Genomic DNA, 57,671 nt, shown 5'->3' on the forward strand with positions numbered 1-57,671 from the left:
CCTGGACCAAAACCAGGTGCCTTACCACTTGGCGACGCCCCATTGACTTAGCCTTAGTAATAATAACATCGATCTATGGGAATTTGTCAACCCTTTTGGCAAAAATTTTTTTAAATCCATCCCCTGCCTAGGATTCAGGGTAAATCTGCTCCTCTGGATCCAGGGTTTAGATGTACCAGATCCGGGGGCGGCAACGGCAAAACCCTGTACCAGGAAAACCAGCCACACTGGTCGCCCACGGAACTTAAGCAAAATTAAGCAATTTTTTATAATTGGCAGATTCTATTACCGTCAATCAAAAGGATAGACTAATTTTCTAATATTCATCCCCCTGGCAAAAATCGGTGAATTGGTTAATTTTATTAAGCAATTCACCGATTTTTGCCAGGGGGATAACCACCGCACAGTTAATTTTTTATAATATAATAAAGTTAAAGACCGTTTACAGTTTAAAAACTCGGCCATGCCCTCAATTGCCCGGAAAAACCTGTTTGAAGACCTGCCGCGCTTCCTCGTTGCTCAAGCGGGCATCATGTTTGCTGTTAGCTTAATTACCATTCAAACCGGAATCTTGCAAGGAGTGATTCGCTCGATCTCCCTCTTGATTGACTATTCAAAAGCCGATATCTGGGTCGGTTCCCAAAACACTGCCTCTTTAGAATTGACCTTGCAAATTCCATACAAACGCTTTATCCAAGCCCAAGAAGTTGAAGGAGTCGAGTTAGCAGAACCCGTAATTTTCAACGGGGGAAGTTGGCGATCTTTTTCCGGGCAAATCAATCATGTCCGAGTGATTGGCTTTAATCCTGATAGCCAACTCTTTGTACCTGGTGAAATTAGCAGAGGAAATCTGAGTTCCCTCAAAGAACCTTATACCTTCTTTATTGATGAAAAAAACAAGGATTCCCTGAATGTTGAATGGATTGGCGATCGGGTAGAAATGGGAATTTTTCAAGCCAAACTGGTGGGCTTGACCAGAAACACCCAATCAACCATCTCCAGTCCCTTTGTGTTCACCTCCTTAGAGAATGCCTCAGCGATCGTCACTTCGCCAATGACCGAAGAACCATCCAAATTATTGGCACCGAATCCAGAATCCTTAGAAACCGACGATCTGATTACTTATGTCTTAATTCGAGCCAAACCCGGTCAAGACTTGGAAGCACTCAAGCAAAGACTAGAAAAAGCTTTACCATACAGTCGAGCATTTACCAAAGCAGAATTTTCCGAAATGACTCGCACCTACTGGCAAAAGCGCACCGGCATCGGCTTTGTCTTGGGACTGGGGGCCTGCGTTGGTGTAGTGGTGGGCATCGTGGTGGTGGGACAAATCCTTTATTCTTCCGTATCTGACCACCTCAAAGAATTTGGCACTCTCAAAGCAATGGGTGCGTCTAACTACTTGATCTATAGCGTCATTATTGAACAATCCCTGTGGATGGCGGTGCTGGGTTATATTCCCGGTATGGCCCTTTGTTTTGGGGTCAAAGCTTGGGCATTCGCCGCCCAAGGACTGGTGATTTTAATTACCCCGACCACCGCTGCAAGTGTTTTTGGCATCACCGTGTTGATGTGCGTTGGTTCCGCTTTGTTTGCCATTCAAAAAGTCAATCGTGTGGATCCGGCAATTGTGTTTAAAGCTTAACCAGCAATGATTTTGGTGACAAATCTCACGGATCAAGTATTTTCTCTGATGAAAAATGTTCATAGTGATAAACACCTTTCTTGATCGAAAGCTACAAGAAAGCGAACCGCCCAAAGCATTATCATATTGGTAATTGGCATTGGCACAAGATTATCCGTTCACTTTGGTGCTTCCTCACACCACTGGCCGTACTACCTTTACAACTAAAAATAAATTCGGCATGATTGCTTCTTCTATTACCATTGATCAGTCTTATCGCAATATACTCATTCCAGTGGCTGAAGCTACCAAGGAAATGGCAACTGCGAAAACAGTTGCCCTGAAAGCCCGGGGTGTCAAAATGGTGTACGAATCTGGTTTAGGCTACTATGAAGCCCTTAAGGGAGTAGACCTGGATGTGCATCATGGTGATATTGAGCTATTAATGGGTCCTTCTGGTTCAGGGAAAACCACCCTACTCTCAATTTTGGCAGGCTTGTTGACTCCCTCAGTGGGACAAGTCACTATCCTCGGACAAGATATTACCCGAATGTCTCGGGCGAAACTTTCTAAGTTTCGCCGGGACAACATTGGTTTTATTTTTCAGGGGTTTAACTTATTTCCCGCCCTTACTGCGGCTGAGAATGTGGAAATGGCATTAAAGGTGAAAGGAATTCGTGGGCGCCCAGCCCGATCGCAAGCGGAAAACTTACTGGAACAAGTCGGGTTAGCGGATAAAGCCAAACTCCGCCCCAGGGATCTCTCTGGGGGACAAAAACAACGGGTGGCGATCGCCCGTGCTCTAGCGGGACATCCTCAAATAATTATGGCCGATGAACCCACCGCTGCCCTCGACTCCCACAGTGGTCATGCCGTCATTGAACTTTTGCGTAAACTCGCCAAAGAAGAAGGTTGCACAGTGCTGATGGTGACTCACGACCCTCGGATCCTTGATGTGGCCGATCGCATTCTCTATCTGGAAGATGGCATCTTAACCCCCCAAAGTCCTCGATAGTCTGACAAAAAAACCCGGTTTCTCAAATCTCTAACCCTGACAAGAAACCGGGTTTCTTGTTCTGGTTAGGTGAACATAATTAATTGCACTTTTCTTTCCCCGCCGTAAATCCTTGGATTCCCGCATATAGGAAGGATGCATAGGAGAGAGATTCGTAGGAGAGAGAAGAGAGAATATCTTTACTATGCATCTCTTTACTCTTTCCTCTTTTCTTATAATGGGGTCTGTGGTGAATTTATTTCTGCCCGTAAACTTATATTGGACTTAAACAAATTTAAAGCCCAAACAAAGCCCAAACTCCCTTTATAAGCTGCGAATACGTCTCAATTTTGGTGCTGCCAATTGACAAATCGACATGATATCGGTCTTCAAATAAAAAAAGCTTCTTGAAAGTCACGAACGCCGAAATATTTATGAAATTAAAATACATCTTATGTCAAGATATAATTTAGCATTTAAATCACCACAAAGTTACTATAATATTTTGAAAAATAGTCAATTAACTTAGCAAAAAGCTAATCTACAAAATTCCCTAGTTTTCACTTCTTGGGCAAATAGCTGCTGGGCTTTGGCTAGAACCCCAGGGAAAGCGGCTTTTACCTGGAGATGCTTCACCACCCATTGGGGGTGGTTTGGTCGTTGGGTATCCGCAGCGAGATAGGTTTGACCAAAGCCGCCTTTGCCCAATGGTTGTAAGATTTGATAGCGTCCTTTAAGGAGTTGGCCCTGGATTTGATTGCTTCTGTGGTGGAATATATTTCAATTTTAGATAAGAGAACCGGGAATTAGACTCAGAAACCGAGCTTCTTTTCCCCATTTTGGCTTTGAAGCAAAAATTGGAGGCAGAAACCCGGTTTCTTAAAGACGGGCTAAAAATGGCTAAAAATGCTAAAAAAACAGATCCAAGGGCGCCGAGTGCGGTAGTCTAGATCGAGTGACTTTATTTAAAATTTGGCGATATTTTAATGACTTCTACCGTGGTAAACCCCTCTCATACCGTGCGTCTTGGTTCCCGAAAAAGCCAACTGGCTTTGGTGCAAACTGAGTGGGTGCAAGCAGAACTACAAAAACATTACCCCAACAGCACATTTGAAATCCACAAGATGAGTACCCAAGGGGACAAGATTTTAGATGTGCCTTTGGCCAAAATTGGGGATAAGGGTCTGTTCACCAAAGAATTGGAAGTGGGGATGCTGAACAAGGAGACGGACTTAGCGGTTCATTCCTTGAAAGACCTGCCCACCAATTTGCCCGAAGGATTGGTGCTCGGCTGTATTACGGAAAGAGAAAATCCAGCGGATGCCTTGGTTCTGCACCAAAACTATAAAGATAAGCAACTGGATACTTTGCCCCCTGGGGCGGTGGTGGGTACTTCATCTCTGCGTCGTTTGGCCCAGTTACGTCACCATTTTCCCCATCTAGAGTTTAAGGATATTCGGGGAAATCTGAATACTCGCTTGGCTAAGCTAGATGCGGGTGAGTATGATGCCTTGATTTTGGCGGTGGCGGGTTTACACCGTTTGGGAATGGGCGATCGCATCGATCAAGTGATTCCCCCAGAAATCAGTCTGCACGCAGTAGGTCAAGGAGCTTTGGGAATTGAATGTCGCGATGGGGATACGGAAATTCTCGAAATTATTAAAGTGTTGGAACATGAACCTACCAAGTATCGCTGTTTGGCGGAACGCGCTTTTCTGCGGACTCTGGAAGGGGGATGTCAAGTTCCCATTGGCGTGAATACGGTCATTGAAGGCGATCAACTAACTTTAACTGGGATGGTTGCCAGTTTAGATGGCAAACGTTTAGTTAAAGATACAGTGGTTGGGGCGGCGACTGAAGCGGAACAACTGGGAATTGAATTGGCTGAAGAGTTAAAAAATCAAGGCGCCCAAGATATTTTAAACGAGATTTTTGCTCAAATTCAGCGTAGTTAAAGCAGGCACAAGAGCCTATCAATTGATAGTTGATAATTGATAATTATCAACTATCAATTATCAATAAAAACATAACTGCTACCCCGGATCGGGGTGATTTGACAGAGGTTAATTAACGGCAAAAGTGTAATTTCGCAGTAAGATAGTTATATAGGAGTTACGCAGTAGAAGCCTATAACCTTTGTGTGATTCGCCAACTCCATCAAACCGCCGATCCAGAAAACATTCAGAAAATAGGCAGAATCTCTACAAACTCAATATAGAGTCCAATAGACTCCAATCTGGCAACTGGGTAATTTCTAGTAATTTCTATAGTTGTTACAAAAAGTTTATAGGAGCCCATTATGCCTGTATCCGTGCAATTTATAGATGGGATCAACGAAGAAGTGAGTGGAATTAGCCTACGCCGTCGGCGAGACAGTGGCACCAACTTGGTTGTTTTATTGTTTGAGGACTTAGAGGCATTAAAAGGAGGACGGAGTTTTACTAATAAAATTGATACCTTGTCTTTACGGGATCAAGAAGGGGAAATTAAAGTTATCCCCAGTGGCATGAAGTTCTTTTTTGCCGATGACGAGCATGATTTAGCCAAAGCCGAATGTTCTTTTGAACTGAGGACACAAGCGGAATTGGAGCGAGTGATGCGATTTTTACATCGCTATGCTGATGCATATGGCTTTGAATTTCAGTCAAATTAAACAACTGCCTCGATAAACAACTGCCTCGATAAACAACTGCCTCGATAAACAACTGCCTCGATTTCTCCTCTCTGGTATGAGAGAGAACCGAGGCAGTGTCGGTAAAGCGATCGCCAAGGATCGCCCTGACAAATCATGCCTTCAAAATCAGTCATTGCCTACAATTTATCCAGCAATCACTGAAGCATGGGGACGAGCAAAAATCATCCGACCGGCAGAAGTTTGTAAAGCTGATGTCACCACCACTCGCATCATCGCACCGATATGAGTTTCCGCTTCTTCCACCACCACCATCGTGCCATCTTCTAAATAGCCGACCCCTTGGGCAGCTTCTTTCCCTTCCTTGAGAATTTTTAACTCTAAAGTATCTCCAGGCAGATACACTGGACGCACCGCTTGAGTCAAGTCATTAATATTCAAGACCGGCACCTTTTGTAAAGCGGCTACTTTGCTCAAGTTGTAGTCATTGGTTAACAAAATGGCATTAATTTCTTGAGCTAAACGCACCAACTTAGCATCCACCGTATGAATATCTTCGTAGTCAGCAGGGTGAATCACAATGCGATCGGGGTAATTTTCCTGCATTTGATTCAGAATATCCAATCCTCTGCGGCCACGAACTCGTTTTTGATCGTTGGAGGCATCCGCGACTAACTGCAATTCTTGTAAAACAAATTGGGGAACGAGAATTTGCCCTTCCAGAAACCCAGTTTCCAGCAAAGATTCTACCCGACCATCAATAATACAGCTTGTATCCAAAATTTTGGTTTGGGCGGGTTTCAAGGTGCCTTCGGCGACTAACATCATTTCGACGGAATTGGGATTAATCAGTCTTAAGAAAGCCCGACCGTGGCTGTCAGCGAGGGAAACCCCGGTAAAAGCAAAGAGGATACTGCCTAAAACGGCGGTCAGGGGTTTAATAAAGCCAAATTCTCCGGGAATGGGCAGTAAAAACAGGGGGGCTAACATTAAGTTGGCCACCAGAAGTCCGATCACTAAACCGATCGCCCGCGTGATCAGCATATCAATGGGCATATGGCGGACTTTGACTTCCAGCCGTCGGTAGTTAATTTGCATAAATAAACCGACGCCAAATCCAATTAAAGCGCCAAATCCAGCGGTTACAGATCGCAACCCTTCCAGACTTGTCACTTGATTAGTAGCACTACTGGGCAGCATATCGATTCCGTAAAAACCGATGCCCACCCCTGTTAAGATGAATGAGATCACGATAATTGCATCAAGCATTGTTCCTAAATCCTTTTAGAGATCAATTTAACGGTTGACTGATTAACGGTTGACGGGCAATTCCTCCGCAAGTATTGCCCAGGAATTGAATCCGATTTTTGGGATAATTCTACAATTCCTCTATTATACTCTTAAGTTTTTCCAGATTCCTCAGCAGTGGATACTCATTAAAGTTACAAAACTTACCAGAGATCGTGAATCAGGCCAATGGGTGATTCGTTAGCAGCGATCGCCTCTTAAAAAAACATCACCAAATTAGAAAAACCATGAATTTCAATGAGAATGAGCAACCGAAATCCGTTTATATTCACATACCCTTTTGTCGTCGTCGCTGCTTTTATTGTGATTTTCCGATCTTTGTCATCGGCGATCGCCAACAAGGGGAGAATTCTAGCACGATCCAGAAATATATAGAAACGTTGATTCAAGAGATCGAGATGACTCCCGGTGGCGGTCAACCCTTGGAAACAGTTTTTTTTGGCGGGGGTACTCCTTCTCTGCTTTCAGTTCATCAGTTAAACCAAATTATGGAAATTCTCGATCGCCGGTTTGGTATCAGCGCCAGTCCAGAAATCTCCATCGAAATGGATCCAGGAACCTTTGACTTAGAAAAGTTGTATGGTTACGTCCAAGGGGGAATTAATCGCGTTAGTTTAGGCATCCAAGCATTTCAAGACGAATTACTAAGTATGTGTGGGCGATCGCACAGTTCTAAAGACATTTTTACAGCCATCGACCTGCTGTACCAAGTAGGGGTTTCCGACTTCAGCATCGATCTGATCTCTGGACTGCCCCATCAAACCCTAGATCAATGGCAAAACTCCCTAGAAACCGCCGTCATGCTGACACCTAGCCACATTTCTAGTTACGACTTAATCATCGAACCAGGGACGGCTTTTCATCGCTACTACAAGCCTGGAGTTCCTCCCTTTCCCGACGATCAAAGCACTGCGGATATGTACCGTCTAGCGGTGCAAATTTTAACCGATGCGGGTTATCAACACTATGAAGTCTCCAACTATGCCTTCCCCGGACATCAATGTCGGCATAATCGAGTTTATTGGGAAAACCTGCCTTACTACGGTTTTGGCATGGGTGCCACCAGCTATGTCCAAGGACAAAGGTTTACCAGACCCCGGAAAATCGCTGAATATTACCAATGGGTCGAACAATCGATCGCCGCAGGGGGAAAAATTGATTGCCCAAAAACTCTGGAAAGCGAACGCTTGCTAGAAACTATCATGCTGGGATTGCGTTTAACTGATGGCATAAATTGTGCCACCCTGGTCGAACGGTTTGGTGACAATGTACTTCAGCGAATTTGGCCAAGTTTACACCAATACCACCGTCAAGGATGGGTAGAAATCCTCACCTCTGAAGGAATACCGATCCCCTTATCCCCGGAATCCCCATTACCCCCAAGCAGTCGCATCCGACTCACGGATCCCGAAGGATTTTTATTCTCCAATACGATTTTGGCGACCCTGTTTCAACAACTAGAATAATCAGGGGCGATCGGCGTGACTCAACTTACAGAAAATAAATGATTTCGATCGCCATAAAACGGTGATTTCACCATTGGCGATCGAGGTGAAATTGACCCGCTGGCCTGCTTGTGTAAACTTTTCTTAAAGTTGACCCAAATTTAAGGGTTTTTTGTAAAGATTTGCGAATTACTGCATCCACCCGACCGGACTCACCCGATCCATTGAATACAATAAAAGAAGTCACTAAAAGAAGTCACTTTTTGATTGTTAAGGAGGGGGGAAGATGGTGGACTTTACCGTAGCAATTCCGACTTATAACGGCGAAACTCGATTACCTGATGTACTGGAACGACTGCGATCGCAAGTTGAGACTGAATCATTTACCTGGGAAATTTTAGTCATTGATAACAACAGCTGCGATCGCACCGCTCAGGTAATTCGCGAATATCAAACCCAGTGGCCTTCATGGTGCCCATTAATCTATTACTTTTGTCCCGAACAAGGGGCAGCATTTGCACGCCAAAAAGCCGTAGAAAAAGCCAAAGGAAAACTCATCGGATTTCTCGATGATGATAATCTACCGGAAAAAAACTGGGTAGCTGCTGCTTATGAATTCGGCCAAAACCATCCCCAACTTGGCGCTTATGGCAGCCAAATTCATGGGTATTTTTTTGAAGCCAATACCCCAGAAGAAATGCCGAAAAATTTTAAAGAAATTGCTAGTTTTTTAGCCATTGTCGAAAGAGGAAATACACCCCATTTATATAATCTATACCATAAAATACTACCCCCAGGGGCAGGGTTAGTGGTAAGAAAAGATGTTTGGTTAAAAAGCGTACCCAATCGGTTATTTTTAAATCATCAAGGCAAAGAAGCTGGTATGGCCAGTGAAGATTTAGAAGCGTTATTGCATATTCAAAAAGCCGGGTGGGAAATTTGGTATAACCCAGAAATGATTGTATATCATAAAATTCCTAATAATCGCTTAAAAGCCGATTATTTACGGCTACTTACTCGCTGTGTCGGCTTAAGCAGACATAGACTACGTATGATGACCCTAGAAACTTGGCAAATACCTTTAGCCTTTCCTGCATATTTGGCTAACGATCTGCGTCGATTAGTTCTTCATTTAATTAAACATGGTCTGAACGTAAAAAAAGATCCCGTTGCGGCCTCCCAAAGAGAATTTCTCGTCAGTACCCTGGTGAGTCCTTTATTTTTATGGAAGAAAAAACAGAGCAAAAAGATTCCCAGGGAAATCTTCAGTCAATCTTTACAAAAAACCGAACAAATTCTCAATCAAATTGCTCAAGGATTTGAACAAGATCGCTTTTGTCTTTATGCTCAAGAAATTCAGCCGATTAGCCCCTTTAATTCCTCAAACCAACATACAGAAATTCTCTTAAGACTAAAAGACGAACTCGATCGCATTCTCCTGCCGAGTGAATTTATGCCGATCGCCCAACATTATAAATTGATGCCCACCATTGACCGCTGGGTCGTTCGCCAAATTTTTAGGGAAATTGCCGGGGAAAGTCTCGACCCCAGTTTATCTTTATATGAAATCAATGTTTCCATAGAAACGGTGAAAGATCCTAATTTTATCAATTTTCTTCACCGTGAATTTAGAGAGTATGAAATTACGCCAGAAATGATATCCTTTGCGATTTCAGAAACTTGTGCGATTGCTAATTTAGAAACAATAATTAAATTTATTAACTACATCAAAAAAATCGGCAGTCAACTCACCTTAGATCATGTGGGCAGGGGAAATATTTCTCCTAAATATATCAAAAAAATGCCAGTAGATTACTTGAAAATTGATGGTAAATTCTTCAGCCAGCGGGCGTCAAATCGGCCAAGCATTGATAAAATTTATCAGATCAATGATTTAGGTCATCAACTTGGCATGAAAACAATTGCCGAAGCCGTAGAAAACCAAGAAATTTTTGAACAAATGAAATCCATAGGAGTCGATTACGTCCAAGGGTATGGCATTGCCCCAACCCACCCCTTAATCACTTACAGTCATCGGCAATCTCTCCTCAGTTAGAACCTTAACAGGACGCAGCAGCACAAACCCCTGTAACTCCTAACTTGCTTTGGGTTGCTTTGGGTTGCTTTGGGTTGGTTTGGGTTGGTTTGGGTTGGTTTGGGTTGGTTTGGTTTGGTTTGGTTTGGTTTGGGTTGGTTTGGGTTGCTTTGGGTTTCCTCCAGTCGATCATGTTAAGTTTTGTAAGATTTTGTGGCAGCCTCAGCCCCAGATCAAAAATCTATGTTATAGTAGAGTCTCAGAGTAAAATTCGGTTGCAGCGTTTGTTTGTAGTATTAATAGGTATGTCCTTTTTAGTATTGGCAGGCTTCTCTCCGAAAACTCAAACACTACACTTTTTTTGATGTCGGAGAGGATCCTATGTCTATTTACGTTGGTAATCTTTCATACCAAGTTACCCAAGACGACTTGAATGAGGTTTTTGCTGAATATGGAACCGTTAAGCGAGTTCAACTCCCCACGGATCGTGAGACTGGAAAGATGCGGGGTTTTGGATTTGTCGAATTGGACACCGAAGCGCAAGAACAAGCCGCCATTGATGCCCTCGATGGTGCCGAGTGGATGGGTCGTGATATTAAAGTCAACAAAGCCAAGCCTCGGGAAAGTGGGGGAAATCGGGGTGGCAGCTTCAAAGGCGGCGGCAACGGCGGCGGCGGCGGTCGTCGTGGTGGCGGCGGCGGCGGCTACAATCGTAACCGCTTCTAAGCTTTTCATGGTAGTCTTTCAAATCAATTGATTTGACTGAATTTGATATAACAAAGACCCAAGTCTTGATGCTTGGGTTTTTTTGGCTTGGCGATCGCCAAACCCAAAAAACAAAACCCGACTTCCGGCACGAAATCGGGTTGGCGATCGCCAAGGGATTGCCCATGGGAAATTATTGTTCGCCGGTAATACTCCAGGCGCCATCCCAATCATCAGCGGGAGGATTTTTGATCAACTTTTGGCACCGTTGCAACAGCAACCCAGCCGCTTGATCGTGGGCATTTATTTTTCTAACTCTGGCAAACTCACCCATCGCATTGGCAAACTGACGGTTCAAATAAAACTCACGACCTTTATGATACAGTTCGAGAATCTGCTCCTGATCCGAAGACAAGGGGTCAGAACGTAGTCCCAAAATTTCATAAATAGGTACTGGGGTCTTATTATTCCGCATCCGAATCACATCCAGTTCTCTCACCCAGACGCGATCGGCACATTTTTCATAAGTATTTTTACTCAGTACGATATCGCAACCATACTGCTTACTCAGACCTTCTAAATAATAAGCAATACTGACCCCTTCACCAATGGCGGTGAATTCCATTCGTTTAGTGGAACCCTTTTGACCACTTAAAATCAGATCGGAATTAATCCCAATGCCAATTTTAATCGCTGGTTTATTTTCCGTTTGCCGCCGCTGATTAAAATCCGCCAAACGCTTGCACATTTGCATTGCGGTTTGAACTGCCAGCCATGCATGATTCTCCACGGCAATTGACGAACTAAACACAGCGACAATTGAATTTCTAATTCCCGCTAATTCTATTTGTTGGTCTAGATTTTGTTTATATTCATACACCGCATTAATCATTAACTGAAAATATTCATCAAGCAGATTGGCTACCTCTGATGACTCAAAATTTTGAATCAAATATTTGTAACCATAAATATCAGAAAACAAAATCGAGCATTCCTTGATTTCGCACCCCAATTTATCAGCATCAAGAGCGGTTTCTTGGGGAATGCCGGACGGGAAAACATTAACTGACTGGCTATCTACTACCATTGTTCTGTGAAAAAAATCGACTTTTTACCTTGGTTGTAGGGATGGCCTGGAAGTAATTTTTTCAGATCGGGAAAGGTGGATCTGCTAGATGCCAATAGACAGCCGGCAGCGCCAATCCACATACTCCTAACTCAAACCCTAAGATAAGGTCATCCCAACTACCATACTATTTTTCTGTGAGCTTCCAAACACCATCCCAGTTGTCTGCGGGCGGATTTTCGATGAAATGTAAACACCGATCGATATGCAAATTGGCGGCTTTGTTATCTTTATCAATTTCAATCACTTTACCAAACCTAGACATTGCCAGTTCAAACTCGCGATTTAGGTAATATTCGCGACCTTGGTGGTAAGCGTCGATCAACTCCTTCTGTTTTGGATCGATTTCTTGCGCCAGAGGGCCATCTTTAAGGCCGACTAACTCATAAATTCTCACTGGCTCAGTTTTACCTTTAACCGTAATAAAGTCGAGTTCCCGAACCCAAACACGATCTTTACAGGCTTCGTAAGTTTTTTCACTGATCACGATCACGCAGCCGTACATTTTGCTGGTGCCTTCCAAACGAGAGGCTAAGTTTACCCCGTCCCCAATGGAGGTTAATTCCATCCGTTTGCTGGAGCCAATATTACCACTGACCACGGCATCGGAATGAAGCCCAATGCCAATAGAGAGAGTTTTCTTCCCTTCCGCTTGGCGCTTTTTGTTAAACACTTTTAAGCGTTGTCCCATTTCCACAGCGGTTTGCACCGCACACCATTCGTGGTCAGCCAAGGGTAACGGGGAACCAAACACGGCCATAATTGCGTCCCCAATGTATTTGTCCAGGGTGCCTTTGTATTTAAAGACCGCATCCACCATTGACTCAAAATACTCGTTGAGCATGGCCACCACTTCTTCCGGTTCCATCCCTTCTGTGAGAGTGGTGTAGCTGCGAATATCCGAGAACAGCACCGAGACTTCTTTCTTCTTGCCACCCAGACCCGTATCGCCACTTTGGAGTAATGCTTCGGCCACTTCCTGGGTCATGTAACGATACATGGTACTCTTGAGCCGTTTTTCATCACTGATGTCATCCATGACCACCAGAGCCCCATAGACATTTGTGGGATCTTTGGCGTCGGAGATCGAATTAATGGACAAATTAATACTATGCTCTTCCTCTGAATTATGGGAGAGCAGGGTTTGTTCGGGATAGTATTGATTGCGGGCTTTTTCGTCTGTCCCCGCCAAAGCTTGTTCAAACCATTTGGCAAACTGATCTTCTTGTTGCAGCTTGACGACGTTGCAGATGTGCTGCTCTTCTAAGCGATCGTCTTTGCCAAAACCAAGCAATTGTTTAGCGGTTTGATTGGCAGCAATAATAATTCCATTTTTATTGGTAGAAATCACCCCATTGCTGAGACTGCGGAGAATATCCCGTTGCAGTTGTTCTTGTTGTCTAACGGTGGCAAATAGTTTGGCATTTTGCAACGCCACCCCTGCTTGGGTGTTAAACGCTTCCATGAATTCCTGGTCAGAACGACTAAAAGACGCTTTCCAGAATTCTGGCGCTTCCGGCCAAGTGGTCGGATCGTACGGAGGATGTTCGTTATATTTCTTTTTGTTCACCAATTGAGTTACGCCAATCAACTCGCCATCGGAGTTAAATACTGGCATACAGAGTAAGCTGCACGTCCGATATTTAGTTTTTTGGTCGGTTTGTTTGGAGGTTTCTGACCCAGGATGGGCATATAAGTCAAAGGAAATGTTCAAAGGCTTGCCGGACGTGGCCACTTGACCAGCAAAACCAGCATTTCGGGGAATCCTAACTTCTTGTATTACTCCATCGATAGGGATTTTTGTCCAGAGCTCATTTTTTTCTTCGTCGATCAACCAGAGGGTTGAGCGATCGGCGTTCATCAGCTTTTTGGCTTCATCCATGACCCGTTTCAGGGTATCTTCCAGGTCTAAGCTACTCTTACTCAGAGATTGAGTTGCCGACATCAGGGCAGCGGCAGCCCGTTGCCGCTGCGAGGCTTTGCGGAAAGACCGAGAAGATTCCAGGATCATCAATACCGATGGGGCGAATTCTTGGAAAACTTTCTCATCTTCTTCGGTAAAGCCTCTGGTATCGATGCGATCGCTTAGTGGCTGTTCGGGATCGTGAACTTTTTTTAACTTGTTCATCAACTGCACCACAGCCACCAACTCCTCCGGTTTGTTGTCCTCTTGTTTTTTTAACAAGGGCATACAGAGCATGGTGTAGGTGCGGTATTTAGTCTGTTTGTAGGTTTTTTTGGATTGCGCCGATCGCGCATCATCAAAAAAGTCAAAGGGTATATTCACCACTTTCTTAAAGGTGGCCACTTCCCCGGCAATCCCTTGATCTGCCGGAATGCGAATCTCTAAGGAGTCTCCCGTGTCTCCTTTGGCGACAATTGACCAGAGTTCGTTTTTATCTTCATCTAATAAAAAAATCGTGGTGCGATCTGCTCCGAGTAATTCCCCTGTTTTTAAGGTGATGGAACGCAACATTTCATTCAGTATGGAGTCAAACCCCTGGGCGTCTAAGAGACTGTCCAACATGGACAGGGTTTGATTCACCACCTCTAGTTTTGTCTCAACGTCGCTGACAACTTGTTTAAAGTTTTCTTTGTTCAGAGGGGCGAGAAACGACTTAAAGGTTCCCTGGGTAGTTACTAGGGCATTACTACTCGTAGGTGCAGCTTGTTCCTCGGCAGGCTGTGCAAATGCGGGTGCTTTTTCTGATGCTGGTTTTTGCTCAATGTTTTTGCCGTCATTTTCGAGGTTGACAACAGTGGCATCAATGGTGACGGTATGTGTACTGTTTTCCATATTACTGTTGTGAATACGGCGATTCGGAGATGCATCTGTCATAGGGCTTTAGACCTAGAATCGTCAAAGGGTTTTTCAAGGTAGTTTTTAATTAGCAAGCCTTGATTGACTGACTTTAAAGGATCCAACCTAGTTAGATCAAGTGCTAGATAATCTATTGGTACAATTCTTAAAGTTGTCAATGTTTCCAGAGCCTACCAGATGCATTGTATTGGTTTTTAGCATGCATATATGTCAGACGACCAGCTTGCCAGTTCCAGTTGTTTGGTTTCTCTGAGTCAAAGGTACGGGCGCGCCCAACCGGGCGACAGGAGTCGCCTTTTTTTCGGGGGTGGCAATTTGCTATTTTTCTCTGACCTCTTCGTACCTCTTCGTACCTCTTCGTACCTCTTCGTACCTCTTCGTACCTCTTCGTACCTCAAGTCTTGGTACTGTTGGTTTTTTCGTAGGGTGTGAAAGCGCGAAGCGTAACGCACCGCAGTTTTTTCCTTAGTTTTTTCCTGATCTGTTGCCGATATGTCAGCCAGATATCTGCTGCTACGTCTCTCTAGCTGCGTAAGGAAAGACGGATTTGTGCCGCTTGCCCCAGGAGGGATTCCGCAAACGCGATCGCCTCTCCCGCCGACTTGCCTCCGGCGAGTTGGGCTAGTTCTTCCCGTCGTTGATGATTGGCTAAGGGCTGAACCCGTACCACTGTCCGCTGTCCAGGATCGTTTTCTGGATTATCTGCTGAGTAATCTACGGAATCAGCGGTGATGATTTTTTTGTGGACATGGAAATGATGGTCAGCCATTGCCGCGACAATGGGTTGGTGGGTGACAAATAAGATTTGCTGCCGATAACTGAGTTGGTGCAGTTTTTCGGCGATCGCCTGGGCTACTCTGCCGGAAACTCCCACGTCGATTTCGTCAAAGACTAAGGTTGAGGATACCTCTACATCGATAAAACAAGCTTTTAGGGCCAAGAGAAAACGACTCATTTCACCCCCTGAGGCGGTTTCACTCAAGGGTTGCAAAGGTTCCCCCGGATTGGGACTAAATAAAAAGGTGATCCGATCGGCGCCGGTACTGGTAGGGGCGATCGGTGTAATCTCTACTTCAAAGCGGACTTTATCCATTGCCAAGGGTCGGAGTTCTTCTAGTAGGCGATCGCTCAGGTTTCTCGCCCCTACTCGACGCAAATCCGTTAACTGGTTACAACGATTTTTCAGTTCCATCTCAGCTTGTGCCGCTGCTTGCTCTAATTTTTCTAAAGAGTCTTCCCCACTGGTGATTTCCGCGAGTTCCCCTTGTATGCGATGGTAATAGGCGATCGCTTCTGGCAAGCTAGGGCCATACTTGCGGCAAATCTTTTTCAGTTCATTAATTCGCTGTTCCACTTCTTCGAGACGGTCGGGATCCGCTTCCAAACTAGCACTATAGCGACTCATTTGCCGCCCCGCTTCCACCACATCGGTTAAGGCTTCTTTAACTAAATCCAAAACCGATTGTAACTCTGGATCGTATTGCACCATGTCGGCGATCGTGGACTCCACTTGACCCAGGAGATCCGCTGCGGCTTCCGACCCGAGATCGTTTTGGTAAAGGGCTTGATAAACTTGATAACTTTGTTGTTGCAGTTCTACTACATGACTAAGCCGTTGCCGTTCTTGCTCAAGCTGCGACAACTCTTCGGGATCGGTCAAAGCCGCTTCACCGAGTTCTTTGACTTGATATTGCAGGACATCTAAGCGTTGTAAGCGTTGTTGTTCTGATTTTCGCCGGTTTTCTAAGGTTTCTTGACATTTGCTGTAGTGGGTAAATGCTTGAGCGACCGCTTGCCGTTGCTGGATTAAATCGGCGCCCCCAAAAGCATCCAGCCAGTCTCGTTGTTTGGCTGGTTGTCCCAGTTGTGTGGTTTGACCTTGGGCGGTAATTTCCACGAGGCGATCGCGCAATGAATCCATCATTTTTCGATTCACCAAAATGCCATTGAGTCGAGAACGACTCCGCATGGCCCCAGTTCGATTCATACTCAGATCCCGACTGGCTACCAGCCACTTGCCATCTAGGGGATCGATTTCTTGTTCTCGTAACCATTCCGCCACCAATGGTGTGACCGCAAAAGTCGCCTCCACAAGCGATCGCTCCGTACCTGTGCGAATCATGCGCCCGTTAACTTTCCCGGCTAACGCCACATCCACCGCATCTAAAATAATTGATTTACCAGCACCAGTTTCCCCAGTTAGGACATTAAGACCTTGACCAAATTCTAATTCCAGATGGTCAACTAAAGCAAAATTTTCAATTCGCAGGGAGAGCAACATTAGATTTTTATCTAAGAGTAAAGTTGTAATGTTTAAAAGTTATTATCGTTTTTTTTGTGTGATTATCCATTGATTTTTTGTGTTGTCTTGAAAATTTTTAATCTTGTTATAAAATATCGATATTATATAAACGCTGAATTCCAATTGATTTATCATATTTATTTTAGATTGATTATTGGCTTTTATATTTAATTGAGCAGCCGGGATTTTATTTATGTGATTTTTTAGCCCATTTTCATCAATAGCAAAACCCCGGATGCTCTAGGTACGACCATGATGCTTCTTAATTTTTAGATGAAAAAGCGATCCATCGCACCTATTATTTTCATATCCTTTCGTTAGACCTTAATTTTTCGCGATATTTTACGCTTCTTCCTCATCGGGACAAAACTCTAAACGGAGTTGAATTTTTCCTTTCCGCCATTGCTTACCCGGGCTAAGGACTTCGCAATCTATTCCTTCGGAAAATAGACTTTCTTCTTCTAATTTACTATGAATAATTGTCATAAATTCACTAACTTTGAACGTGCATTGAAACATTAAACTACTACCACTGGTAGAAATGACATCTCCTGCATGGAGAGCTTCAAATTTTTCCGCCATCACTATCTCCTTTATGGACTTATATGGACTTATTTTTACATCAGGGCTTTTGATGGTTATTGGTTATTCGTTATTCGTGATTTCCTTTTCCGGGCAAATAATCAATAACCAATAACCAATAACCAATAACAAGTATATAAAGTTTAGAAAAACCAACCGTAAGAGTGCAACCCTTTGCCCAAAAGATTGACCCCAAGATAGCAGATCCAAACGACCACAAAACCAGTGGCGGCTAAAATTGCCGGACGGCGACCTTGCCAACCCCGGGTAATCCGGGCATGAAGATAGGCGGCGAATACCAACCAGGTAATCAGCGCCCAAGTTTCTTTGGGATCCCAACTCCAGTAGGTGCCCCAAGCTTCATTGGCCCAAACTGCCCCGGCAATAATCCCAATGGTCAGCAGGGGAAATCCCAGACCAATGATCCGATAACTAATGTTATCCAGGGTTTCCGCAAGGCTGAGACGTTGCGGAGAGAGGGTGGTGGCTTCTTGGAATTGTCCGGCGGTTTTCACCTGCTTGGGTTCCAGGAGTGCCACGTTGGAGGAACTCCCAGGGCTGCCATTATTTTGGCTAAATCCGGCAACTTCGGCGGTGGTCATAGGGCTAAATTGATTGATGACTAAGGCGTCAGCCCCTAGTTGTAAGCGATTTTCTGAGTTGCGGTAGGCGCCGTTACCAATGGAACTGCCTCGGAGTTCCACCGCTTGTCCGCGAGTGACAATGAGGAAGGCGATCGCCAAGACCGCACCCACCATCAGGGTGGAATAACTCAGCATCATCACACTGACGTGCATCATCAGCCAGTTGGATTTGAGGGCGGGAACCAAGGGTTCTGCGGATTGCATTTGTGGCGGCAAGGTTAAAGCGGCAAAAGCGGTAATCCCCATTGCCACGGGTGCGGTAGCCACTCCCACCAACCGGCTGCGGCTCATATTTTCCGCAATCAAATGCATGGTGGTAATGCCCCAAGCCAGGAAAAAGAGCGATTCATACAAGTTACTCAAGGGAAAGTAACCGGCTTCGATCCAACGGGCACCGAGTAAGGTGGCCATGCAGAGGTTGGCGATCGCCATGCCACTGGTTCCCAAACCCCAGAGCAAAGGAATCCCCGGAAAGGCAGCACCCACCCAATAAAGCATCATAGTCACCAGCAATACGGCAAATGCTGCATTGTCCAGGTAATTCTGGAGTAATACCAGATTCATAAAAATTTCACCCCTTCAGTTATTTACCATTAATTTTCCAGTTCTTTCTATCAAAGCATAGTGGAAGCGTGAGAAACCCATTATCTTTATTTGTTATTTGTTATTTGTTATTTAATTAAAAATAGCAACAAGCAACAAGCAACAACAAATAAAGACTAATCTTTTGCCGGAGGCAATGGCCCCGGTGTGCCTGCGGTTTTCAGCCGGACAAAAATCTCATACTGGGCGGTTCGCGGACTGAGATTTGCTGCCGTGACCCCAATAGAACGAATACCGTTGACCATAGTTTTTTGGTCAGGAGGCAGTCTTAGCCAACTCGGAGGGTTTTGGTTAATGATACGTTCCACATCAATGAAGAATTGACCATTGTTCGGAGATAGCTGACTGGGAACCGCTTGTTGAAATTCCTGATTCATCCCCAGGGGATTGCTAGGTTTGGGGACAAATGTGGGACTCAGGGGCGCACCAAAGGTTAAAAACGCTAAATCACCATCAAGCCAGCCGTGAGTAACCTGTAAAGCACCATATTCTGAGGTCCAATTGACTATGGGTTCTTCGCCAATTTTTCCCGGTTCGACTTTAAAGTTATATTGCTCTGCCATCACCTGATCAAGCTGACGGAAAATATTTTCTCCTGCACGGCGATCGCTCGCTTTTACCATAAACACCAAGGCCGACTGAAACTTAGAGTCGTTGTTATTCTCACCAGCGGCGACTAACCCTAGAGCGAATTGTCCCGCCATCCAACTCAATAAATCTTTCTCTAAATCTAATTTAGTGGTGTTTTTAATCGCCGTGGGTAGCCAGTCAGGTTTCAGGGCTGCCAGGGGATTGGTTTGTGTTCCTTGGATATAGTCCTGCCATAACTGCTGTAAATTTTCCCCGGAAACCACCATTGAGGTTTCTGATGGTAGGCGGTTGAGGATGCTATCCCCGGGTTTGGGAATGGGATATTTGCGATCGCTATCAGCTTTTAGCCACGCGATACTCTGAAACCGGATTCCTTCTGGCTCGAGCATAACATTCGTCGCCATCCCCTGCTGTTGCTGCACAGAAGCTAAACTCTGGGGACTTACCGCCTGATCTAATTGCAAAGCAGTCACAGCGGCAGCGACAGGTATATTCACATAAAATTGAGCAAATGCTCTGGACTCGTCTAAATTAGCCCAAGCTTGTTTAACACCGGATCCCTCCCTCAGAGAACTTCCTTTTTTATAAGTGTCAATGGCGCGGTTAATCGCCTCCGAACTATTAGCGATCGCCAAATATTTGCCACCGATCACCGAGATCGAGTAATTTTCCGGAATTCGGTCAACGGTTTCTTTAATCTCAATTCCTTGATAAGTCCGGTCAACCCACTTCACTTGACCGACAGATTTCGGAGAGGCTAAAAATTGTTTAGCTTTGGCCGCATTAGCGATCGGCAACACCATCACCACCGACTGCGAGGCTAAAGTCCCTGGGGCGGTTGGTGGCGTCGATTCCTTTTCCTTTTCTGTCAAATTAAGACCCGGTGGCGGCAAAAAACCAATGGTGATTTCTCTGCCGACCCAAGGCTGCATATCTTCAACATAGTTATAGCCGTTGGCCGTTAAAAAGCGATCGCGCAGTTCGGTCAACTTCCCATCAAATATTTTTTGACTTTCTGGCGTACCAAACTGACGCAGCTTTGTCCATTGTCGCTCATCAGTCGTCACAGAAATCGCCATCAAAGTATTCTCAGGTAATAACTCACTTCCAAGCAAACCTTGGCTTTGGGATTGTTTGGAAGTAATCCCCCAAAATGTGGCAATTCCTCCAATCAGCACCAGGGTAGCGGCCCCGGTGGCAATCATTATATTTCGTTTATCTTGTGAAATCATCACTTTCATTCTCGGTTCAGGCTCACTTGCACTGATCAAATAGCTTTGCTTTATGTTCTCAGGGATCGCATCCTTAAATCATGGCCGTCAGCTTGTTGACATGGAAATCATCCGCCGATCTACCGGCTTATATAAGGTATCTCGTTGTTGAGGCTGACGACCAATCGAGGCGATCGCAGCTTGTAAAGTTTCTGGTTCCAGACAAGTCCCGCCAACTGCCCCGGCCATCGTTGTAATATGTTCTTCCATCAAAGTGCCGCCAATATCATTACACCCCCAATTCAGCGCTTCGGTTGCCCCCGCTAAACCCAGTTTCACCCAACTGGGCTGATGATTGGGAATCCAATCACCCAGAAACATTCGGGCAACCGCCGTCAAATGCAAGGTATCGGCCAAAACAGGCTGGTCACGGCCAACCCGACGACGCAACGGCGCCGGGGCTTCCCTACCGACCCCGTCCCCACCGACAAAAGGCAGCAAGATAAATTCCGTAATCCGCGCCGGGTAATTTCTTTCTATTGCCGTTTTTTGGAGCGATCGCAACTGGGCCAAATGGTTAACTTGCTGTTCTGGGGTTTCAATATGTCCACAAAGCATCGTACTGGTAGTGGGCATTCCCAAGCGATGGGCTGTACACACAATCTCTAACCAAGTCTGGCTATTCAACTTTTCAGGACAAATCACCTGTCTGATGCGATCGTCCAGCACCTCTGCCGCAGTTCCTGGCATCGAACCCGCCCCCGCATCCGCCAAAGCGCCAATCACCTGCTCATAAGTCAAACCATCCTCCCTAGCAATAAACTGCACTTCCTGGGGGGAAAAAGCGTGAAGATGTAAATCAGGAAAGCGATTTTTAATCGTTTGGACTAACTTGATGTAATAAGGTAAACAGGCGCCGCCAACCTTCGCTGCCGGATTCAACCCTCCTTGCATACAGATTTCCGTTGCCCCTCGCCTGACCCCTTCTGCCGCCTTTTGCTCGATTTGTTCCCAATCTAGCCAAAAAGCCCCCGCTGCACCGGCATCCCGCCGAAACGCACAAAAGCTACAATGTTGTTCACAAATATTGGTAAAATTAATATTCCGATTAATCACATAAGTCACCACATCTCCAACTTGCTGGCGTCTTAGTTGATTAGCCGTTTCTTGAATCATCAAGCGCACATCTGGATTCGTTACCTTGAGCAGTTGCACTGCTGCGGCCTCAGATAACTCATTACCAGCCAGTATCTTCTCAAGAAGTTGCTCAACAGTTATAGTAGTCACAGATCGCAATTAGGTGTAAGTCACTGGTTCTATTTTGACATTTTTTGGGTAAATTAATCTAACAGTTATTTATCTTTTTTTATTCCTTAGCCCATCAGTAAATCAACGACTTTTCAACGTTTCCTGATTTGTGAAAATCGGTGATCGGCCAAGTCGGAAGGGGCTGAGAAAAGATAAAAGATAAAAGAGAGGCTCTTTCCTCTCTCCTCTTGCCTCTCTCCTTCCGTTAGGGTTTACTAAATTCATCTATCTTATGATTCAGCGGAAACATCCAATCCGAGAGGTTGAATTGACTTCGGGGGCGATCGCTTATATAAAATAAAAATTTCACATTTATAGAACTTGCAATCGCCAATCATCGTCAATTATCAGAAATCATCAGAAATCATCCTCAAGATTTGTTTGCACAAAAAATGGAACCAGCAAAAATGGCCGCTCAAGCATCTAACAATCAAGAATCTAACACTCAAGAATCTAACACGAGAGCCGCTCATCAGCCTCCCAAAATCTCCGTGGTTGTTCCCATTTACAATGAAGTAGACAGCATCCCCCGACTAATTGATGCCATATCCTCCACCCTCAAACCGACGAACATCACTTATGAAATTATTTGTGTGGATGATGGCTCAAAAGATGGCTCTAGAAAGCTTCTCAAAGAAATTGCCGAACAAAGAACCGATCTCCGAGCGGTTCTTTTACGTCGCAACTATGGGCAAACTCCAGCAATGGCGGCTGGGTTTGAATATGCTAGAGGGGAAATTATTGTCACAATGGATGGGGATTTGCAAAATGATCCCACAGATATTCCCAGAGCGATCGCCAAACTAGAAGAAGGATATGATTTAGTCAGTGGTTGGCGGCAAAAAAGACAAGATGATGCGTTAACGAGACTCTTGCCTTCCAAAATTGCCAACTGGCTAATTGGGCAAGTCACTGGCGTTCAATTACATGACTATGGCTGCTCGCTAAAAGCTTATCGCAGTGAAATTGTTAGCGATCTTAACCTTTACGGGGAATTGCATCGGTTTTTGCCCGTATTAGCATTTATTGAAGGTGCCAGAATTACGGAAATTCCTGTATTACATCATGCGCGACAGTATGGAACCAGCAAGTATGGACTCAGCCGAACTTTCCGGGTCATCATGGATTTAATGACCATCTTTTTTATGAAGAAGTTTTTAACCCGACCCATGCACGTTTTTGGCTTGTTTGGCATTATATCCATGTTTTTGGGTACGGCATTAGGTATGTATTTAACTTTCCTAAAACTGGGTTTAGGACAAGCAATTGGCCAACGACCTTTGCTGATGTTGGCCGTGCTTTTATTGCTGACCGGAGTGCAGTTATTTTGTTTTGGAATATTATCAGAATTGATGATGCGAACTTACCATGAATCGCAAAACCGTCCGATTTACCGAGTTCGAGAAGTAGTTGATTCAAAGGTTCACCCCGATTTGACAAAAACTGAGTAAAATTTTAAGCTAGTAGCTATTAGCGATCAGCTATCACTAAGAACCTACTCGTGATTTAAATTCGCATAATCCCTATGAATTGGCTATTAGTAAATTATAGTTAAAAGAAGTCCCTGATAAGTTTAGATGTGGGACTTCTTTTTATCTGGGTGAAAATATAGACACTGAGAATTGTTTCAAGCAATTTAATCCAGTAATCATCTATTGTACGGTCAAGGTATAGCGTCCCCGTCCCCGATTATTTACCGTATTGGCTAAAATTCGATATTTGCCAGTGGTGGGTAAAGTAATCAGAATCGTAGAATTGGTGGTTTGAGAATTTCTATCGTCATTTTCTTCTAGGGCTCGACCGTCGGGACCGATTAAGACCAAATAAGTATCAAAATCATCACTATCCATGTTAATCGTGATTGTTTGACCGGCACGACCTTCAAATTGATAATCATCATATAAACTGCCATCAGAAGGGATAACCGCATCACCCACTGTGAGTTCTTCTTCTACTCGCAAAATCCACTGGTTGCCAATGGTGTTCGCTGATAAACGGTATGTGCCAAATTCTTGCCCTTGAGCCGAATTTGCCAGTAAAGTATAAGTTCCATTTTCCGGTAATGTCACCCGTATTTTGGCATTGCGGTTCTGCCCTCCATCATCGTCTTGAGCCAGTTCTTGTCCGGTGGTATCGAGTAAGATTAAATAGCTATCAATCTCATTACTACTCATTTCCAGAATTACTTCTTGACCCGCTTTGCCTTCAAATGTATAAATATCAAAAAAGCTACTATCGACTGGTAAAACATTCGCATCTTGGCTCAGGCTTCTTTCAATCGGTGACTGATTGAGGACTAAGGTTTCCGCCGGTCTCAAATTCCGTCGCTGTGGCCGACGCTGGGTAATTGCCGGGGCAGTTCCCTCTCGCACGGCGGTTAAAAAAGGTTGAATCCGGTCAGTAGAAATGGCAAAGCCAATGCCAATATTCCCTGTATTTTCTCTGGTGGTAAAAATAGCCGTATTTACGCCAATTAATTCACCGCGAGAATTAAGTAATGGCCCGCCAGAGTTGCCCGGATTAATTGCGGCGTCGGTTTGAATTAAACCTCTTTGTGGATCAATTCGGCTAATAATTCCGATGGTAAAGGTTCCCTGAAGACCGAAGGGATTGCCGATCGCAAATGCTCGTTGTCCCACTCTCACTGAATTGGGACTGGCAATAGGAATTGTAGGCAGATTATTTTGATCGCGAATTTTCAGCACCGCTAGGTCTAAGCCATGGTCAGCGACGGCAATAATGTCCGCTCTAAACCGTTGGCGATCGGCCATCACCACAGTGACAACATTAGTTCTAGCACTGGCAATAACGTGAGCATTGGTTAATACCAAGCCATCTGGGGTAATAATAGTACCACTGCCTCGCGATCCACTGACGGAAATAGAAACCACCGCCGGACTGGCTTTTTCATAAACCTGTATGTTTGTGTCTTCATCACCATTTTGAGCATGAGCAGGCAGGAGGCGAAACGGATCCGTCAAGGGGATCGCACCTGTTGTAATTGCTGCCGCTAACATTACAGATGTTGTGAAACGTAAAATCTGAGAATGGGAAGTCATAACTAAATGATGAAAAGTGTTTAATTTTGCCGACGATCAGCACGAATCTGTCGTTCCATACTTGTTTGTTGTTCGTTATTTGTTATTTGTTATTGGCTATTTGTTGTTTGTTGGGTAGGGATTCTTTGTTTGTTGGGTAGGGATTCTTTGGTTGTTGGTTGTTGGGTAGGGATTCTTTAGTTGTTGGTTGTTGGTTGTTTGTTGTTTGTTGGTTATTAATTCGCCCCTCTGCTCCTCCGCCTCTCCGCCGATGGCGGCCTCCTCCCCCCGCCGATGGCGGCCTCCTCCCCCCGCCGATGGCGGCCTCCTCCGCCGATGGCGGCCACCTCCGCCCCTCCGCCGATGGCGGCCACCTCTGCACCTCTGCACCTCTGCACCTCTGCCGATGGCGGCCACCCGATCGCGGCCTCACCACCACCAGCCGCTCACCGAGGATCCATTGGCACATTTAAAGGTTTGCCGGATTGGTCGTAGACTAAAATATCCCATTGGCCATTGGCACTGGATTCAAAGGCAATGGTACTGCCATCGGCACTAATGGTAGGATGACGAACTTGGGCAGGGAGGTTAGCAGTAAGATTTCTCAATTGACGAGTTTCTCGATCGTACAAATAAATGTCGGTGTTGTCTTGTTGAATGCGAGTAAACACAATATAACGTCCGTCTTGAGAAATCCCTGGGTCTGAGGCGATCGCATCCAAACTATTTAACCCGGGCAAATCAATCAAACGCCGACTTAACCCATCAAACAGATAAATATCTTGGCGTCCTAATCGGTCAGAGGCAAATACAATATAACGTCCAGCAACTTGAGGGCTAAGTTCATCAAACTGCGAATTTAACCCCCGTCCTCCAGTATCAAAGGGAAAACTAAGCATCCGGGGATAAATAGTGCAACTACTTAAAATCGTCGCGATCGCGGGGGGAAGAAGGAATTTAAGGACTTTGGCGATTTTCATGGCGTCCAAGGGGCTTCAGGTGCTTCAGGGGCAGGGGCGAACCAACAACAAATAACAAATAACAAATAACAAGGTTATGGGGTCAAAGATGGGGCAAGGGGTACACCATCGAGTAAATCTAATTCTATGTTTGGGCCTCGGTCAATTACCCCAATATCCCACTGACCGCGTAACCCATTTTCAAACACAATATAGCGACCATCGGGACTAATCCGAGGGTTGCGGATACTGCCTTGGTAGGCTTCGTAAATAATTCTAGATTGCCGAATTAAGCGATCGTAAACCACGATCGCCGGTCTCCCTTGGTCATTGGTGAGATAACTAATATAACGGGCGGTATTACTAACACTAGGCCGAGAAGCGATCGCCTCTGGTTGATTTAAACCGGGCAACTCTACAAATTGTCGCTGTTGTAAATCATACAACCAAACATTATGACTCCCACTGCGATTAGAAACAAACGCTAAAAAACGACCATCCGCACTCAAAGCCGGATGTTGTTCTGTCGCCCGACTATTTAAAGAAGTTGGGTCAATCGGCACAGTAGTAGAAGTACAGCCACCCATCAACGCCGCGAGACTTACCGTGAAGCTGACAGTCAGCCAATACCGGATTTTCTGGATCACACGAAATTTTTTCACGTTCAGGTTAGACTATCAATAATAGAACCGAACGACATCGGCTTATTGGTTTGTAACTTCAATTGATATAAACTTTAAGCCCTTGATTAATTAACCTGTGGTCAATTTTGGCTCAATTTTGCTTGATAATTTCAAGATGATTTGAAGATGATTTCAATATGATGGTAAAAATAGAAACTGGGGAAATTTTTCGTTAATTTCGAGCGCACTTATCACCATAATTTTTGCAGCCCATACCAACCAAATGCTCAAAAGATAAACATAGTTGGCAAAATTATCGTTGGCAAAATTATCATTGGCTGATGACTTTTTCCGGTTTTTTCCCCAAGTTTCTTAACCCAAACCTATTTAGGCGATCGCCTAGTTACGTATCAAACTGTCCAGCATTATCATCCTCATCATCCCGTTGTGGATCGATGGGCTGATAATCCACATAATCCGTGGGGGTCGGATCGAGATCATCTTCAAAATCCCGCCGATTCGTTGGGGGTTCTTCCGCAGGACTAGGCTTTCGGCGTCTCGACGGATCTTCTGGTCTGGGACTGGCAGTAGTAGAAGCGCGACGGGAATAATAGGAAGCGTCATCGGTTTCCACAGAAGCTTGCCATTGCTCAGTTCTCGGATTCATAGAAGGATCTGATGGAGGCCGACGGCGGGGCTGACGATCCGAGTTAGTCGGGCGATCGTAGTCACCACTAGGGCGTCTACTGCTGCTAGGGCGGCTTGAAGATCGTCTAGGTAGATCATCTTCATAATATGAACTTCGAGACGGACGAGACTCTTGGGTCCCTCGGATGCGACGCCGAGTAATCGCCAACTCAGCATCGTAGGGTTCAATTTGATCCAATTCCGCATCGACTCGGTAAACATCGCTCACCGGACGGCGTTCATCAACGATTGGCGCTTGTCGTCTAGCTTGGGCAGTCGTCACCCCCCGTAAACGAATATTTTCAAAAGCAAAGAAAATCGCCGATCCACCGAGCAGAATTTGCCCGAACTGCATAATCGGATCGAAGCGCCATCCGTAAAAGAACAAAATCCCGCCACAGAGTAAAGCCACCGCCGCAAAAAACAGATCGTAATCTCGCGAGAGTTCTGGGCGCCAAGACCTGACGGCGTACAGCCCTACCCCGCCGATCGCCAGGGCAATGCCCACAATACTCGCTAAGTTAAGACTAAAATTTACCATTGTTTTTCTCCTTTACTTGTCCTATGTTAGCGAGTGCCAGTTCAAATCAGAAATCCTTTCATAAATCCCTAGCCTGATGCTGACAATTGCATCAGGTTTACGGAAAAATCGAGAAAACCTCAGACTAGGAGGCTTTGGGCAATAGAGCATAATGGCGCTTCCCAAAGAATCTAGCTGAGGCTTCTAAAGGTTTTGCCCGATTTAAAACCGGCGCTCAATTTTATCTTTTTGGCTGAGGAAGATTAAGGCAATGGTTGCGGGGATTACCACAATCACAGTACCCCAAAGCAGACTCCAGAAAAAATTGGCCAATGAAGGTGTCATAGTTATTGATTCCTTAAGAGAACGATTGATTTTTTTCAATTTTAGTTGAATGTTGCTCTGTTGAGAAGTTTATCGTACAGGACTTACGCCTGGATTAAAATCATATATTTTATGTTATTTTTTATCTGTTATCTGTTATTTTTAAATTCGGCGGGGGAGCGGAGGAGCTTCTGGTGCTGAGGAGACAAAGCCCCCGTGCTCGATGGGCGACTCGATTGGCGGCTCCCCATCCCTCCGGATCGCTTGCTCCCAAATAACCAATAACAAGTAATTAATAAGTAATAAAAAATAAATCATATTAATCAAAGCCTGATTTTGGTAATATTATTTTTAACAAAACTTAAAAGCTGCGGAAAAAAACGATGACACCTGTAACAATAACTGGCTTAATCCTGGGAATTTTATTCGCCCTGATGACTCTATTATTTATTTTTCGGATTGTGTTAACTTGGTATCCTCAAATTGATTTAAATCAGTTTCCTTTTAGTTTGGTGGCTTGGCCAACGGAACCTTTTTTAGCGCCAACTAGAAAAATTATTCCCCCTTTAGGCGGTGTGGATATTAGTCCAGTGATTTGGGTGGGAATTTTTAGCTTGTTACGAGAAATGCTGGTTGGTCAACAAGGGCTGATTACGATGATGCATTAAATGCATTAATAAGAATTACCCATTAACTATACCTAGGAGTTGGTGGGCAATGCCCACCAACTCCTAGGTATAGTTTGATTAGCCAATATTGGCGGTGGCGTAATTTATGATAAAAATTTAACCAGATATATTTCTGATAATCTTGATAGATATAACCTAAAATAAATATATGCTAAAAAATTACATTACAGCGGTTTTGTGAATTAATCAAGGCTCGAAAAAACTGTAGAGGCAATTCGCGAATTGCCTCTACATAACATAATAAATAATAAATAAATAAATAAATCAATAAATAATAAATTAATTTATTATTTATTGGTTATTAAAATGACAATATTTGGGAAAAATATTGAAATATTTTAATCTATTGGCGTTATAAACCTTACATTGTGGCCTGCAAAAACATGGATGGCAATGAAAATAAAATTATTTATTGTAAAAAAAATCAATAAAAAGGGTTTTAGATTTATTATAAGATCCTTTTTATTGATTGTGATGCTTTTTCTGCCAAGATGTTAACTCTTATTCATCATGTTTTCCACAAAGTTGGTGTAAACTTCCCCAGCTAAGAAATCTGGCTCTTCGAGGATTTTTTGATGAAATGTAATGGTTGTGGGTAATCCCGTGATGGCGCATTCTCTTAAGGCGCGTTTCATCCGTTTAATTGCCGCAGGGCGATCGGGACCCCAGACAATTAGTTTAGCAATTAAAGAGTCATAATAAGGGGGGATTTCATAGTCGGTGTAAACGTGAGAATCCCAACGGACTCCTGGCCCTCCCGGTGGTAAAAAGCCGGTGATTCTTCCGGGATGAGGGCGGAAGTTGCGATCGGGATCTTCGGCGTTAATCCGACATTCGATCGCATGACCTGTCAGGTTTACTTGGTCTTGGGTGACTTGTAATTTTTCCCCTTGGGCAACGCGAATTTGCTCGGCAATTAAATCAAATCCAGAAATTACTTCTGTAACCGGGTGTTCTACTTGAATCCGAGTATTCATTTCCATGAAATAAAAATGACCGGAACTATCTAAGAGAAATTCCACCGTACCGGCGCCGGTATAACCAATGGATTTGGCTGCTAATACCGCCGCCCGACCCATTTTTTGCCGTAATTTTGGCGTTAACGCTGGACTAGGGGATTCTTCTAAGAGTTTTTGATGTCGGCGTTGAATGGAACAGTCCCGTTCACCCAGGTGTATGACATTGCCGTAGTTGTCAGCGAGGATTTGAAATTCAATATGACGAGGGCGATCGATAAATTTTTCCATATAAAGCCCAGGATTACCAAAAGCGGCTTGGGCTTCCCCTTGGGCAGCGGCAAATAACTTACCGAGTTCATCGGCAGACTTGACCAAACGCATCCCCCGACCACCCCCCCCAGCGGTGGCTTTCAGCATCACAGGATAACCAATTTCTCTCGCGAGTTCTTCGGCTTCGGCCATATCCGTCAGCAATCCCTGACTACCGGGAACTGTGGGAACTCCGGCTTTTTGCATGGTTTTCTTTGCCGTGGATTTATCCCCCATTGCCAGAATTGCTTCAGGAGTAGGGCCAATAAAGGCAATTTGGTGATCCGCGCAAATTTCCGCAAACCGAGCATTTTCCGCTAAAAAGCCATAGCCCGGGTGAATCGCCGAGGCGTTATGGGTTAAGGCGGCGGCAATAATATTGGGAATATTGAGATAACTTTTACTACTGGGTGCTTCACCGATACAAACCGCTTCATCCGCCAATTGAACATGGAGCGCTTGACGGTCAATAGTGGAATGAACAGCAACCGTAGCAATTCCCATTTCCTCACAACTGCGAAGAATACGAAGCGCGATTTCCCCTCGATTGGCGATAAGAATTTTGTCAAATTTCATTTATTCACTGTCCCCTCGCTCATAATGTCAAACTGATTATCGTATCATGGCAGGGGAGCGGGGGAGCGGATGGTGCGGATGGTGCGGGGGAGTGGAGGGGCAGGGAAGGCGTTTACGGATAACTAATATTTTTTTCAGATTTTTTTCAGAAAAAGTCTTGCGTTGTCTTGAGTGAATGTGATATATTAGTTAAGCCATGCGGATATGGTGGAACTGGTAGACACGCACGCTTGAGGGGCGTGTGGGGAGACCCTTGCGAGTTCGAGTCTCGCTATCCGCATAATCCCTAAAGCTTTATACATAAGGCTTTAGGGATTTTTTTTCTGTGTATTTGATCTGGTTGGACGTAGGGGGAATTTTTTCATGTTCGATTTGTATGGCGATGGGATTCTATGGCGATGGGAAATGTTCTTTAATAAGAGATGACAGATAACAGATATTTAATAAAATTAATTGCCGAAAGATGATAGGATGTGCCATTGGCAGTAGGTAATTTGGGCAAGGGGAAAATGCCAAAAATTTGGGAATTAGATTTTTATTCTCGACCGATTTTAGATGAGAACGGTAAGAAAGTCTGGGAAGTGCTTTTGTGTGAAACTCCGGTGGTGATTTCACAAGATGCTCCTTTATTTCGGTTTAGTAAGTTTTGTCCGAGTACCGAGGTGAATTCGATTTGGCTGCAAGGGGCGATCGCAGAGGCGATCGCGGCTGCTCCGATTCCACCCACAGCGATTCGCTTTTTCCGGCAGCAGATGAAAAATATGATTACCAAGTCTTGTCAAGATTTGGGCATTGATGCGGTGCCGTCTCGCCGGACGATCGCGCTGCAAGGGTGGCTGGAAGAACGCATGGCACAAGTTTATCCTCAAGATCCAAATTACCAAGCGGCAGCACCGACGGCATCGGTGCGAATGGAGTCAGCCCCGGCATCTCTGCTACCGGATGCTTTGTTGGGCGAAAAATGGGCTTTTGTGAGTTTGGCGGTAAGTGATTTCGCCGATTTAAATGAATGGGATATTGGGTTTGGGGAGGTTTTCCCAATTTTAGGGGAAAAAAGTTTGGTGCCGGAGTTGACCCCTGAAAGTCGCATTCCGGGAGTGATTATTTTTTCTTCACGGGCGACGGCTTTGGCTGCGTGGATGTCTGGCTTAGATTTGGCCTTTTTGTCCATACAGCAAGAACGACCAGCCCGATTATTCCTGGAAACTGGAGGGTGCGATCGCTGGATTTTAGCGAATATTGTCAATGCTCAAACTCTGTCGGAAGCCCAGGGATTTTTGGCGGCTAAGGAAAAAGCCCAGCAAGTGCATTTTCTGGCGGTTCAATCTAATCCAGAGTCGGCATCTTTTGCGGGATTTTGGCTGTTAAAGCAAATTAAACTGCCTTAATTTGGTGCGTTACGGCAGGCTGGTGAATTTTGTTGATAGTTCATAAATAAATTTGTAAATAAATTTGTAAATAAATTTGTTTGGCCTGCCAAACGCACCCTCCCTCTACTATCTCTACATAAAGCGTGGCGATTCGTGATTAATTAATCATCGGTTTTATAAGTGGTTTGGTACTCCCAAGGAAATAGGAGAAGTCATGGGGTCTGGTAGTTTACATTCGGAAGAACTGGCGATCGCTTTACTAGAACTGGCGCAACGGTCGGGGGCTGAAGCCGCCGAGGTTTTACAGTCTCGATCGCACTGTAGCCCGGTGTTTTTCGAGGCCAACCGGCTGAAAGAATTGCAAAGTTCTGAGTCAGAAGGGACAGCCTTACGAGTTTGGCGCAATAGTCGTCCGGGTATTGCGGTGGCTTATGGCCCAGTCAACCCACAAGTGTTAGTGGATCGGGCTTTGAGTCTGAGTGAACTGAATCAACCGGAAACTATTGAACTGACTCAGGGAACCACGATCGCTTATGCGGATGATGGTAAAGCGGTGCTGGTGGAACAGTTACTCAGTTGGGGGAAAGAGGCGATCCTGCGAGTCCGAGAAGTTTACCCCGATGTCCTCTGTACCGTTGATTGTGACTGTGAATTAGAAAGCACTCGTTTAATTAACTCTCTCGGTTTAGATGTTCGTCACCAAGATACAACCCTCCACTTTGCTATGTCTGTGGACTGGGTGCGCGGCGATGATTTTTTAACCGCCAGCGATGGTATTTCCACACGGGGTGATTTAGATCCCCAGGCGATCGCCAATCAGATTATCCAACGCTTAGACTGGGCACAAGAGAATGTCGAACCTTGTAGCGGACGGGTGCCGATTTTATTTACCTCTAAAGCGGCAGATATGTTGTGGGGGACGTTGCACGCGGCGTTAAATGGCAAACGAGTGCTCGAGGGTTCCTCTCCCTGGAGTGAATACAAGGGCACCCAGGTGACTCACGAGGCAATTACCATTTCCCAAGAACCGGATATCGGCCCATTTAGTTGTCCTTTTGATGATGAGGGCACGCCAACTCAGCATCTTGTGTTTATTCAAGATGGGGTATTGCAAAATTTTTATTGCGATCGCACCACGGGCAGACTACTGGGTCAACAGACTACGGGCAATGGGTTTCGCCCTGGGTTGGGCAGTTATCCCACCCCCGGTCTATTTAATTGGTTAGTGAAACCAGGCGATCGCTCTTTCATGGATTTAATCGCCGAACTTGAAGATGGCATCATTGTGGATCAAATCCTCGGCGGTGGTGCAGGTATTTCTGGGGATTTTTCTATCAATGTGGACTTAGGCTATCGGGTGAAAAAAGGCCAAATCATTGGCCGAGTCAAAGACACAATGGTAGCAGGAAATGTCTACACCGCTTTAAAGCAATTGATGCAACTGGGTGCTGACGCGGAATGGAATGGGTCTTGTTACACCCCTTCATTAATTGTCGGCGGTTTATCAGTCACCGGGCGGCAACTATAAAGTTATTGGTAGGAGCGCCAGTAGGGGCGAGAAAGCTTTCTCGCCCCGATTTTTTATTTTTTGATGATTGGTTACTGATGATTGCATGGCTGGGGCAAGCTTCTTTATTCGTTATTGGTGATTAGTTATTTACCCTAAATAACTAATCACCAATAACGAATAAATAATCAAAATAATTAACAATTCTTAATTGTTTTGAGGAATTTTCGGGCAATTTAGTAATATTACTTAGTCTATTCGGCCAATTACTTAAAGAAGTGTAACAGTTCTTGACAAAGTAGGGAGACTCGGTAACGCTCGGTGATAACATTCGATGAAAATTGCGTAAAAATTTTTGGCAAGCGAGAACCATCTATGGCAGAAACCCTGACAGGACAACCTCCAAAGTTCGGTGGCAGCACCGGCGGCTTGTTGAGCAAAGCAACCCGTGAAGAAAAATATGCAATCACTTGGACTAGCAAAAAAGAACAAGTGTTTGAAATGCCCACAGGCGGCGCGGCAATTATGAATGAAGGGGAAAACCTTCTTTATGTCGCCCGTAAAGAGCACGCTTTGGCTTTGGGTACTCAATTGCGTACCAAATTCAAGCCCAAAATCGAGGATTACAAAATCTATCGGATTTATCCCAGTGGAGAAACCGAGTATCTCCATCCCAAGGATGGCGTGTTCCCCGAAAAAGTGAACGAAGGTCGTCCCTATGTAGGTAAGATCGATCGCAAGATTGGCAACAATCCCGAACCTGCCACACTGAAGTTCAGCGGCAAAAATCCTTACGACGCCTAGTTGTTTGGCCGATCGCCTAGTTCTACTGACAAATCCTTTGTCATAAACCGTGGGAAGGTAGCACAGTTGTGCTACCTTCCTTATTGTTATGCCGTCGTTATGCCGTCAATAACTAATAACTAATAAATAATAAATAATAAATAATAAATAATAAATAATAAATAATAAATAATAAATAACAAATAATAGCTAATAACTAATAACTAATATTCTCCGTTACCTGTCAAATTATGATTTTTCCTGAATTTTCCGAATTCTCTCATCTAGCCACACAAGGTAATTTTGTGCCGGTGTATCAAGAGTGGGTGGCAGATTTGGATACCCCAGTTTCTGCTTGGTATAAGGTTTGTGCCGGTCAGCCCTACAGCTTTCTGTTGGAATCCGTCGAAGGTGGCGAAAAAATTGGCCGCTATAGTTTTTTAGGTTGCGATCCTTTGTGGATTTTATCCGCCAAAGGCAATCAAACGACGAAAACTTATCGGGGTGGTAAGGAGGAAATCTTTTCCGGGGATCCGTTTGTGGTGCTGACTGACTGCCTGAAATCGATCGCCCCTGTGAAGTTACCCCAGTTACCCCCTGGAGTTGGTGGTTTGTTTGGCTTTTGGGGATATGAACTGATTCGGTGGATGGAACCCAGAGTCCCGGTTGATCCAGCCCAAGAGAATGATTTACCTGATGGGTTGTGGATGCAGGTAGATAATTTGTTGATTTTTGACCAAGTGAAGCGGAAAATTTGGGCGATCGCCTTCGCGGATTTACGGGATCCAGCGGTATCCCTCCAGGAAGCTTATCAACAAGCGTGCGATCGGGTGAAAACTCTGGTCAATAAATTGCAAATGCCCCTCTCTACGGAGGACACGGTGCTAGAGTGGAAACCCCCCCGGAGTCAGGGAAATCCGTCTTCCCCAGGGGAAGCGGACTATCTCTATACCAGCAATATCTCCAAAGAGCAATTCTGTCAAAATGTCCTAAAAGCCAAAGACTACATCAAAGCAGGGGATATTTTCCAAGTAGTAATTTCCCAGCGGCTATCAACGGAATTCAGCGGCGATCCGTTTGCCCTCTATCGTTCTTTGCGCTTAATTAATCCTTCCCCGTACATGGGATATTTTCACTTCAAAGATTGGCAAATTATTGGCTCATCCCCGGAAGTGATGGTAAAAGCCGAAAATGCACCGGGCAAAGGTAAAATAGCTTCCCTGCGTCCGATCGCGGGCACCCGACCACGGGGGCAAACTCCCCAGGAAGATGCGGCATTAGCGGAAGACTTACTCCAAGACCCCAAGGAAATTGCCGAGCACGTCATGTTAGTAGACTTGGGGCGCAATGACCTGGGACGAGTCTGCGTGAAAGGGTCGGTGAAAGTTGATGAATTAATGGTGATTGAGCGTTATTCTCATGTCATGCATATTGTGAGTAACGTAGTCGGACAGCTTGAAGAGAGTAAAACCGCATGGGATTTACTCAAAGCCTGTTTTCCAGCGGGAACCGTCAGCGGCGCCCCCAAAATTCGAGCCATGGAAATTATCAATGAGTTAGAACCTTGTCGTCGGGGTCCTTATTCTGGGGTTTATGGCTATTACGATTTTGAGGGTCAACTGAATACGGCGATCGCCATTAGAACGATGGTCGTCCGGGCAAACGACCAAGGCAAACTCACCGTATCGGTGCAAGCGGGGGCTGGTTTAGTTGCGGACTCTGACCCAGAGAAAGAATACGAAGAAACCCTCAATAAAGCCAGAGGGTTACTTGAAGCGATTCGCTGTCTAGTTCGTTAACTTAACTGATTCTGATGCGGATTCTGAGGCTAAAGTCTCGTCACTTCCTGACGGGCTTTTTGGTCTCGCTGCGCGATGGCGGGTTTCATAATCACTGCTTTATAAGGAATTACCCCAGTGTGTTCGCTGCCCAACTCCTGGGCGGCTCCCAGGGACAAATCCAATGTGCGGGGCGGAATGTATGGGCCGCGATCGTTAATCCGCACAATCACTGACTTACCATTATCTAAGTTTGTCACCTTTAAATAGGTATCAAACGGCAACGAAGGATGAGCCGCCGTTAAGTCATACTGGTTGTAAGTTTCTCCATTCGCCGTCAAACGACCGTGGAAATAAGGCCCATACCAAGATGCTAAACCCGTGAGAATTTCTTTACTTTCCTGTAACCCGTACATCTGAGATTGGGAATTAGCCAAGGTCAAGGGTGGAGCAGCCAGGGCTTGACGGAGATTATTAATCCAATTCAAAGCTAACTGTTTTGGGCGATCGTTTAATTGTTCCGCCAAGGTTTCCGAGACAATCAATAACACCTCTGAACCAACTTGAATTGCTGGTTGGTTATGGACTATCGTGGCCTCGATCTGCTGTGGATCAAAATTAGGATCTTGCAACAATTGTTGAAGTTGTAAGCCAAGTACATGGGCAGAAATTGGGTCAGGCAGTTTGCCAACTAAACATCCACCAACCCAAATTTCATAAAAAGAATCCAGAGAATCCATGAATTGATAGTTGGGGCTGGTGGGATATGATCGCACCACCTGCACCAGGGTCGCTGTCGCTGTCGCTTTGGCAGGGGTAGTTCCGGGGATGGGCAAAATTTCATCCATCCATTGCAACATGGTTTGAGTCGGATTGTCCGAGTCACGGTTGTGAGAAATTAGTTGCCCGGAATTCGCCGCCTGGGTGTCCGTCAACCATATGGGCAAAAATGATGAGAATTGGGTTTTGGTTTTAATCGGGTCAGGTCGTTGACAAACTTGGCTTTTGCTTGATTTTTTTGAGAGGAAAGATTGCAACAATGGCTTAATCAAACCCTCATGCAACTGCAAATCGCTGGACATTTGACCGGATGATTTTCGGCGCTGCTTATGGGACTGTCCCCGTTTCTGAGCCGAATTATGAGCCGAATTATGATCCGAATTATATGCAACTAATAAAACATTAGCCGCATAAGAGTTATGCCCCGATTCAGCCGCCATTAATACAGGGTTACTCGATGAGAAAAAATCAAGTAACCAAGAAGTGAGCCAAACAATTCCTAGATATTCCATAATGAAAGAATGAACGATGACTGTCTACCCATAGGCAGACTAAGAAATTCGTAATAGATTACACGCTGATGCCAAAATAATCAAATGTGTGGGGATCAAAGTGGAAGCGACTAAAAAATGAGTCAACCCATTGATCCCAAGCACAAACTTAATTATACTCATCATAATTTTTGAGGCTCTATGAATTCATTAGAATTTTTTATCGTTGATGTATTTGCGGAGACTAAATATAGCGGCAATCAACTGGCTGTATTCCCCCGCGCTGGTCAAATTTCCCCGGAAATAATGCAACGAATAACCAAGGAAATTAATTATTCAGAAACCACGTTTATCACCCATCACGAGGCGATCAATGGGGGATATAATGTTCGCATTTTTACCCCTGCCCAAGAGGTTACCTTTGCCGGACATCCGACTTTGGGAACGGCTTATATTATTCAACGCGAATTAATTAAGGCTCCGGTGGCTCAGGTGAATTTAAATCTGCTAGTTGGTCAAATTACTGTGACATTTGCCTATCAAGATGGCCAAGTGAGTTGCTTACAAATGCAACAAAAGCCGCCGAAATTTGGACAAGTCATCGACCCTGGGGCTTTGGCAGAAGTATTGAATTTAGAGGGTTCTGAAATTGACGTTCGCGGTAGCGGTGCGGAACACTATCGCTTTCCTTGCCAAGAAGTGTCTACGGGAATTCCATTTATCATTGTGCCGTTGAAAAATCACCAAGCATTAAAACGCGCAAAAGTCAATAGAGATAAATATTTTAAATTAATTGAAACGACAGACGCGAAATGTATTTTCATCTTTTGCCCGGAAACCAATCATCCGCAAAATCATTTAAGTGGACGGATGTTTGGGGATTATTTGGGAGTACCGGAAGATCCAGCCACGGGTAGTGCGAATGGCTGTTTGGCGGGGTATTTGGTGAAGTATCGCTATTTTGGGGAAGATAATATTGATGTGCGGGTAGAGCAGGGATATGAAATCGATCGCCCGTCTCTGCTATTTTTGCAAGCATACCCGCAAGCAAACGGGGAAATTGCTGTGTTTGTGGGCGGTTCGGTGCAATTGGTGGCGAAAGGAGAATTTCTCTAATTATTCTCTAATTATTCTCTAATTATTATGATGGATGAAGTTTTAAAACAATGGCTGCGATCGCCCCTGAATTATGGATGGTTCACTTGATATTTATTTGCGTCACCAGGTGAACTAATTCTGGCAAAATCAGGGATGCCATCGCCAGTTTGACTGCCCCTGAAGAACCGGGAAGGGAAAAAATTAATTTAGATTGATAGACTCCGGCGATCGCCCGTGAAGCGATCGCCCGTGAGCCAATTTCTTGATAACTTAACCAGCGAAACACCTCTCCAAAACCGGGTAGGGTTTTTTCTAACAGAGAGGCGATCACATCGTAAGTTGTATCCCTGGGAGCAATTCCGGTGCCACCATTAAAAATCAATGCATCTAAATCCGGACGCTGGCACCACTGTATAAGTTTACCTTGAATCTGATCTGGTTCATCTGGCAGAATTTGGTAAGCGTTAACCCGATGACCGGCATCGCCGAGCAACTGCTGAATTAGCTGACCACTGCGATCGGTTTCTACGGTGCGCGTATCACTGACGGTAATCACCGCACATTTCACAGTGATGGGGTCTGAGTCGGGATGAGGAACTTTTGACATTGATTTAAAACGGTGGCGATCGCGATTACGGATGAGTAATTTTACCAAAAAAAACTATGACTTATTCAAGCCTAATCCATGATCCTCGGCGTAGCGTTCCATAAACCGCATAAACCGATCCCACTCTGCCGCAGATTTCATAATATGAAGGGCTTCAATGCCGACTGGTTCACCATTGACGAATTTCGCCTTCACATCTCGGCAAGTAATTTCCCCTTCTTCATCCACCAGATACATCCCCGTAATTTCATTCAGATTATCTTTATCCAAAGCCTTGGGGCGATCGAAAAAAAAGGTAGCGGTGCTATTGTTGCCACTGCGAGAGCGAGTCAAACGCACATCTGGCACCACTTCTTCGTCAACTCCCCTGGAAAATTGAATTGTCGCCATAAGCTGTTAACTTTTGTAAACGATTAATGATTTTTATTCTCGCATTAATTAGAACCCGATACAAATCTGATCGGTTGTTCTTGGTTGTTGGTTGTTGGTTGTTGGTTGTTGGTTGTTGGTTGTTGGTTGTTGGTTCTTGGTTGTTGGTTGTTGGTTCTTAGACTGTTATAATGTTTTATCTGTTATCTGTTATTTGCAGAATATAAAAACTCTCCTGGGGAAAAAAGCACTACCTTTGCTCTGGATGCAAGGACTCAGAGGCGATCAGGCCAAATTGATTAATCCGGTGAATTAGCTGATATAAGCGACCAAAATCCCGCCGGTTAAAATGCAATACCAAACGGGGCAGCTTTTCCGTCTCATCTCCTTGTTCGGCGGGCAATGCGGCACTTTTAGTAATTGCTCCACTCAGCAAAATATCGCTAAAATCCGCATTAAGTTCTGCCACCGTAGCATCGGACAGTTCACATTTGAGCCGCAACACAAACTGCTCGTCTACATAACGACTGGAGTGATAAACCTGATAAAAGTTGGCGATCACCTGACAAGCTTCATCCACATTATCGGTAATCGTGTAGAGACTCGAATCGTCAGGGCTAATCAAACCCCTTTGGGCTAAGTTCTTCGTAATATAGGCTTGCCAGTCTTGCCAGTAGTGTCCTCCGGGTGGATCGATCAGCACCAGAGGGGCAGGGCCAAAGCGACCATTTTGGGTCAGGGTCAAGGTTTCAAACGCCTCATCCAGGGTGCCAAAGCCACCGGGAAACAGCGCGATCGCATCACTTTCCTTGAGAAAAAATAACTTACGAGTGAAAAAATACTTAAAATTAATCAGTTTCTCATTTTCGGCAATAAACGGATTGGCGCTTTGTTCATGGGGCAACTGAATATTCAGACCAAAAGAACAGTGAGTTCCAGCCCCTTCATTTCCCGCTTGCATAATCCCGCCACCGGCGCCGGTCATCACCATAAAGCCCAATTCCGTGACTTTACGGGCAAACTCAAAGGCCATCCGATATTCTGGACTATCTGCGGCTAATCGGGCTGAACCAAAAATGGTCACTTTTCTGACATGGCGATAAGGCTGAAACACCTCAAAGCCTTGCTGCATATCTTGCAACGCAGCACTGAGAATTTTCCAGTCCAAACGTGAAATCTTGTCACCTTCAGCGACCAGAGCCAAAATCGTCGCCAGCGATCGAGAAATCCATTTCTGATACGGCAAGTCAGGGAGTTGCTCTAACAACTGATCAACCTGTGCATCAAGAGAAAAAGAGGAAGAAGAATTAAAAGAAGCCATAAGAGGGTTGGCAGCGGGAGGACAGTCGGCAAATTGAGTTGGCAATTCTAAAGAGAACATTAGAGAACATTAACATTGCCGCTGTTTAGCTAAGAAGTTTTTTTCAAAAAAAGAAACCCCGCACCAGGGTCTGCCCGGACGGGTTTTTCCTTGCGGAGCAAGCTGAAACTCATCGACGCCAAAGGGAGCAACATCCCGGATTGGGTCAGGTAGGGGTTTTGTTAATTCAACCCATACCTGACCCAACCCGACCCAAAGACGATCCAAAGCGTTCAGCTTGTTTTGGCTGGGGCAGACAAGCACTAGAGATATTTTTCTAAAGTATTTGCCAAGGTGGTTTTTGGCACTGCGCCCACAACCATATCAACCCGTTGACCTCCTTTGAAGATCATCAGGGTAGGAATACTGCGGATTCCATACTGACTCGCCACATTGGGATTTTCATCGGTGTTCAATTTGACCACTTTTAGCTGACCGGCGTACTGTGTGGCTATTTCATCCACCACAGGCGCCACCATCCGGCACGGACCGCACCACGGTGCCCAAAAATCAACGAGTACGGGAATTTCACTGTCAAGAACTTCTTGCTTAAAAGTAGCATCTGTAACAGGGGCTGCTGCTGACATTGTTGCGAATCCTTTTCTCAATAGTTTTTCTGAGATTAATGTATCCCCGACTGCCGCGTTTTAGTGTGAAGGCCGCAAAAGAGCCGAGATCAATCAGCGCTTTATTGACCCTTCTGATCTACGGGCAAAAGACCCTCGCCAAACGGTTGACTTTACCAAATTAGACAAAAAGTCAAACAGGAATTACTTCCTTGGGCAGCGGAAAGCGGTTACTCAGATGAAAAACCGGGCTATTTTTTTTGATTACAGCACTCTTTCCGCCAAACGGCAAGTCAACCAACCTAAGTTTACGGCGTGAGCTTGTCAGGGACTACAGGTAATTCTACCATCCACTCAAGCTCACGGAGTGAACCTACAAGTGGATTTGGCCATTAAACATTAAACATGAAAAATTGGCGAGGTTTTCTTTAAGCCGTCTTTGGCATTAAATCATTAAAGCCTTTCAATACATTCAAGGGGTTCAGAAGCGTTGTGTCACATGACCACCAAGGGGTTACAGCGACAGATATTAAATGATCGTTAATTCTTAGACAATTCTTAGACGAGTGACATCCTGAAATGTTGTCAGCGGGATCAGACAAGGGAAGATCCTGAAACAGCAGACGATCCATAGTATATAGGAGGGGATAGATCATGCCAAAAAGGAACCGCCCGAACAAGGTTCGGGCGGAGTGTGGTGTGAGGAGTGAACGGAAACATGCGTCTCCGCTATTCTCTATTGTAATCAATAGATCGGTTTAATGCGTACTAAATCAGTTAAAATTTTCAGATTTGACACAAAACCAGGCTTCTTTAAGGAGTGCAACATTTAACCTTCCTAAAGCGCTCACTCCTGAGCATTTAGGGTAGGTACAGCATCACCAATAACGGTGAAGGCTGTAGCGGGCAAAGCTCGCAACATAATGTTGCTTTTCGCCGTTGACATCTCGTGGAAGTCGGAACCCGCAATTGGGACATTGAAAAATCTTGGCGCCACCGAGTCGGTTGTGAATACGACCGCAATTGGTGCAGGTTTTGGATGTGTAGGACTCGTTACACCGAATCCCCAAAACACCATTCCGTTCAGCCATCGCGCTCAAAGCTGCTGCAAATCTGGAATGACTCCATGTCAGCATATTTCTCACCGACTTGCGGTTGATTTTGCGCCCTGACTTAATCACCATCTCAGAAACCTGATAGGTCGGCAAAAAGATGGTTTTATAATTCCTCACCAAAAAGGATGCCACCAAGGGGGTGTAAGTCTTTAACTAAGCCAGAAATCCGCTCCCTGAGCAGGTTAGCAGCTTTTATCATCAGATATAGCTTACGTTTAGATTTGGATAGGGCAGCGCGACTCAAGAGATGGTCTAGGTGCGAACACAAGCGATTGATGCGTCCGATGTCTCCCCGTCCCACCTCTAAAATGCCGTCCCCGTCATATCCCGTCAAAAAAGCCCGATTGCCCGGGTCTAATGCCATGACTCCGGTGTTTAATGAGCTAGTTTCTGTAACCCGCACCGGAATACAAGCCAGCCATTTTCCTCTCTGATCAACCAGTTCAGTGCCGTAAATACACTCTGTTGGCATTGGTTGAGATGCCTTAAAAGTTAAACCCTTGGTCGTTCTTGGATACCAAGTTCCGACTTTAAACTGAATTGTTTGTGACTTGGCTCGACAAGACTGAAAGCGGGCAACGCCACCGTTGCGTCTGGCTTGCCGAAAGGCATCTCACCAGTCAAACTACTTACCCATTCCCAGTTGTTGGGCTTTTTGATACACCTTGCCTTCCGTGAGTAACGACGGTGCGATCACCACTTCCACCTCTTGCATTTCTTTCAGGTTCTTGGCGCCTAAAGTTCCCATGCTGGTTTTTAATGCCCCTAGGAGGTTATGAGTGCCATCGTCAAGTTGTGCCGGTCCACGCAAAATTTGCTCCAAGGTGCCGGTGCTGCCGACGCGAATGCGAGTCCCGCGAGGTAATACGGGGCTAGGAGTGGCCATGCCCCAGTGATAACCGCGTCCGGGAGCTTCTTTGGCTCTGGCAAAAGGAGAACCAATCATCACACCATCTGCGCCACACGCAATACATTTACAGATGTCACCGCCGGTAATTAAGCCACCATCGGCAATCACAGGCACATATTTACCTGTTTCCCGATAAAATTCTTCCCGGGCGGCGGCACAGTCAGCCACTGCCGTGGCTTGGGGGACGCCGACACCTAAGACCCCACGAGAGGTACAAGCTGCCCCAGGGCCAATTCCCACTAAAATCGCTGCCGCTCCAGCTTTCATTAATTTAAGAGTGACTTCATAAGTGACACAATTGCCTAAAATAACTGGCACTGGCATTTCGGCACAGAATTTTTCTAGGTTTAATGGGGTGACTGACTCTGGAGACAAGTGATCCGTAGAAACCACGGTTGCTTGAATAAAAAATAAGTCAGCACCGGCTTTGGCGACTACGGAGCCAAATTGAGATGCACCGGCAGGAGTGGCACTGACCGCCGCAATTCCCCCTTGGCTTTTGATTTGCGAAATCCGCTTTTCAATTAACGCTGGTTTAATCGGCTCGGCATACAGTTGCTGCATCAGAGAGACAAATTCTTCTTTGCCGACGGAGGCAATGCGATCGAGTACAGGTTCTGGATCGTCATAACGAGTTTGGATCCCTTCGAGGTTGAGAACTCCAAGGCCTCCGAGTTTAGATAACAAGACTGCCATCTTTACGTCCACCACACCATCCATTGCACTGGCGATGATGGGAATTTCTCGCTCAATGCCACCGATCGCCCAAGAAGTATCTGGCAAACTCGGATCAATGGTTCTGGTTCCAGGAACTAGGGCAATTTCATCAATTCCGTAAGCGCGGCGAGCCGTTTTACCCCGCCCGATTAAAATATCCACTTCTTTTATTTATTCCCAAGACTATTTAAGTTACATTAGCAAATTTTGGAGTGTTCAAAAGTACAAATTTCGTATTTAGGGGATAAAAGTCCGGTTGAGGGGGATCCTGGAGCGGCTTTCGAGTTTGGCAAACACAAGACTTTCCTCTAATATTGTTCTAGAGGAATTTTGGCTAAATCGTGACAGAATTGGCATGGGTTTCCCTGTTGAATCCCTGTTAAATGGGTTAAGCTTTTGTGAAATCCAGGTTTGTTGACAATTTGTTGACAATGTTGACAAGATGAATGCCGATGATCCATTCCGGCGCTTGAACCAGTTGGGCAACTGTCAAGGGTAGACCAGAAAGGGGCATGAGACTTCGCCTCTGAGTCCGAGCCCCAGAAAATTCCTGCTTCGCAAAGGATTTCATCGATGAAGAATATGGATTTTCTACCAGGCTTGTCACCCACTCTGGGCAGTCAATCGTCAAACTTGCCTATTGGCTGACAATTGATTTAAGGGAGTCGGGTAAATTGAACACAGAATCAGTGAAGTTTAATCCCTATCAATCCTCAAATAGTAATCCTTTCGGTTAGTTTGCTCGGAGGAACAACTCACGAATCAATCAGGTCATAGAGCATTGGATGCAATATTTTTTGGCGGATTTGATGCCATGATGAATATTACCTTGGCGATTCTTCGTGCTGGGTTTTCCCTAATAAAATAGGGTGGCTCATCCGACGAGGCTGAAATTTGTAAGTTACTCAGTAAAGTTTAGTAAAATAGATTGATATAGATTGATTCAGATTTGTCAAGTTTACTGATTTTGACTAAACAATTTTATTTTTTCTTTATGGGCATGGGAGGGAGTATGAAAGCTTTAAACTTATTAAAGTTTTTAAGTCTAAGTTCTACAATGGCGATCGCCTTTAGTGGGTCAGTGCTATTGACGCCAAAGGCTCAAGGGTTGACTGGGTATGAAAATCCTCAGCAGTTCGCCAATTTTCTCCAAGCAGATCAGTCGCTTTTACAAGCACAAGCGCAAACTCAAGCACAAGCAGAAGCACAAGCACTAGAGCGCGATCGCCAACGGATCTCTGAACAGGTGATTTTACTCCATCGGCAAATGGTTGGGCCCAATGCCAGTCTATCGAGTCGCCACTTGGCAGCTTATGTCAATTGTATCGAGCAAAATGTTTGCACTTGGGATGATGTTCGCGCTCACATTGCTCATACTAACCCAGTAGATAATCGCTATCAAGGTCGCTCTGAGGATGAATATAGTCGTCGTCCCATTGGTTCATCTTCCAGAGATAATCGCAGCATTAGCCAGCGCCATGGCGATCGCTATCGTGATGATGAATATCGTGATTATGAATATAATGATGGACAAGTCCTCCAAGCACAGTCAAGAGAACGCCAGCAAATCGAGGAACAAGTACGAAGACTGTATCGGCAAATGCTAGGTAATAATGCCAGAATTTCTCGCCGTGACCTGCGGGATTATGTGAATTGCATTGAGCGGGATCGCTGTGATTGGGACGATGTGCGTGAAGAGATTGCTTATAGTGATGCCGGAGAGGAGGCGATCGAGGAAATTTACCAAGAAGTTCTCGAACGAGATCCAGATCGCGGGGGGATGAGAACTTACCAAGATCGGTTAGCCGATGATTGGAATATTCAAGATATTCGGGAGGATATTGCCGAAAGTGATGAAGCGGAACAGGCAATTAATCGAATTTATCGAGAAATATTGGGACGAAATGCTGATAGCAGAGGGTTAAGAACCTATCAAAGAAAGCTTTCTGAAGACTGGAGTCTCGATAAAGTCCGTCGCGATATTGCCAACAGTGATGAAGCGAGAAGACGGCGAGGCGGCTAAGATTTTCCTGTAAAAAAAAATCCGATATCGCTATGATATTATTGTGGCGATATTCGTGAATTTAAAACATATCGTAATTTGATGTTTCTCATTAAAAATACTCTAAATACAATATACAATTGAATATTTAGAGTATTTTTAATTTATTGATGGTGTTTAAATCAAGATTTTAAAAAAGTAAAAAAAACCGGTTTAAATTTTACATTTAATAAAATTGTTCGGATAAATTTGATCGGTGAATCGGTTATGCAAATCTCCTGTTATATTAAATTTTGGAGAGTATTTCTTAGTTTGACTCTTTTCGGTTTAGGTTTTTCGGTCTATTTCAGTCCGCTAGTTTCATCAAAATATCGAGAATACGCTTTCAATTTTGCTAAGAAATATTTGGAAATATTTTCACAAGAACTGACAGAAAAAGCGTGGGGTAATGTTGGGGCGATCGCTTATCCTGCTGGCGATCGGTTGATGATCGGTAATAATTCTAAACCGCAAAGCTTAGATGAGATTCAAAAGGAATACTTACGACCACATTTTGGTGATTTAGTGGATCGGGTCATGGTGGTCTACAGTGCTTTGCTGATGGAAGATTGGGTGGCGGCTAGTTTTCAAATTAATGTCGGCAGATCTAATGCTCAAGTTTATGGTCATCGCATCTATATTCGGGATATTTATCGCCCTGGTGATTTACAGCAAATCGTTTTGTTAGCCCACGAACTGTATCATTGTAAGCAATATGAAGAGCTAGGCAGTCTCAGTAAGTTTGGTTATCATTATTTTTTGCAATATAAAAAAGCTGACGAGAAATATAACCAAAATATATTTGAGCAAGAGGCGTTTAAATTTGAAAAGTTTTTTGCCAGTTGGTTGGCCAACGAAGTGAGAGTAAACGGAACTAGAAGCCGAAATAGAAAAGCAAAAAAATCTTCTGATATTGCTTTAGAAAATGAAGATTAATTTATGGATCAACAAAAATAATAGCTGGGATCAAATTATACCGATAAGCTATTTTATTAGAAAAAATAGTTATATTTTCCTAGCAAAACGCTGGCCGGAATCTTCCTCGCTAAATTCTTACAGATATCCGTGGGGATGACAGTCTCGGTGGGAACAAATTATAATAGATTCACGACCATGATTTATAAATTTTTATGAATTTTTCGAGGGAATTTATCACGATGACATTATCAAAATTATCTCCAGCATTGTATTTGTTGCTGGCTTTGACGATCGCCTCTTGGTTGGGACTGGCAGAACCAACAATGGCCGCAACCGATCGCACTCCACAGATGGCCGATAACCCAACTGTAATCGCGTCGGTGGTACATCCTCAAACTCCCCTCTCCCAAGTGCGCGGTGATTTGGCTGCTGTTTGGAAGAATCACGGAGTTTCTGGATCCCAAATTTGGCTGACCAGAAACGTCAATGATGGATTAAAAGATTTACCTGGATGTGCTTGTGCCGCTTGTAGTGGGATTAATCGGGAAATTTTTTCCCCGGTAGGATAACAGTCACCGTGGTTCCTCGATCCACCTCGCTAGATATGTGGATTTGTCCTTGATGATTTTCTACAATGGCGCGGGCGATCGCTAACCCTAATCCCGATCCAGTCGGCGAAAACTTTGCCTCACTTTGATGAGAATGATGTCTGGCTGGATCGACGCGATAAAACCGCTCAAAAATTTGTGGTAACGACTCAGCAGGGATACCAATGCCGGTATCCCTGACTTTTATCTGTAAAGGTGGAGACTGTCCCTGGCGAAAGTTTAGGGGATCGCACTGTAATTTCACTTCAATATCTCCCCCAGTGGGAGTGTATTGCAGGGCATTGGTTAATAAATTCGTAAACAGTCGGGTTAATTGTTGACTGTCCCCCCGCAGGCTGAAGATATTGCCCCGATCTCCTGTCGAGACAATTTCCGCTTCTAATTCTGGGGAGAATTCCTGGGGTGTGGCAATATCCAGAAACAAGGTAATGCCTTTTTCGGTGGCGATCGCTTGTTGTTCAGAAATCACAGAAATCAGCAACTCATCCAAATGCACCGTTTCCCAATTGGGTTGAACGATGCCACTATCTTGTCTAGCTAGAAATAATAGATCGTCCACCAATCGCCCTAAGCGTCTGGTCAAGCGTTCGATCATTTGTAACTGTAATCGTTGGGTGGCGGATTCCAGATTCGGATCCGCTAGGGCTACTTGCACGTTGGTTTGAATTATCGCGATCGGACTCCGCAGTTCGTGGGAAGCATCGGCGGTAAACTGTTTCAGCCTTTGGTAAGATTCGCGCACCGGGGCGATCGCCAGCCCGGAAAGCAACCAACCAATCACCCCCACACCGATCGCCATCACCGCTGTCCCCACACTTAAATCCCAAATCAATTGTCGAATGGGTTTAGTAAATTCAAACCAGGGATGACTCACGCGCAAATAGCCTAAGACCTGTCGCCCATATTCCACTCGTTCGGTAATTTGTCGTAACCACAACTCGTGACTATTGCCCACTAAATGCACTGTTTCTCCAGTCCGGTTGGGATGCAAGGGCAGATTTAAGGACTCAGAAAACGTTGCCCAGAGTAACTCTCCCGTAGGACTAAACCACTCTAAATCAATATGATCGTCTTCCACCGCGTTGGTATTATTGCGAAAACTGGCTTCGACATTAACTCGCAATCCACCTTGAGAATTCGGTGAAATCACCAGCGATCGCTCCACTACTTCCACCACGTGCTTGAGGGTATCGTCGATGCGATCGATTAAAGTATTCCGCACATAAAAATAAAAACCTGTGGCAAATACCAGCAGTAAAATCGCGGTGACGGTGGTGTACCAAAGAGCTAACCGACGGCGAGTGGTTTGAAACATAACTTCTTTTTGTGGTTATTGGTTGTTGGTTATTGGGTAGGGATTCTTTGGTTGTTGTTTGTTCGTTGTTGTTGGGTAGGGATTCTTTTGTTGTTTGCTCCTCCGCTCCTCCGCTCCTCCGCTCCGGGGCAACCACCGCCACGGAAAAGCCCCTACCACTGTCCTCCCCGGCTCCCCTACACCCCACACCCCACACCCCACACCCCACACCCCACTTATATCGTCTGTTTCTGCAAATTGATGCACGGTTCCCCATGACAGTGATTCACTTCAACTAGGACATGAGAAAGAGAGGGAATATGGCTAAGTAAATTCTTATAATATTCTGGTGGCTGAGGATAATGTGTCACCAAAGAAATGGTCGCCGCTAGATGATTTTCGCTCAGTTTCCAAACGTGCAGATCGGTGACTCGATTATCCGAGTCTTGCTCAATTGCATTTAAAATTGCCAAATTGATGTCTTTATCAATTGATCCGTCCAGCAAGATTTCACCGGTTTCAGTCACTAATCCATAAGACCATTTGGCAATCACTAATGCACCAATCAAACCCATGACCGCATCCAGCCAAACCCAACCTAAAAACTTGCCCGCGAATAAGGCAATAATGGCAAAAAGAGAAGTTAATGTATCCGCTAAAACGTGAATATAAGCAGCACGAAGATTATGATCGTGGTGGTCATGGTGGTCATGGTCGTGGTCATGGTCGTGGTGATGATCGTGGTGATGATCGTGATGATCGTGATGATCGTGTAATAGGAAAGCACTGACAAGATTGATAAATAATCCAATCACTGCGACATAGATTGCCTCATTGAACTGAATCGATGTCGGTTGAAAAAGACGAGTCAATGACTCGACGGCGATCGCCAGCGCAATCACTGCCAGCACAATTGCACTGGTAAAACCACCCAGTACAGTCACTTTGCCGGTGCCAAAGGTGTATTTAGGATTGCGTGCATTTCTCCGGGCATATTGATAGGCAAACACGGCAATTCCAAAGGCTCCGACATGGGTGGCCATGTGCCAACCATCAGCCAGCAAAGCCAGGGAACCAAAGGTTGTACCAGCGACAATCTCAGCCACCATTGTTACGGCTGTCAGTAACAGGACTATTTTGGTTTTTTTCTCTGCTTCATGTCGCTCAACAGAAAAATCATGGGCGTGTTGCCATTCTTCAAGGGTATGGATGTGCATAAAAATTCTCACAAAAGACTTGGGCTGAATTCTTATAGCGGTTTTCAGATTGGTCAACCACAAATCTCGCTTAGGGCAAAGCATGACCTCATTAAATCTCTGCTTTTAACCCTCGAATGCGGTCATGCTTTGCCCCTACCAAATCATCTGTGGTCTATTCAACAGAAAACCGCTGTAATCTCTAGCTTATAATTTTTTTACTCCCTGTAAACTCCTTAGCCTTACGGACAAACCGCTGATGAAAGTAAATTTTTTAATTTTTTAATTCTTGCACACGCTATTCAGGACAACGACCCTTTTTCCCATCAGGCATAATCGCATTACACAAATTAGCGTCTCTAAGATTGGTATTGGTCGTATCTGCCCTCAATAAATTGGCTTCGGTGAAATCAGCCCCCTGAGTTTGAGCCGAAATCAACACGGCATTCAACAGTTGTCCTCGGAGTAAATTGACGCCAATTAGGTTAGCTTCTCTGAGGTCGGCATTTTCCAAGTCAGCTTTTTCTAGGTTAGTGCCACGAAAGCTGGTATTCATCAACTGACTATTTCTCAGGGTGACACCGGGCATTTGCGCCCCGTCTAGACTAGCCCGACTTAGGTTGGCTTGGGCTAAATTGGCACTGCTGAGGTCGGCACCTCTGAGTTGTGCGGCGGCTAAGTTCACCCCAGTCATTTGCGTATTGCTCAGGGAAGCTCCATTGAGATTGGCTCCCCGGAGGTTGGCTTGTTCGAGAAAAACTTCACTCAAATTCGTGCCACTCAGGTTAGCTTCTTCCAGGTTGCTACCCGCAAGGTTAATTAAGAATAAGTTGGCTCCTACCAGTTGCGCCCGACGAAGGTTGGCATTGAGTAGGTTGCTGCCGGTAAGTTCTGCGCCTCTAAAGTTGACGTTTTCTAAGTTGGTATTGCTCAGGTTGGCACCACTGAGATCCGCTGCTCTTAAATCACTGCCTCTGAGGGTGGCGCCGGTTAGATTGCTGGAGCGGAGATTGGCTCCCCGGAGATCAAAACCACTGAGATCCGCACCAATAAGATTACAACCGGCACAATTTTTGGTTTGTTGCAATTGTGTGAAGTCGGATGGGTTATAGCGGCGTTCGCGGCCTTCGCCGCGGTGCGGAGCACCTTCGGGAATAGATTGACCTACCGTAAAGGGGACTGTTTCGCAGAGAATAATTAACAAAGCAATAAAAACGATGGTCAGGCTTTTTCTGATGTAACGGGGAATCATTGTTAAGCTGTTTAAGCGAGAATGTCGGTAATTTTTGATTTTCAATCGATAGCCCCCTCGTTGGCGCAGATATTTTAGGAGATTGCTTTCCGACCTAGTTGCATCTTATCGGTAATGGCTAAATATGAATTGTAAATATGGACTGTAAATATGGACTGTAAATGTTGAGTGCGGCCACCTCTTTGCGCGACAGGCGATCGCGCTAAAAGTTGTTAGACTGCGGTTTTTGTGGCAGGTTCCAAGATCGATTGACCCTCTGCTCTCTCGTTCCCTCGCACTCATAATTACTCTCATGGTGCCTCCGGGCGTCACCAGCCTAACCCTAAACAAAGCGAATCACTTTGTGAATCACTTTTAATGGAATGATAACTTTGAGAATTTTTCTATTTATAAGTGGTGAAAAATCGTTAAAATAAGTCTGAGGAAGATTTTTTCCAAGACTCAAAGAGTCTCTATTGCAGAATCGACTATGTTCTCTCATCCTATTTTTGACGATTCCTGTGAAGGATCCGATTCCGGGAATCGCGATCTCTCGGAATCCTTCTACAAAACATTGTTTAAGCGCTTGTGTGAGTCGTTTGACTATTCTACCCAAGCGCTTTTCAGTGAATGCATTTTTGGGATTGCCCCTTCTCCCGCAGGAGAAAACACTTTGTTTATCGTGGCGCCTTCCCAAGAAGTGTTAGAAAAACTGATTGCCCGCAGCGATCGCCTCCAAAATGAAGTGAATCGCCGCCTTCCGGGAATTAAGCAAACGGCGATTTGTGTTCAACCACCAGATGCCGATCGCGATCGCCTGCGGTCGTCATTGCCGCCGCAGTTCCCCCCGCAGTTTATGTTAGGCAAAATCTTCCGTCACTCTGCTGAAGATGAGTCAGTTAATTAACTAACAGAGCCTTTAACCATCTGAGTACGATTAACCAGGGAATTTTTTTCCCGATCGCACGAGCGCAACACTAATCTGACAAAAGATTTCAGAACCGGCAAATCCTCCGAAAGCGGAAGAGATTTGTTATTCTGAAATCTCATGTCGCCCCTGATTCCAGGTATGCATAAATTCTTCACTGGATCGTTAACAATTGAACGATTAAATATTCTCATTTCCCATCTGCCAGAATCCCTCAAAGGCACTAAACTTGTGCAATTATCGGACTTTCATTATGAAGGCTGGGGACTTTCAGAACAGTTACTCTTTGAGGCGATCGCCGCCAGCAATGCGGCCAAACCGGACTTAGTGCTCCTGACCGGCGATTATGTCACTGATAAACCAAACTCGATTCATCATTTAGTCCAGCAACTCAAACATTTAGAAAGTAGCGCGGGGATTTATGCCATCTTAGGCAACCATGATATTAAACCAAACGAATCCCGAACTGAAATAATTCAAGCCCTGACCAGTATTGGGATTCAGGTCTTATGGAACCAAATAGTTTATCCTTTTGGTGACGGTTTGGCCTTAGTGGGCATGGCCGACTTCTACTCTGGTGAATTTAACCCCAAAGCGGTGTTTCCCCATATCCCGGAACAAGTTCCCCGCATCGTTCTGTCCCACCATCCTGACACGGCTGCGATGATGTCTCGATGGCGGATTGATTTACAACTTTCCGGTCACACCCACGGGGGGCAAATTGTCTTACCCAGAATTGGTCCATTAGCGCCTAAGTTGACAAAAATTCGTCAGATGATTCCCCAACCTTTAAGCCGTTGCCTGTCCTCGATCAATAAAAAACCGGATAAAGTCATTCGTCATTGGGAATGGAGTCAGGGATTACATCAAATTAACCAAAATTTTCTCTATGTGAATCGCGGTTTAGGCACTTATTTCCCCGGTCGCCTATTTTGTGCCCCGGAAGTGACGGTGATTACGCTATTGTAGAGATATTTAAGGACTCGCTGAACCCAGAAACCCGGTTTCTAGTAGGGGCGAATGGCCATTCGCCCCTACTTGGTTTTTGCCAACGGCTGATCCAAGAAACCGGGTTTCTTCTTGAAAACTTACTTTTTTAGGCAAATGAAACTTATTTTAACGGCGGTGACAGGTTTGGCCATTCTCAATTTATTAATCGCCGGTTGTAGCAGTCAACCCACTACCCAAGAAATTATTCCGGCTCAACCGACAATGGCGATGAATTCGGCTGAAGTCAACCCAGTGATTTTAGCCAATACCCGGTTTGGCTTTAAACTTTTTACGGAACTTTATCGCCAAGCAGCCGATGAAAATGCAGCGGATGAGAATATTTTTATTTCTCCCGCGAGTATTAGTGCCGCATTGTCTATGACCTATAACGGGGCAAAAGCAGAAACCCAAAGCGCGATCGCCAATACTTTGGAAATTGCTAACATTCCCTTAGAACAAGTCAACCAAGGTCATAGTAATTTACAAAAATCTTTGGCTACCGCAGACCCAAAAGTGCAAGTAAATATTGCCAACTCTCTGTGGTTAAGCAAAACCACCACTTTTTTACCGGATTTTATCCAAAGAGTCGCGGAATCATACAGCGCTGAATTAAGTCAGCTAGACTTTAACGATCCTCAGTCACTTTCGACAATTAACAATTGGGTGAAAACTAATACTAATGATAAAATAGAAAAAATTGTCGATCAAGTAGACCCGAATCAAATTATGTTTCTGATTAATGCGGTCTATTTTAAAGGACTTTGGGCAAAACCCTTTGCTAAAGATGCCACCAAAGAGGCTGCATTTACCTTACTCGATGGTAGCACGAAACAGCACCCATTAATGAATCAATTTGGGGATTATCGTTATTATGAAACCGATACTTTTCAAGCGGTTAGTCTTCCCTACGGTGAAGGACGCTGGAGTTTTTATGTTTTTCTGCCAAAACCTAATGTAACTCTAGCCAGCTTTTATGAAAATCTAACCCCTGAAAATTGGGAACAATGGATGAATCTGTTTCGACTTGTCCCCGGTTCTATTACTCTGCCCCGCTTCCAATTAGAGTATGAAATGGTGTTGAATGAAACTCTGAAAATTTTAGGAATGGAAGTGGCTTTTGACCCAGAAAAAGCGGATTTTTCTGGCATTACTTCTGAAGATTCTTATATTTCCCAAGTGAAGCATAAAACTTTTATTGAAGTGAACGAAGAAGGCACGGAAGCAGCGGCATCAACTTCTGTGGGAATTGTCGCCACTTCGGCGCCACCACCGCCGTTTACAATGGTGGTCGATCGCCCATTTTTCTCGGTAATTCGGGATGATCAAACCGGGACTATTTTATTTATGGGTTCGATTGTGGATCCATAGCAGTTTTCCTGGGAAAATAATGTGATTTTTTGAGGATGATTCCTGGTGGTGTTAATGGCTTAATTTTTCCTGTAACCACTGGGATAAATCCTCTAGGTTATGCAAGTCTAAAATAGCGATCGCTAGTTCGGCTAATTGGTCAACGGATAGCTGCTGAATTTGTGCGATCGCGCTTTCCGGCACTTCCCCAAATCGGCGTTCCAGTTGACGTAATATTACACCCATTTGTCCTTGGACGACCCCTTGAGAAATTCCTTCTAAGCGTCCTTCAGCCAGCCCTTGAGCTAGTCCTTGCTCTTTGGCAAAAGTAATTTCACCCCGACGATCTTCAATCCACATTTCTCGTTTTTGCATTTCTTCTAATTCCGTGAGACTGACATTCGCTCGATTGGCAATTTTTAACGCTTTATCCAGTTCCGGTACTTCGGCCATTTTCGGGGGAATCACTTGTAAATTTGGGGTTTCTTTGAGGAAATAAATCCACTTTTCTGCTAAATGGTCTATCTCTTCTAGAGTCTTATTAAATTTCGGCAACTCCACAAACACCATTTTCATTTCTTGGTGAGGATAATCAAATAAAGCCCGGTCTTCTTTAAAGGAAAACTTGCTAATCACTTCCGGGCTATTTTTAAACATAATAAAGTCAGTAATTGTCAGGGCAATCACCGGCTTAAGCTGAGAATATCTAGCCCCGGACTCCAGTTGATTTCCATAGGTTTTGGCCAGATTATCTACGACTCTTTTTTCAAAGGCTCCCACATAAAGCAGTTGCATTTCAATAATCACCGTTGACCCATTGTTTAAGACCGCTTTTACATCCAGATAACTATCTTTTAAATCCACGATGGGTCGGGAGTTGTAGGGGTCGATGATTTCTAAATCTTTGATGGTTGGTTGTTCATCATAGATTAAGGCATTTAAGAAACTGATGAGAATATCCTTACTATCGCTGGAACCAAAGATTTTTTTTAAAGGCAAAGTCGGTTTTTGGGCTAATGAATTTCATGGGTGTTTCTCCTTGATTGGTTTAGCCTGGGTAATTGGGTGATAATTTTAATTTTTCTTTTAGTTTAGCGTAAATTCAGCTTCTCATCTATTTCCCTGGGGAATTGGTCTTGTAGCCACGGGTTTAAACCCGTGGCTATTTGATTTTCAATTATCCTTTGACTATCCTTTCACTACTCTTGCCGCAATGGGCATCCGCCAGCCAGTCCCAAAAGCGCGATCGGTGACTTTTAATCCTGGAGGGGCTTGACGGCGTTTAAATTCCGCACGAGTCACCAATTTGACCACACGGGCGATCGTTTCTGGGTTATGTCCCGCTGCCGCAATTTCTGCTTCTGATTCGTGCTTTTCTACTAACCGATGCAGGATATCATCTAAAATGTCATAAGCAGGCAGAGAATCTTGATCCACTTGCCCCGGTTTGAGTTCGGCGCTGGGGGCTTTGGTTAAGACGTTTTCGGGGATAATTTCTCTGGTATTTTTGCCCATATTATTACCAATCATCTCAGGACATTGATTTAACCAGTGACAGATAGAATAAACTCGCGTTTTTGGCACATCCGCAATGACGGCTAAACCACCATTCATGTCCCCGTAGAGAGTGCAGTAACCCACGGCCATTTCTGATTTGTTGCCGGTGGAAAGCAGCAAGTAACCAAATTTGTTGGCGATCGCCATTAACAAGTTACCGCGAATCCGTGATTGCAGGTTTTCTTCCGTGACATCACTGGGCAACCCCGCAAATAAACCCCCAAGAGATTTATCATAATCTGCCATTAAATCAGCAATTTTTAAAGTATGAGTTTTAATCCCCAGATTTTCCGCTAATTTTAAGGCGTCTTTTACCGAATGATCGGAACTGTAGGGGGATGGCATGAGCACTCCCAGGACATTTTCTGACCCTAATGCGGCAGCAGCGATCGCAGCTACTAAAGACGAATCGATTCCCCCGCTTAACCCCAGCAATGCCTGAGAAAAACCGCATTTTTGGGCATAGTCTTTGACCCCTAAAACTAAGGCGGCAAAAATTTCCTCATCTTCACTCTTTGGAGCTAATTCTACAGAGTTTAATTGGGAACTTGACTGTATTAAATGTAAAGACTTTTGGCTTTCATTCAATTCTAGAGTAATTAAATCCGCTTGAAAAGCCCCAGCCCGACAGACCATTTCCCCAGAGGAGTTAAATGCCACACTGTAGCCATCAAAAATTAAATCATCATTGCCACCTACTTGGTTGACATAAATTATCGGAGTCTGATATCTTTGCGCCGCGTGCCGCAGCATAGCTTCCCGGATTTTTTGCTTATTTACTGTATAAGGAGAAGCGGATAAATTAATCATTAAATCCACCTTTTCTTGGGCTAATTCGGCGATGGGATTACAAGGATATTGCCGTTTCCCCCAAAACTCCTCATCATTCCACAAGTCTTCGCAAATAGTCACACCAATTTTTAGATCCCTGTCATCTAATTTGTCGTTTAATTTAAAAACATTAACCTGATTTCCCGGTTCAAAATAGCGATATTCATCAAATACATCATAACTGGGCAACAGTCGCTTATGAAATACTTGTTTTATTTCGCCATTTTCTAACCAAAAAATACTATTAAATAGTGGTTTGCCTCCGGTGGTTTCCGCTTGGGCATTTTCTTGGGCTGCCCCAACTAAAACTCCCATTGATGCTGGTAATTGATTTGCCAGGTTTTTCAGTTGTTTTAACATTCCCTGAATAAAACTCGGTTGTAATAGTAAATCCCTGGGAGGATAACCACATAAAGAAAGTTCAGGGGTTAGTAATAATCGAGTTCCTACTTTGGCCGCTTGTTCAGCCGCTTGGAGAATTTTTTTGGCGTTGCCGCTTAAGTCTCCAATGGTCGGATTGAGTTGAGCGATCGCAATTTTCATTTTGTTTGGTTATTTGTTAGAGTGAATATTGATTCTTGTTTCTTGATTCTTGTTTGTTGATTGTTGATTCAGCAATGTTTTATATTAACATAATTTGCTGTAAAATAATTAATATATTTCC

At 44.7% G+C, this 57,671-nt stretch carries 51 protein-coding genes and 2 tRNA genes (1 of these 53 cut by a window edge); 21 read left to right on the forward strand and 32 right to left on the reverse strand.

Annotation, left to right across the window (positions count from 1 at the left end; translation table 11 throughout):
* Positions 1-42, reverse strand: a tRNA-Gln gene (locus ABWT76_RS02700) (it extends 30 nt beyond the left edge of the window).
* Positions 43-463: 421 nt separating this feature from the next.
* Between ABWT76_RS02700 and ABWT76_RS02705 the strand changes: the two genes are divergently transcribed.
* Together ABWT76_RS02705 and ABWT76_RS02710 are read left to right on the forward strand one after the other, a co-directional pair.
* Positions 464-1,645: an ABC transporter permease gene (locus ABWT76_RS02705; protein WP_054468313.1), complete on the forward strand. Its 1,182-nt coding sequence runs from the start codon at positions 464-466 to the stop codon at positions 1,643-1,645.
* Positions 1,646-1,940: 295 nt separating this feature from the next.
* The gene (locus ABWT76_RS02710; protein ID WP_082348962.1) at positions 1,941-2,639 is read left to right on the forward strand and encodes an ABC transporter ATP-binding protein; all 699 of its coding nucleotides are present in this window, start codon (positions 1,941-1,943) and stop codon (positions 2,637-2,639) included.
* A 504-nt stretch (positions 2,640-3,143) separates the two neighbouring features.
* Here the strand turns inward: ABWT76_RS02710 and ABWT76_RS02715 are convergent.
* On the reverse strand, positions 3,144-3,326 hold the full coding sequence (locus tag ABWT76_RS02715) for a hypothetical protein (protein ID WP_054468315.1): 183 nt from the start codon (positions 3,324-3,326) through the stop codon (positions 3,144-3,146).
* 278 nt (positions 3,327-3,604) lie between these two features.
* Here ABWT76_RS02715 and hemC point away from each other — a divergent pair, with 278 nt between their 5' ends.
* Positions 3,605-4,573 carry a hydroxymethylbilane synthase gene (hemC, locus tag ABWT76_RS02720; protein ID WP_054468317.1) on the forward strand — a complete coding sequence of 323 codons (969 nt, stop codon included), beginning with the start codon at positions 3,605-3,607 and terminating at the stop codon, positions 4,571-4,573.
* A 344-nt stretch (positions 4,574-4,917) separates the two neighbouring features.
* Positions 4,918-5,271, forward strand: coding sequence for a photosystem II reaction center protein Psb28 (gene psb28 / locus ABWT76_RS02725; protein WP_190878641.1), 354 nt, complete (start codon positions 4,918-4,920; stop codon positions 5,269-5,271).
* Here the strand turns inward: psb28 (ABWT76_RS02725) and ABWT76_RS02730 are convergent.
* Positions 5,268-5,426, reverse strand: a complete 159-nt coding sequence (locus ABWT76_RS02730; protein WP_156331910.1) for a hypothetical protein — start codon at positions 5,424-5,426, stop codon at positions 5,268-5,270. The two genes, psb28 (ABWT76_RS02725) and ABWT76_RS02730, sit on opposite strands and share 4 nt — an antisense overlap.
* 10 nt (positions 5,427-5,436) lie before the next feature.
* The gene (locus ABWT76_RS02735; protein ID WP_054468321.1) at positions 5,437-6,519 is read right to left on the reverse strand and encodes a PIN/TRAM domain-containing protein; all 1,083 of its coding nucleotides are present in this window, start codon (positions 6,517-6,519) and stop codon (positions 5,437-5,439) included.
* 266 nt (positions 6,520-6,785) lie between these two features.
* Between ABWT76_RS02735 and hemW the strand changes: the two genes are divergently transcribed.
* The 3 genes from hemW (at position 6,786) to ABWT76_RS02750 (ending at position 10,764) form a co-directional block, all read left to right on the forward strand.
* Positions 6,786-8,024, forward strand: a complete 1,239-nt coding sequence (hemW, locus tag ABWT76_RS02740) for a radical SAM family heme chaperone HemW (protein ID WP_054468323.1) — start codon at positions 6,786-6,788, stop codon at positions 8,022-8,024.
* A gap of 265 nt (positions 8,025-8,289) precedes the next feature.
* Positions 8,290-10,059 (forward strand): hormogonium polysaccharide biosynthesis glycosyltransferase HpsE, encoded by a 1,770-nt coding sequence (gene hpsE / locus ABWT76_RS02745; RefSeq protein ID WP_354635607.1) that lies wholly within the window; start codon positions 8,290-8,292, stop codon positions 10,057-10,059.
* 360 nt (positions 10,060-10,419) lie between these two features.
* Complete coding sequence (locus ABWT76_RS02750; RefSeq protein WP_190878639.1) at positions 10,420-10,764, forward strand: RNA-binding protein; 345 nt, start codon at positions 10,420-10,422, stop codon at positions 10,762-10,764.
* A gap of 18 nt (positions 10,765-10,782) precedes the next feature.
* Here ABWT76_RS02750 and ABWT76_RS02755 read toward each other — a convergent pair whose 3' ends face one another.
* From ABWT76_RS02755 to cofH, 8 genes are all read right to left on the reverse strand, one after another.
* On the reverse strand, positions 10,783-10,968 hold the full coding sequence (locus tag ABWT76_RS02755; protein ID WP_054468327.1) for a hypothetical protein: 186 nt from the start codon (positions 10,966-10,968) through the stop codon (positions 10,783-10,785).
* Entirely contained in the window at positions 10,937-11,830 is an 894-nt protein-coding gene (locus tag ABWT76_RS02760; protein ID WP_082348957.1) for an adenylate/guanylate cyclase domain-containing protein, read from the reverse strand. The genes ABWT76_RS02755 and ABWT76_RS02760 overlap by 32 nt, the downstream gene beginning before the upstream one ends.
* 166 nt (positions 11,831-11,996) lie before the next feature.
* Positions 11,997-14,708, reverse strand: a complete 2,712-nt coding sequence (locus ABWT76_RS02765) for an adenylate/guanylate cyclase domain-containing protein (RefSeq protein WP_054468329.1) — start codon at positions 14,706-14,708, stop codon at positions 11,997-11,999.
* A 505-nt stretch (positions 14,709-15,213) separates the two neighbouring features.
* Positions 15,214-16,971, reverse strand: a complete 1,758-nt coding sequence (gene recN, locus ABWT76_RS02770) for a DNA repair protein RecN (RefSeq protein WP_054468331.1) — start codon at positions 16,969-16,971, stop codon at positions 15,214-15,216.
* 363 nt (positions 16,972-17,334) lie between these two features.
* Positions 17,335-17,574: a KGK domain-containing protein gene (locus ABWT76_RS02775; protein ID WP_054468333.1), complete on the reverse strand. Its 240-nt coding sequence runs from the start codon at positions 17,572-17,574 to the stop codon at positions 17,335-17,337.
* A 143-nt stretch (positions 17,575-17,717) separates the two neighbouring features.
* Complete coding sequence (gene ccsB, locus ABWT76_RS02780) at positions 17,718-18,782, reverse strand: c-type cytochrome biogenesis protein CcsB (protein WP_054468335.1); 1,065 nt, start codon at positions 18,780-18,782, stop codon at positions 17,718-17,720.
* Between the two features lie 155 nt (positions 18,783-18,937).
* On the reverse strand, positions 18,938-20,644 hold the full coding sequence (locus ABWT76_RS02785) for a DUF3352 domain-containing protein (RefSeq protein ID WP_072160859.1): 1,707 nt from the start codon (positions 20,642-20,644) through the stop codon (positions 18,938-18,940).
* Positions 20,645-20,731: 87 nt separating this feature from the next.
* Positions 20,732-21,910: a 7,8-didemethyl-8-hydroxy-5-deazariboflavin synthase subunit CofH gene (gene cofH / locus ABWT76_RS02790; RefSeq protein WP_054468339.1), complete on the reverse strand. Its 1,179-nt coding sequence runs from the start codon at positions 21,908-21,910 to the stop codon at positions 20,732-20,734.
* Positions 21,911-22,323: 413 nt separating this feature from the next.
* Between cofH and ABWT76_RS02795 the strand changes: the two genes are divergently transcribed.
* Entirely contained in the window at positions 22,324-23,382 is a 1,059-nt protein-coding gene (locus ABWT76_RS02795; protein WP_156331911.1) for a glycosyltransferase family 2 protein, read from the forward strand.
* A gap of 201 nt (positions 23,383-23,583) precedes the next feature.
* On the opposite strand, the gene ABWT76_RS02800 is transcribed toward ABWT76_RS02795, so the two are convergent.
* The 5 genes from ABWT76_RS02800 to psbX form a co-directional block, all read right to left on the reverse strand.
* The gene (locus ABWT76_RS02800) at positions 23,584-24,990 is read right to left on the reverse strand and encodes a trypsin-like peptidase domain-containing protein (RefSeq protein ID WP_354635608.1); all 1,407 of its coding nucleotides are present in this window, start codon (positions 24,988-24,990) and stop codon (positions 23,584-23,586) included.
* A gap of 425 nt (positions 24,991-25,415) precedes the next feature.
* On the reverse strand, positions 25,416-25,949 hold the full coding sequence (locus ABWT76_RS02805) for a TolB family protein (RefSeq protein WP_054468344.1): 534 nt from the start codon (positions 25,947-25,949) through the stop codon (positions 25,416-25,418).
* A gap of 74 nt (positions 25,950-26,023) precedes the next feature.
* Positions 26,024-26,575 carry a hypothetical protein gene (locus tag ABWT76_RS02810; RefSeq protein WP_313890619.1) on the reverse strand — a complete coding sequence of 184 codons (552 nt, stop codon included), beginning with the start codon at positions 26,573-26,575 and terminating at the stop codon, positions 26,024-26,026.
* Positions 26,576-26,954: 379 nt separating this feature from the next.
* On the reverse strand, positions 26,955-27,779 hold the full coding sequence (locus ABWT76_RS02815) for a Ycf66 family protein (protein ID WP_054468346.1): 825 nt from the start codon (positions 27,777-27,779) through the stop codon (positions 26,955-26,957).
* Positions 27,780-27,980: 201 nt separating this feature from the next.
* Complete coding sequence (gene psbX / locus ABWT76_RS02820; protein ID WP_054468348.1) at positions 27,981-28,103, reverse strand: photosystem II reaction center X protein; 123 nt, start codon at positions 28,101-28,103, stop codon at positions 27,981-27,983.
* 362 nt (positions 28,104-28,465) lie between these two features.
* Here psbX and ABWT76_RS02825 point away from each other — a divergent pair, with 362 nt between their 5' ends.
* Complete coding sequence (locus ABWT76_RS02825; RefSeq protein WP_054468350.1) at positions 28,466-28,750, forward strand: YggT family protein; 285 nt, start codon at positions 28,466-28,468, stop codon at positions 28,748-28,750.
* 515 nt (positions 28,751-29,265) lie between these two features.
* Here the strand turns inward: ABWT76_RS02825 and accC are convergent.
* Complete coding sequence (gene accC / locus ABWT76_RS02830; RefSeq protein WP_054468352.1) at positions 29,266-30,615, reverse strand: acetyl-CoA carboxylase biotin carboxylase subunit; 1,350 nt, start codon at positions 30,613-30,615, stop codon at positions 29,266-29,268.
* Between the two features lie 198 nt (positions 30,616-30,813).
* Here accC and ABWT76_RS02835 point away from each other — a divergent pair.
* The 5 genes from ABWT76_RS02835 (at position 30,814) to trpE (ending at position 36,074) form a co-directional block, all read left to right on the forward strand.
* Positions 30,814-30,895: transfer RNA gene (locus ABWT76_RS02835), tRNA-Leu, on the forward strand.
* A gap of 229 nt (positions 30,896-31,124) precedes the next feature.
* On the forward strand, positions 31,125-32,003 hold the full coding sequence (locus tag ABWT76_RS02840; protein ID WP_054468355.1) for a Tab2/Atab2 family RNA-binding protein: 879 nt from the start codon (positions 31,125-31,127) through the stop codon (positions 32,001-32,003).
* A gap of 196 nt (positions 32,004-32,199) precedes the next feature.
* Positions 32,200-33,513, forward strand: a complete 1,314-nt coding sequence (locus ABWT76_RS02845; protein WP_054468358.1) for a TldD/PmbA family protein — start codon at positions 32,200-32,202, stop codon at positions 33,511-33,513.
* Positions 33,514-33,867: 354 nt separating this feature from the next.
* Positions 33,868-34,296 carry a photosystem I reaction center subunit II PsaD gene (locus ABWT76_RS02850; RefSeq protein ID WP_054468360.1) on the forward strand — a complete coding sequence of 143 codons (429 nt, stop codon included), beginning with the start codon at positions 33,868-33,870 and terminating at the stop codon, positions 34,294-34,296.
* Between the two features lie 230 nt (positions 34,297-34,526).
* On the forward strand, positions 34,527-36,074 hold the full coding sequence (trpE, locus tag ABWT76_RS02855) for an anthranilate synthase component I (protein ID WP_190878637.1): 1,548 nt from the start codon (positions 34,527-34,529) through the stop codon (positions 36,072-36,074).
* 29 nt (positions 36,075-36,103) lie between these two features.
* Here the strand turns inward: trpE and ABWT76_RS02860 are convergent, their stop codons facing one another.
* Positions 36,104-37,345, reverse strand: coding sequence for a septal ring lytic transglycosylase RlpA family protein (locus ABWT76_RS02860; RefSeq protein WP_082348958.1), 1,242 nt, complete (start codon positions 37,343-37,345; stop codon positions 36,104-36,106).
* Between the two features lie 180 nt (positions 37,346-37,525).
* Here ABWT76_RS02860 and ABWT76_RS02865 point away from each other — a divergent pair, with 180 nt between their 5' ends.
* The gene (locus ABWT76_RS02865) at positions 37,526-38,440 is read left to right on the forward strand and encodes a PhzF family phenazine biosynthesis protein (RefSeq protein WP_190878635.1); all 915 of its coding nucleotides are present in this window, start codon (positions 37,526-37,528) and stop codon (positions 38,438-38,440) included.
* An 82-nt stretch (positions 38,441-38,522) separates the two neighbouring features.
* On the opposite strand, the gene ABWT76_RS02870 is transcribed toward ABWT76_RS02865, so the two are convergent.
* From ABWT76_RS02870 to ABWT76_RS02905, 7 genes are all read right to left on the reverse strand, one after another.
* Positions 38,523-39,029: a molybdenum cofactor biosynthesis protein B gene (locus ABWT76_RS02870; protein WP_054468369.1), complete on the reverse strand. Its 507-nt coding sequence runs from the start codon at positions 39,027-39,029 to the stop codon at positions 38,523-38,525.
* A 54-nt stretch (positions 39,030-39,083) separates the two neighbouring features.
* A complete protein-coding gene (gene psb28 / locus ABWT76_RS02875; protein ID WP_054468371.1) occupies positions 39,084-39,419 on the reverse strand; it encodes a photosystem II reaction center protein Psb28 in 336 nt (111 codons plus the stop codon).
* A 229-nt stretch (positions 39,420-39,648) separates the two neighbouring features.
* Positions 39,649-40,719 (reverse strand): LOG family protein, encoded by a 1,071-nt coding sequence (locus ABWT76_RS02885; RefSeq protein WP_054468419.1) that lies wholly within the window; start codon positions 40,717-40,719, stop codon positions 39,649-39,651.
* Positions 40,720-41,021: 302 nt separating this feature from the next.
* On the reverse strand, positions 41,022-41,345 hold the full coding sequence (gene trxA / locus ABWT76_RS02890; RefSeq protein ID WP_054468375.1) for a thioredoxin: 324 nt from the start codon (positions 41,343-41,345) through the stop codon (positions 41,022-41,024).
* Positions 41,346-42,202: 857 nt separating this feature from the next.
* Positions 42,203-42,508, reverse strand: coding sequence for a zinc ribbon domain-containing protein (locus tag ABWT76_RS02895; protein ID WP_072160856.1), 306 nt, complete (start codon positions 42,506-42,508; stop codon positions 42,203-42,205).
* Between the two features lie 34 nt (positions 42,509-42,542).
* Complete coding sequence (locus ABWT76_RS02900) at positions 42,543-42,911, reverse strand: hypothetical protein (RefSeq protein WP_054468377.1); 369 nt, start codon at positions 42,909-42,911, stop codon at positions 42,543-42,545.
* A gap of 153 nt (positions 42,912-43,064) precedes the next feature.
* Positions 43,065-44,228: a GuaB3 family IMP dehydrogenase-related protein gene (locus tag ABWT76_RS02905; protein ID WP_054468380.1), complete on the reverse strand. Its 1,164-nt coding sequence runs from the start codon at positions 44,226-44,228 to the stop codon at positions 43,065-43,067.
* A gap of 805 nt (positions 44,229-45,033) precedes the next feature.
* Here ABWT76_RS02905 and ABWT76_RS02910 point away from each other — a divergent pair.
* The 3 genes from ABWT76_RS02910 (at position 45,034) to ABWT76_RS02920 (ending at position 47,594) form a co-directional block, all read left to right on the forward strand.
* Positions 45,034-46,089 carry a DUF4214 domain-containing protein gene (locus tag ABWT76_RS02910; protein ID WP_156331914.1) on the forward strand — a complete coding sequence of 352 codons (1,056 nt, stop codon included), beginning with the start codon at positions 45,034-45,036 and terminating at the stop codon, positions 46,087-46,089.
* Positions 46,090-46,473: 384 nt separating this feature from the next.
* Complete coding sequence (locus ABWT76_RS02915; protein WP_156331915.1) at positions 46,474-47,043, forward strand: DUF4157 domain-containing protein; 570 nt, start codon at positions 46,474-46,476, stop codon at positions 47,041-47,043.
* Positions 47,044-47,264: 221 nt separating this feature from the next.
* Positions 47,265-47,594, forward strand: coding sequence for a hypothetical protein (locus ABWT76_RS02920; RefSeq protein ID WP_054468390.1), 330 nt, complete (start codon positions 47,265-47,267; stop codon positions 47,592-47,594).
* On the opposite strand, the gene ABWT76_RS02925 is transcribed toward ABWT76_RS02920, so the two are convergent.
* The 3 genes from ABWT76_RS02925 to ABWT76_RS02935 all read right to left on the reverse strand — a co-directional run bounded on the left by ABWT76_RS02925 (position 47,563) and on the right by ABWT76_RS02935 (position 51,420).
* Positions 47,563-48,948 (reverse strand): cell wall metabolism sensor histidine kinase WalK, encoded by a 1,386-nt coding sequence (locus tag ABWT76_RS02925; RefSeq protein ID WP_054468391.1) that lies wholly within the window; start codon positions 48,946-48,948, stop codon positions 47,563-47,565. The two genes, ABWT76_RS02920 and ABWT76_RS02925, sit on opposite strands and share 32 nt — an antisense overlap.
* 215 nt (positions 48,949-49,163) lie before the next feature.
* Positions 49,164-50,144 (reverse strand): CDF family Co(II)/Ni(II) efflux transporter DmeF, encoded by a 981-nt coding sequence (gene dmeF / locus ABWT76_RS02930; RefSeq protein ID WP_354635609.1) that lies wholly within the window; start codon positions 50,142-50,144, stop codon positions 49,164-49,166.
* A gap of 277 nt (positions 50,145-50,421) precedes the next feature.
* Positions 50,422-51,420, reverse strand: a complete 999-nt coding sequence (locus ABWT76_RS02935; protein ID WP_354635610.1) for a pentapeptide repeat-containing protein — start codon at positions 51,418-51,420, stop codon at positions 50,422-50,424.
* A gap of 424 nt (positions 51,421-51,844) precedes the next feature.
* Here ABWT76_RS02935 and ABWT76_RS02940 point away from each other — a divergent pair, with 424 nt between their 5' ends.
* Positions 51,845-52,261, forward strand: a complete 417-nt coding sequence (locus tag ABWT76_RS02940) for a hypothetical protein (RefSeq protein ID WP_054468393.1) — start codon at positions 51,845-51,847, stop codon at positions 52,259-52,261.
* A gap of 162 nt (positions 52,262-52,423) precedes the next feature.
* A complete protein-coding gene (locus ABWT76_RS02945) occupies positions 52,424-53,251 on the forward strand; it encodes a metallophosphoesterase (protein ID WP_054468423.1) in 828 nt (275 codons plus the stop codon).
* Between the two features lie 6 nt (positions 53,252-53,257).
* On the opposite strand, the gene ABWT76_RS02950 is transcribed toward ABWT76_RS02945, so the two are convergent.
* On the reverse strand, positions 53,258-53,386 hold the full coding sequence (locus ABWT76_RS02950; RefSeq protein WP_255353227.1) for a hypothetical protein: 129 nt from the start codon (positions 53,384-53,386) through the stop codon (positions 53,258-53,260).
* Between ABWT76_RS02950 and ABWT76_RS02955 the strand changes: the two genes are divergently transcribed.
* A complete protein-coding gene (locus ABWT76_RS02955) occupies positions 53,387-54,640 on the forward strand; it encodes a serpin family protein (protein ID WP_054468395.1) in 1,254 nt (417 codons plus the stop codon). It begins immediately after the preceding gene.
* Between the two features lie 51 nt (positions 54,641-54,691).
* Here the strand turns inward: ABWT76_RS02955 and ABWT76_RS02960 are convergent, their stop codons facing one another.
* Both ABWT76_RS02960 and ABWT76_RS02965 read right to left on the reverse strand, forming a co-directional pair.
* Complete coding sequence (locus ABWT76_RS02960) at positions 54,692-55,618, reverse strand: Rpn family recombination-promoting nuclease/putative transposase (protein WP_313890620.1); 927 nt, start codon at positions 55,616-55,618, stop codon at positions 54,692-54,694.
* Positions 55,619-55,807: 189 nt separating this feature from the next.
* Positions 55,808-57,550, reverse strand: coding sequence for an NAD+ synthase (locus ABWT76_RS02965; protein ID WP_190878630.1), 1,743 nt, complete (start codon positions 57,548-57,550; stop codon positions 55,808-55,810).
* Between the last annotated feature and the right edge of the window lie 121 nt (positions 57,551-57,671).

The sequence above is a fragment of the Planktothricoides raciborskii GIHE-MW2 genome, from assembly GCF_040564635.1.
GTDB lineage: Bacteria > Cyanobacteriota > Cyanobacteriia > Cyanobacteriales > Laspinemataceae > Planktothricoides > Planktothricoides raciborskii.

Coding starts and splice junctions, on each gene's coding strand:
- ABWT76_RS02705 (WP_054468313.1), top strand. CDS start 464: ATGCCCTCAATTGCCCGGAAAAACCTGTTTGAAGACCTGCCGCGCTTC.
- ABWT76_RS02710 (WP_082348962.1), top strand. CDS start 1,941: ATGGCAACTGCGAAAACAGTTGCCCTGAAAGCCCGGGGTGTCAAAATG.
- hemC (WP_054468317.1), top strand. CDS start 3,605: ATGACTTCTACCGTGGTAAACCCCTCTCATACCGTGCGTCTTGGTTCC.
- psb28 (WP_190878641.1), top strand. CDS start 4,918: ATGCCTGTATCCGTGCAATTTATAGATGGGATCAACGAAGAAGTGAGT.
- ABWT76_RS02730 (WP_156331910.1), bottom strand. CDS start 5,426: ATGACTGATTTTGAAGGCATGATTTGTCAGGGCGATCCTTGGCGATCG.
- ABWT76_RS02735 (WP_054468321.1), bottom strand. CDS start 6,519: ATGCTTGATGCAATTATCGTGATCTCATTCATCTTAACAGGGGTGGGC.
- hemW (WP_054468323.1), top strand. CDS start 6,786: ATGAATTTCAATGAGAATGAGCAACCGAAATCCGTTTATATTCACATA.
- hpsE (WP_354635607.1), top strand. CDS start 8,290: ATGGTGGACTTTACCGTAGCAATTCCGACTTATAACGGCGAAACTCGA.
- ABWT76_RS02750 (WP_190878639.1), top strand. CDS start 10,420: ATGTCTATTTACGTTGGTAATCTTTCATACCAAGTTACCCAAGACGAC.
- ABWT76_RS02755 (WP_054468327.1), bottom strand. CDS start 10,968: ATGGCGCCTGGAGTATTACCGGCGAACAATAATTTCCCATGGGCAATC.
- ABWT76_RS02760 (WP_082348957.1), bottom strand. CDS start 11,830: ATGGTAGTAGATAGCCAGTCAGTTAATGTTTTCCCGTCCGGCATTCCC.
- ABWT76_RS02765 (WP_054468329.1), bottom strand. CDS start 14,708: ATGACAGATGCATCTCCGAATCGCCGTATTCACAACAGTAATATGGAA.
- recN (WP_054468331.1), bottom strand. CDS start 16,971: ATGTTGCTCTCCCTGCGAATTGAAAATTTTGCTTTAGTTGACCATCTG.
- ABWT76_RS02775 (WP_054468333.1), bottom strand. CDS start 17,574: ATGGCGGAAAAATTTGAAGCTCTCCATGCAGGAGATGTCATTTCTACC.
- ccsB (WP_054468335.1), bottom strand. CDS start 18,782: ATGAATCTGGTATTACTCCAGAATTACCTGGACAATGCAGCATTTGCC.
- ABWT76_RS02785 (WP_072160859.1), bottom strand. CDS start 20,644: ATGATTTCACAAGATAAACGAAATATAATGATTGCCACCGGGGCCGCT.
- ABWT76_RS02795 (WP_156331911.1), top strand. CDS start 22,324: ATGGAACCAGCAAAAATGGCCGCTCAAGCATCTAACAATCAAGAATCT.
- ABWT76_RS02800 (WP_354635608.1), bottom strand. CDS start 24,990: ATGACTTCCCATTCTCAGATTTTACGTTTCACAACATCTGTAATGTTA.
- ABWT76_RS02805 (WP_054468344.1), bottom strand. CDS start 25,949: ATGAAAATCGCCAAAGTCCTTAAATTCCTTCTTCCCCCCGCGATCGCG.
- ABWT76_RS02815 (WP_054468346.1), bottom strand. CDS start 27,779: ATGGTAAATTTTAGTCTTAACTTAGCGAGTATTGTGGGCATTGCCCTG.
- psbX (WP_054468348.1), bottom strand. CDS start 28,103: ATGACACCTTCATTGGCCAATTTTTTCTGGAGTCTGCTTTGGGGTACT.
- ABWT76_RS02825 (WP_054468350.1), top strand. CDS start 28,466: ATGACACCTGTAACAATAACTGGCTTAATCCTGGGAATTTTATTCGCC.
- accC (WP_054468352.1), bottom strand. CDS start 30,615: ATGAAATTTGACAAAATTCTTATCGCCAATCGAGGGGAAATCGCGCTT.
- ABWT76_RS02840 (WP_054468355.1), top strand. CDS start 31,125: ATGCCAAAAATTTGGGAATTAGATTTTTATTCTCGACCGATTTTAGAT.
- ABWT76_RS02845 (WP_054468358.1), top strand. CDS start 32,200: ATGGGGTCTGGTAGTTTACATTCGGAAGAACTGGCGATCGCTTTACTA.
- ABWT76_RS02850 (WP_054468360.1), top strand. CDS start 33,868: ATGGCAGAAACCCTGACAGGACAACCTCCAAAGTTCGGTGGCAGCACC.
- trpE (WP_190878637.1), top strand. CDS start 34,527: ATGATTTTTCCTGAATTTTCCGAATTCTCTCATCTAGCCACACAAGGT.
- ABWT76_RS02860 (WP_082348958.1), bottom strand. CDS start 37,345: ATGGAATATCTAGGAATTGTTTGGCTCACTTCTTGGTTACTTGATTTT.
- ABWT76_RS02865 (WP_190878635.1), top strand. CDS start 37,526: ATGAATTCATTAGAATTTTTTATCGTTGATGTATTTGCGGAGACTAAA.
- ABWT76_RS02870 (WP_054468369.1), bottom strand. CDS start 39,029: ATGTCAAAAGTTCCTCATCCCGACTCAGACCCCATCACTGTGAAATGT.
- psb28 (WP_054468371.1), bottom strand. CDS start 39,419: ATGGCGACAATTCAATTTTCCAGGGGAGTTGACGAAGAAGTGGTGCCA.
- ABWT76_RS02885 (WP_054468419.1), bottom strand. CDS start 40,719: ATGGCTTCTTTTAATTCTTCTTCCTCTTTTTCTCTTGATGCACAGGTT.
- trxA (WP_054468375.1), bottom strand. CDS start 41,345: ATGTCAGCAGCAGCCCCTGTTACAGATGCTACTTTTAAGCAAGAAGTT.
- ABWT76_RS02895 (WP_072160856.1), bottom strand. CDS start 42,508: ATGGTGATTAAGTCAGGGCGCAAAATCAACCGCAAGTCGGTGAGAAAT.
- ABWT76_RS02900 (WP_054468377.1), bottom strand. CDS start 42,911: ATGCCAACAGAGTGTATTTACGGCACTGAACTGGTTGATCAGAGAGGA.
- ABWT76_RS02920 (WP_054468390.1), top strand. CDS start 47,265: ATGACATTATCAAAATTATCTCCAGCATTGTATTTGTTGCTGGCTTTG.
- ABWT76_RS02925 (WP_054468391.1), bottom strand. CDS start 48,948: ATGTTTCAAACCACTCGCCGTCGGTTAGCTCTTTGGTACACCACCGTC.
- dmeF (WP_354635609.1), bottom strand. CDS start 50,144: ATGCACATCCATACCCTTGAAGAATGGCAACACGCCCATGATTTTTCT.
- ABWT76_RS02940 (WP_054468393.1), top strand. CDS start 51,845: ATGTTCTCTCATCCTATTTTTGACGATTCCTGTGAAGGATCCGATTCC.
- ABWT76_RS02945 (WP_054468423.1), top strand. CDS start 52,424: ATGCATAAATTCTTCACTGGATCGTTAACAATTGAACGATTAAATATT.
- ABWT76_RS02955 (WP_054468395.1), top strand. CDS start 53,387: ATGAAACTTATTTTAACGGCGGTGACAGGTTTGGCCATTCTCAATTTA.
- ABWT76_RS02965 (WP_190878630.1), bottom strand. CDS start 57,550: ATGAAAATTGCGATCGCTCAACTCAATCCGACCATTGGAGACTTAAGC.